Source organism: Micromonospora sp. CNZ303 (assembly GCF_004345505.1).
Genome location: NZ_SLVT01000016.1, coordinates 1 through 56261, shown reverse-complemented (window position 1 = coordinate 56261; position 56261 = coordinate 1). Strand labels below are relative to the sequence as shown.

Below are 56261 nucleotides of genomic sequence, written 5' to 3'. Positions count from 1 at the left end.
CGGCGCCCTCCACCGACAGCTCCGTAAAGCGCTGGTGGATCTCCTCCGTCGCCCGCAGCTCGGTCAGCTGGGCGTCGACGATCAGCGCGTGCACGGCCTCGGTGATCCGGACGAACGGGGTGGCCCGCCGCAGCTCGACCAGGGGCAGCCCGCGCCGCTCGGCGGCGGCGGCCATCACCCGGGGCACCCCGCTGACGTACCGGCGGCCGAGCTCGACGACCAGGCCGGAGACGCCCACGTCGGCCAGGTCGCCGATGAAGGCGCGCAGCCCGGCGTCGTCGGCGGGTAGCCCGATCCCGGTGGTGAGCACCAGCTCGCCGCCGCCGAGCAGCGGGGCGATGTCGGGCACCTCGGTCACGTGCACCCAGCGCACCGGGCGGTCGAGACCGGCGTCCCCGGCGACCAGGCGCGGAGCGCCGTGGCGGACCGGGTCCAGCGCGAGGACCTCACGGACGGTAGGGAACACGGGCGACACGCTACCGTCCGTGACGTCGATTCCGCACGGGCAGCCACCCCGTCCCGGGTTCGTGCCGCCGAGTGCGTACAGCCGGTGCGACATCCGCTGCCGAGACCGGCCGGAAGATGGGCGTTGTCGCGGGAGCCGAACAGCCCCCTGGGCCCTGCGGGGGTCAGTCGGTCGGCCGTCAGCTACGGGTCACGGTGCCGGGTGCTCGACCTGTGCGCGCACCTGCGTAAACATCTTGCTCGGATTGTCGGCCGGCTTGAAGCCTCCGAAGTGAATCACGCCAATGACGTACGGGGAGGCCCACGCGCAGACTTCGACGCGGATGCCGGCGTTCTTGCTGGTGCCGCAGCGTGCTGTGCCGCCCAGCGGTCCCGGCGCGACCGGCTTCACGTCGACGACCGCCGTCAGCGCGCCGAATACGGCGTCGAGCGTCGTTTCCGGTGCGACAACAGTGCCGGAGACCCCGCTGACAAGCACGAACCGGCTGTCGTCGGGTCGATGAACCCCGAGCTCCGCTGAATGCTTCTCCTTCCCCGCTGCGTAGGCGGTACCCACCGCGCTGGTCGGCTCACCCTGGAGAAGTCTTTTGAAGCCGCCGATGTTCTGCTTGGTCATGTCGTGCAGTCGTCGGTCGATCGATTCGTTCCAGCCGTCGAGCAGCGTCTCGGGCGCGTCGAGTCGTATCGAAACGGTATTGGGGCTGCTGCTGGGCGAGTGGCCGGCGGCAGGCCGTGACTCAGCGGTGTCCGTCGGCCGCGTGCATCCAGCCGCAAGCAGGACCGCCAGGACCAGTGCGTTGGCCTTCGCGGCGCGAGGGGCGCCACCCGTAGGCGTTGTCGTCATGCTCCACGCTTCCTCTCAAGGCCGACGGCGCACGATATCGCGACGGGCCTGCGTCGCAGCAGGCTGGCCACCGCTGCGATGCCGCCCGAGTGTGTCGGGTAAGCGAATGCCTACTTCAGCCAGGTCTTGGTCCAGTGGGGTGATCGCTACAGCATCCAGTCCGATCCTTACCAGATCCTTGTGATGTCACGTAAGTCCCGGGCCCGCGCCCAGTCGAGGAAGCGTTCCCTCAGGTCGAGAGGATGCTCGGGGTTGAGCTGGGTGAGCTGGGCGTGGGCCTCGGCCATCAGCCCGCCAAGGTGGAACAGCAGGCCGGTGCGGTCGCCCCGGTACTCCGTCAGCAGTCCGAGCCGACCTGGCGGACAGGGCCACTCCGCGCCGCAGTTGCGGCACCGCCAGAGCGGGCGCATCGGCAGGTGCGGAATTCTCCGGTACGCCATCAGCGCATCCGCAGGGCGATGGCGCGGGCCTCGTCGTTGCTCAACGGCAGCCACCACAGGAACCGGCGTACCACGTCGATCGGGTCGGGGCCGCCCGGGCGGCCGCGGAGATCGCGGATAGCGGTGGTGAGCAGGGCCGAGATCACCGGCAGCAGGTCCCGCGACGCGGGATCCGGCATCGCCCGCAGCTCGGGGCAGGGCCAGGGCTCCGTGCACCCCCGGCACCGCCAGTCAGGCGAACCGACCACGTGCGCCGCCACGAGAGGCGTTCGCCGTCGGTCCCTGGAAACACACACATCGACCTCCGTCGGCAGGGACGGGCCGCCCGGAAGCGGACGGCCGGGCGGACCCGCCCGAGCCCTCCGGGCGCCGAGCGGGTCCGCCTGCGTGACAGTCTGGTGAGCGCGCGACTACCGTCGGAAGGCATTCCGCCCGGTCGTGGCCGCGCTTCGACAGCGGTACGCCGGGCCGGAATCCCGAGTGGAACTCAGGCGACCTGTGTGGAGGAACTGTGGAGGAGCCGACCGCCGACCTTATTCGCACCCAGCTGCGGCGGATGCGGATGAGCGCCAACCTCAGCCAGGAGGAGTTCGGCCGGATGGTGCACTATTCGGCGTCGATGGTGTCCGCCGTGGAGACGGGCACCCGCCCGCTCGACCGGGCGTTCCTGGCCCGCGCGGACGAGGTGCTCCGCTCCGGTGACCTGCTCGTGGCGCTGCTGCGGATCGCCGAGCGGGACCGGGAGCCGTCGTGGTTCCGGCCGTGGCTGGAGGCCGAACGCGCCGCCAGGCAGCTCCGATACTTCAATCCAGCTCTGGTCCCCGGCCTGTTCCAGACGGAGAACTACGCCCGCGCCGTGCTGCGCTTCAACGACACCTTCTCCGAGGCCGAGGTCGAGCGGAAGCTGGCCGCCCGGCTGGCCCGGCAGGAGATCCTTACCAGGGAGGACCCGCCGCAGATCGTGGTGGTCGTGGACGAGTCGGTGCTGAGCCGGACGGCCGAGGGACTGAGCGGGATCATGGTGGACCAGGTCGGCCGGCTGATCGAGGTGGCCGACCTGCCGCACGTCCACATCCACCTCGTTCCGAGGAGCACCGGGCTGCACATCGGGTCGTCGGGCCCGTTCGCCTTGGCCCGCTCCGTCGACGGCGGCTGGGTCGGGCACCTGGAACATCAGCTCGGCGGGGCCGTGGTCGACGACGAGGACGGGGTGGCTGCCCTGCTGGCCCGGTGGGAGAATGTCCGCACCGAGGCCCTGCCCCGCCGGCAGTCCATCGACCTGATGAAGGAAGTGCAGGCGCACCATGAACCTCAGTGACGCCGTGTGGCGCAGGTCCACCCGCAGCGGGTCGAGTGGCGGCGAATGCGTCGAGGTCGCCGACAACCTGCCCGGCGTCGTCGCCGTCCGCGACAGCAAGGACCCGGCGGGGGCGACACTCACCTTCACTCCGGCCGCCTGGACGGCGTTCCTCTGCCTCGCCAAGCGCGCCTGACCGACACGGCCCGAGGGTGCCTCCCACCGAGCGTTCCTCGATGCAGCAGACCCTGGATCTTGGAGCACACCCTGTCGTGGGTCACCACTGATGGCGCACTGTTCGCGGCTACGAGCGCCATCCCGAACGCACGCCGCGATGCCGCAGTGGGCCAGGTCGTCGTCCTGACCCGACGGTTGGTCCGCTTCCCACCGCACCGGCCGCCTCCGAACCGTTGCCAGCCCCGCCTGACTCGAACGACGACCCGCTCCGCGTCCTGAGGCAGATCAGTGACGAGATACGGTCGGGATCATGACCCTCATCTTCCCCGACCTCGGCCTGCACCTGGGCGTCCTGGACGCCCTGCTGGACGACGCGATCGCTGCCGACGACCTCAAGGCGCTCATCGAGTCGACCGGCCCCGACGGCCCGGAGGACGGCTACCCAGGTCCGGGCCCGCGCCTACAGGCGTCACTGAAGCTGTTACATGCCGTCACGGTGCCGCCGGCCGAGGCCGCAGCGATCACTGAGTTGCAGTTCGACGGCGGCAGCGACATCTACATGCTGATCGAGCAGACCCTGGACATCGACACCGGCGGCGAGTCCGACGACTACAACGTGACGTCGCTGGAGGGCATTCACGCACTGTCCAGCCTGCGGTCCCTGGACCTGGACGGCCACGGCTACCGTCCAGGGCCGTTGGACCTGACCCCGCTGACCGGCCACCCGGCCCTGTCGGAACTGGTACTCACCGGGAAATGCACAGGAGCGGCAGCGCTGGAGTCGCTGCCTGCGCTACGCACCCTGGACGTCTCGCTGGCGCACCTCGACGACCCCGATGTCCTGACCCGCCTGGAGGCCCGCGGAACGACGATCAACCGTTGACCGCGCCACAGTAGAGGCCGTTGCCCCACAGAGGCCGGGAGTCCTGGGCTTGATCTGGCCCGCCCGCGTGAAGCCGTTGAGTCCAGTTCGATCGGGTCAGGGCGCAGGCACGGGTCAGCCCAGTGCCTTGCGCAGCAGCGCCGTCAACTGGTCCTGCTCGTCGGGCGAGAGTCGTCCGACCGCCGTACGGGCGAAGGTGAAGGCCGTCGCGAACCGGTGGTTGATCTCGTCTCCATGGGGGGTTCTCGCGACGAGTCGTGCGCGGCGGTCCCGGGGGTTCGGTTCGCGGGTCACGAGGCCGAGCGCTTCGAGACGCACGACGATCTGGGTGATGTTGGAGGCATCGCAGCCGAGTTCCTCGGCCAGGGCGCCCATGCCCCGTCGCTCATCGAGTCGCCCGAGCACACATGCCTGCGCCGGGCTGAGCGACAGCTCGGCTGCCGCCGCCTCGTAGGCGCGGTCGTACACGTCGACCAGGTCGAACAGGGCTGCCTCGGCCTCTGACGAGGGAGTCACGGGTCCGTTCGGCAGCGCCATGTCCCCCAGCCTAGATGAGTTAGTTGATTCGCTCAAATAGCTGTGCTCCAATGATCCTTGATGCACTCAAGCAAACGAGGGGGGACGATGGGGAGCAGAGTCGAGCGCACAACGGGCGACGCGATCGCGGCGCCGCAGATGACCGCGGTCGTCCTTGACCGGTTCGGCGGAGTCGACGAACTCTCGTCGCGCCGGATACCGCTCCCGCAGGTTGGCGACGACGACGTCCTCATCCGGGTGGAGTACGCAGGCGTCGGATCCTGGGACGCGGGCGAGCGGGAGGGGGAATACGACGGCGTCTTCGGCGTCGCCTCGACCTTCCCCTACGTCCTCGGCTGGGACGCGGCCGGCACGGTGGCCGCGGTCGGGCGCAACGTCACCCGGTTCGACGTGGGCGAGCGGGTCTACGCCGCGACGATGCCGGTGCCGCGTGGCGGCTCCTACGCCGAGTACGCCGTCGTCGAGGCGGAGTTCGTGGCTCGCGTGCCCGACCGGCTGCCGACCGGACAGGCCGGCGCGATGGCGTGGGACGCCCTGACCGCACTGAGCGGTCTCGACCTGCTCGGGCTGCGGCCGGACGAGACGCTCATGGTCTTCGGGGCCAGCGGGGGTATCGGCCACATGGCCGTGCAGCTGGCGCGGCACAGCGGCATCCGGGTGTTGGCCGTGGCCTCTGGTGACGACGGTGTCGCCCTGGCCCGGCGGCTGGGCGCCGACGACGCCGTCGACGGTCGTCGAGACGACGTGTTGGCTGCGGCGTTCGAGTTCGCACCGGGCGGGCTCGATGCGGCTCTGGTCACCGTGGGAGGCGAGATCGCCGAACGATCTCTGCGCGCGATCAGGAAGTCGGGACGGATCGCCTGGCCGAACGGTGTCCTGCCCGCGCCGGTGACGTCGCCGGGTGCGACGGTGTCCCACTACGACGGGGATCGAAGCCGCACCGCCACCGATCGGCTGAACGCGATCATCGAGGCGAGTTCCTTCGAGGTCCACGTCGCCCGGACCTTCCCGTTGGCCCGAGCCGGGGATGCGCACCGCGCCCTGAATGATCACTATGTCGGGAAGCTGGCCCTCAACGTCGGATAGGACGCGACAGGCGGCCCGAAGCTCCCTGAGCGACGTGGCCCGGAAGCCCTCGACGTGAGGGACTTCCGGGCCACGTGACGATCATGTCCAGAGGCGTCGCTCAGTCGACGCCGAACTCCATCGCGGCGCGGTCGAGGGCCTCGTCGGCGGCGGAGGGGACGCCCCGGGAGGCGATGGCCTCCGCGCCGCCCTGCGGCATCGCGCCGATGAGCCCGGTCGAGGCCGCCTGCGCGGCACCGACCATCCGCTGCGGGGCCGCGCCGCCGACCATGCCGAGGGTCGCGTACTGCTCCAGCTTCGCCCGCGAGTCGGCGATGTCCAGGTTGCGCATGGTGAGCTGGCCGATCCGGTCCGACGGGCCGAACGCCGAGTCCTCCGTACGCTCCATGGACAGCTTGTCGGGGTGGTAGCTGAACGCGGGGCCGGTGGTGTCGAGGATCGAGTAGTCCTCGCCCCGGCGCAGCCGCAGCGTCACCTCGCCGGTGACCGCCGTGCCGACCCAGCGCTGCAACGACTCGCGCAGCATCAGCGCCTGCGGGTCCAGCCAGCGGCCCTCGTACATCAGCCGGCCGAGGCGGCGGCCCTCGTTGTGGTAGTTCGCCAGGGTGTCCTCGTTGTGGATGGCGTTGACCAGCCGCTCGTACGCGGCGTGCAGCAGCGCCATGCCGGGCGCCTCGTAGATGCCCCGGCTCTTGGCCTCGATGATCCGGTTCTCGATCTGGTCCGACATGCCCATGCCGTGCCGGCCGCCGATGGCGTTGGCCTCCAGCACCAGGTCGACGGGGCTGCCGAACTCCTTGCCGTTGATCGTCACCGGGCGGCCCTGGTCGAAGCCGATCGTGACGTCCTCGGTCGGGATCTCCACCGACGGGTCCCAGAACCGGACTCCCATGATCGGGTTGACCGTCTCGATGCCGGTGTCGAGGTGCTCGAGGGTCTTGGCCTCGTGCGTGGCGCCCCAGATGTTGGCGTCGGTGGAGTACGCCTTCTCGGTGCTGTCCCGGTACGGCAGGCCGCGCTCCAGCAGCCACTCCGACATCTCCTTGCGCCCACCGAGTTCGGTGACGAAGTCGGTGTCGAGCCACGGCTTGTAGATGCGCAGCTGCGGGTTGGCCAGCAGGCCGTAGCGGTAGAACCGCTCGATGTCGTTGCCCTTGAAGGTCGAGCCGTCGCCCCAGATCTGGACGTCGTCGGAGATCATCGCCCGGACCAGCAGGGTCCCGGTGACGGCCCGGCCCAGCGGGGTGGTGTTGAAGTACGCCCGCCCGCCCGAACGGATGTGGAAGGCCCCGCAGGTCAACGCCGCCAGGCCCTCCTCGACCAGGGCGGCGCGGCAGTCGACCAGCCGGGCGACCTCGGCGCCGTAGCTGAGTGCGCGACCGGGCACCGAGGCGATGTCCGGCTCGTCGTACTGGCCGATGTCGGCGGTGTAGGCGCAGGGAACGGCGCCCTTGTCGCGCATCCACGCGACCGCGACCGAGGTGTCGAGGCCGCCGGAGAAGGCGATGCCGACACGTTCGCCGATGGGCAGGGAGGTGAGAACCTTGGACACGGGAAGATTATGCACCAGCCCGCATGGCCATGCAAGCGCAAAGGAAGGGACATGACCAGCAACACCGGGACCCACCGGACGCCCGCACCGCCGCGATGGCCCGCTCTAGTAATAGTTGTCGATCGGCTGGCGCGCCTCGTCGAACAGCGCCGGCCCCTCGTACCGCACCGGGGGCAGCGGCGAGGTGACCGGCTTGACCTCCTCGAACTGTTCGGCGGACAGGGCGTACACCACCCGGCCGAGGCCGGACCGGTCGATCGCGGTCGCGCACATCGGGCAGGGCTGGCAACTGGTGAACATGGTGGTGCCGGCGGCCACGTCGGGAGCGAGTTCCCGAGCGGCCCAGCGGGCCAGCTTCAGTTCGGGGTGGGCGGTGATGTCCGAGTCGGAGACCACGGTGTTGTGGTCCTCGATCAGGACGGTGCCGTCCGCACCAACCAGTAACGAGCCGAACGGCCGTTCGCCGGACGCCCCGGCCTCGCTGGCGAGTACCACCGCACGGCGGAGAAATCTCTCGTCGTCAGGGGTCATCGGTCCTCCTGGGATCTGTGGTACGCGGCCACGGCCGCAAGGGTCTGCCAGGCGCGTTCGGGCTGGCGGATCTCGGTCAGGTCTCCGTTGAACGGGTCGAGCACCACCGTTTCCGCCCCGAGCAGACGGATCTGGTCGATGTCGGCGATGATCTGCTCGATGGTGCCGACACCGGCGAGCCGGTCCGGGGCGGTGACCACTTCTCGGGTCTCCCGGAGTCCGATGCGCGGCATCAACGCGGGCACCGGCCGGCCCAGTTCGTCGGCGGTAGCCTTCAGCCGCCCGGCTGCAGCCGCCAGCCATCCGGGCGTGACCCGCAGCGGATGCCAGGCGTCACCGAGCAGTACCGCGCGACGTATGCCGGCGTCGCTGTTGCCGCCGACCCAGATCGGGATCGGGGTCGTATCGTAGTCGTCGGTGTTCCGCCAGGCGTCGCGCATGACGTGCAGGTACTCATCGGTCAGCGCGCCGCGCCGCCGGAACGGCACGCCGAGCGCCTCGAACTCCTGCCGGGCCCAGCCGACGCCGACGCCGAGGACGAGCCGGCCGCCGCTGAGCCGGTTGAGGTTCGCCGCCATCCGGGCGGTGAGCAGCGGGTGCCGGTACGGGACGATGAGCACCGTGGTGCCCAGCCGGACCCGGCGGGTCACCCCGGCCAGCCAGGACAGCGTGGTGAACGGCTCGTAGAACGGCGCCGGATACTGCTCGGCCACGTCCGGGGTCACCGCGATGTGATCAGAGACCATCAGCAGGTCGAAGCCGAGGCCCTCGACCGTCTGCGCCCACCGTCGCAGCATCTCGGGGTCGGTACCCGGGGCAAAGTTCGGTACGTTGACGCCAATTTGCACGGGTTCCACGCTAGCCGGGGTGGGTTGCGTGTGTGAACATCGCGTTCCCTGCCTTTGCTGGCTTTCGCCGTGGATCCACCGGCAAGATAGCCCGATGGCCGAGAATCTTGACGCTGTCGATTGGTCCATACTGATCGAGTTGCAGGGCGACGGCCGGCTGACGATCACCGAGCTCAGCCGCCGGGTCAAGCTGAGCGCGTCGGCCACCAGCGAACGGGTGAGGCGACTCGAGGCGACCGGTGTGATCAGCGGCTACCGCGCCGAGGTCGACCTACCCAAGGCGGGCTTCGCCGTGCTCGCGGTGGTCCGGCTCAAGTACCCCGGCAGCCGGCACGAACCGCTGCACCGGCTGCTGGAACGACGGTCGGAGATTCTGGAGTGCCTGCGCACCACGGGAGACGACTGTTACGTGCTGAAGGTGGCCGCGATGTCAATGGCGCACCTCGAACAGGTCGTCAACGATCTCGCCGGGTTCGGCAGCACCACCACCAACGTGGTCTACAGCGCCACCCTGCCCTATCGCGGCCCACGCCTGACGCCACCCCGCTCGTGACCGCCCCCCGCGGCTGAAGCGGGACACTAGGCCGGGTCGTCGCGGCCCAGTTCCCAGCAGGCCACGGCGGTGGCGGCGGCGACGTTGAGCGAGTCGACGCCGCGGCGCATCGGGATCACCACCCGGACGTCGCTGCCGTCCATCGCCGCCCGGGTCAGGCCGGCGCCCTCGGCCCCCATGAGCAGCGCCGCGCGGGCCCGCTGCGCCGCGTCGAGCCGCTGGATCGGCACCGCGTCCGGCGCCGGGGTCATCGCCAGCACCGTGAAGCCGGCCGCGCGGACGTCGCCGAGCGCGTCCGGCCAGGGCTCCAGCTTCGCGTACGGGATCGCGAAGACCTCGCCCATGCTGACCCGGACGCTGCGCCGGTAGAGCGGGTCGGCGCAGGTCGGCGAGAGCAGCACGGCGTCCACGCCGAGCGCGGCCACCGCCCGGAAGATGGCCCCCAGGTTCGTGTGGTTGTTCACGTCCTCGAGGATCACCACCCGCCGCGCGGCGGCCAGCACCTCGGCGGCGGGCGGCAGCGGCTTGCGCCGGAACGACGCCAGCACGCCCCGGTGCACGTGGAACCCCGTGGCCCGTTGCAGCACGTCCTGCGTGGCGGCATAGACGGGGGCGTCGCCGGTGTCCAGGTCGGCGAGCTGGTCGACCCGCTTGGCATCCACCAGGTACGACCGGGCCGGATAGCCGGCGCGCAGCGCCCGGCGCAGCACCAGCTCGCCCTCGGCGATGAACAGGCCGTGCGGCGGCTCCCAGCGGGTACGCAGCTCGACGTCGGTGAGCGCGCGGTAGTCGGCGATCCGGTCGTCGTCGGGGTCGGTGATCGGGTGGATGGGCACCCGCCGATTCTGCCGGACGCACCGCAGCCGCCCCGGGCCACCCGACGCCGGGGCACCCCGTGGCGTTTTGTCCCGGGAAAGACGGGAATGGCGGGCCGGAGCGGCGGAGCGACGGAAGGACAGTCAGGTGAACGCACGTCCCATGGGCACGCCGGGACCGGCCCGCATCGACCAGCCGGACGGGTGGCGCGTCGACCTGGGTCCGCTGCCCCGCGACGCCACCGTCGCGGACCACATCGTGCACCGGTTGGCCGGCTGGGGCGTCCGCCGCTACTTCGGCTATCCCGGCGACGGCATCAACGGCCTGACCTCGGCGCTGCAACGCACCCGGGACCGGGCGCAGTTCGTCCAGGTCCGCCACGAGGAGACCGCCGGGTTCGCGGCGTCGGCGCACGTCAAGTACGGCGGTGGGCCACTCGGCTGCGCGCTGGTGACCAGCGGCCCCGGCGCGATCCACCTGCTCAACGGCCTGTACGACGCCAAGCTGGACCACCAGCCGGTGGTCGCCCTGGTCGGCCACACCGCGCTCACCGCCGAGGGCGGCGGCTACTACCAGGAGGTGGACCTGCTCGCCCTCTACAAGGACGTCGCCGCCGCCTTCCTGGCCCAGCTCGACCACCCCAGCCAGGTCCGCCACCTGGTCGACCGGGCCTGCCGCACGGCGCTGGCCCGGCGTACCGTCACCGCGCTGGTGCTGCCGTCCGACATCCAGGACGCGCCGGCCGTGCCGGAGCCACCGCACGCGCACGGCTACTACCGCACCAGCGACGTGCCCAGCAGCGGCCCGACGGTGCCGCCGGAGGCGGAGCTGCGCCGGGCCGCCGAGGTGCTGGGCGGCGGCGAGCGGGTCGCCATGCTGGTGGGGCAGGGCGCGCTCGGCGCGGTGGACGAGGTCCGCGCGGTCGCCGACCGGCTCGGCGCGGGGGTGGCGGCGGCGCTGCTCGGGTTCGCCGCGGTCGACCACCGGGAGCCGTGGGTGACCGGCGCGATCGGCCTGCTCGGCACCCGGCCCAGTTGGCAGCTGATGAACGAGTGCGACCGGCTGCTGATCGTGGGCAGCAACATGCCGTACTCGGAGTTCTACCCGCCGCAGGGGCAGGCCCGGGCGGTGCAGATCGACCGGGACGGCACCCAGCTGGGGCTGCGGTACCCGACCGAGGTCAACCTGACCGGGGACGCCGCCCCCACCCTGCGGGCCCTGCTGCGCGAGCTCGGCCCCGGCCCGGGGCCGACCCGCTGGCGGGCGACGATCGGCAAGGCCACCACCGCCTGGCGCCGTACGCAGCGGGAACTGGCCGGGCAGGCCGCCGACCCGGTCAACCCGCAGCTGCTTTTCGCCACCCTCAGCGACCGGCTCCCCGACGACGTGATGATCTCGGTCGACTGCGGCACCACGACCGCCTGGTACGCCCGGCACCTCCAGGTCCGCCCCGGCATGCTGGCCAGCCTCTCCGGCACCCTGCTCTCGATGGGCGGCGCGATGCCGTACGCGCTGGCCGCCAAGTTCGCCCACCCGGACCGCCCGCTGGTGGCCCTGATCGGCGACGGCGCGATGCAGATGAACGGGGTCAACGAGCTGATCACGGTGGCCAAGTACTGGCGGAGCTGGTCGGACCCCCGCTTCGTGGTGCTCGTGCTCAACAACCGGGACCTGGCCTTCGTCAGCTGGGAGCAGCGCTCCAGCGAGGGCACGCCGATGTTCCCGGACAGCCAGCAACTGCCCGACATCGGCTACCACCGGTGGGCGGAGGTACTGGGTCTGCACGGCGAACTGGTCGACGCGCCGGAGCAGGTGCCGGGCGTCTGGGAGCGGGCGCTGGGCGCGGACCGGCCCGTGGTCGTCAACGCGCTGGTCGACCCGGCCGAGCTGATGCTGCCGCCGCACTTCACCGCCGAGCAGGCCCGCAACACCGCCGCGGCCGTGCTGCGCGGCGACACCGACTGGGCGGGCATCATCCGGCGGGGCCTGCCCACGGCGGTCGCCACCCTCCGCCCGGGACGCGGCCGGGGCTGACCGGCCGGCCCGGACGACCCGGCCCGGCCCGGCCCGGTCGGCGCGGCGCGGCACGGCCAGGCGCGGCCCAGCGCGCGGCACGACCCAGCGCGGTCGCCGCGACCCAGCGCGGTCGCCGCAGCCCTCAGCCGAGGCCCGGGCAGTCCGGCGTCAGCCGGCCCGGTGGTACCGCAGCAGCACGGACCTGCCGTCGAAGGTCCGCGACTCCGCCAGGCGGAGCTTCATCCGCTCGGTGGCGGCGAAGACCGGCTTACCGCCACCCAGCACCACCGGGTGTACGAAGATCTGGTACTCGTCGATCAGGCCGAGGTCGGTCAGCGCGGCGGCGGCCTCGGCGCCACCGTTGAGCAGCAGGTCACCGCCCGGCTGCTCCTTGAGCGCGGTCACCTCCCTGGTGAGGTCCCCGCCGCCGACCACCTGGGCGCCGTGATCGGCCTCGGTGAGCGTGCGCGAGAGCACCACCTTCGGCGTCCGCCGCCAGATCGGCACGAACGCCAGGTCGTGCGGGTGGTCGGAGATCGACTCCGCCTGCGGCCAGTAGGCGGCCATGAACTCCCAGACCCGGCGGCCGTAGACGAGCGCGCCGGCCCGGCCGCACTGCTCCAGCGAGAACGCGGACAGCTCCGGGCCCATCTCCGGCCAGTCGAACTCGCCGTTCGGCCCCTCGATGAACCCGTCGAGCGACTGGTGCACCCCGTAGACGATCTTCCGCATGGCGCTGCTCCTCCTGGCCCCCTGACGCCCCCTCGTGGGCGCGTTCGCCAGGTGGTCGGAACGGCCTCGACGGATCCGACAGCCCGGCACCACTTTCTCAAGATTTTTCCTGGGGCTTGTCCGGGGCGGCTACCGTGCCGCTCATGCGCCGTCCGATGATCATTGCGCTGATCGGCGTCGACGGGGCCGGAAAGACCACCCAGGCAAAGGCGCTGGCCACCCGGCTCAGGGCGGCCGGGGTGCCGGCCAGCTACTTCGAGAACGCTGGCGGTCGGCCCCTCTGGAACCGGCTCGCGCAGGCGCTGGGCCGCCGCGACGGGCCGCACCTGTTCGGCCGCACCGGTTACGTGACCATCGAGGCGACCGTACGCTGGCTCGCCATCGCCCGGGCGGTGCTGGCCGCCCGGCTGACCGGCAGGACGGCGGTCATGGACCGCTGGTCCTGGTGCCAGTACGTGGTGATGCGGGCCCGCGGCGACCGGGGCGGGCGGTTGGTCCGGCTGGCGTACGCGATCTTCCCGCGACCGAATCTGGTCTGCTTCCTGATGGTCTCGCCCGAACGGGCGCAACAACGGGTGCTGGCCCGGGGCATCGACACCGAGGAGCTGACCCACCTGCGGTCCCTGGACACCAGCTACCGGGGGCTGCCGGAGTTCGGCTCGTTCACCGTCATCGACGCGGACGGCGACCCGGTCGACGTCGGCGCCGCCCTCGACCAGGTGGTCCGGGCCGCTCTCGCCCGTTCCCGCTGATCTCCGGTCCCGGCGGCCGGCCGACATCGGGACCGGGACCGGGACCGATGCCGGCGTCCCTGCTGGTGCAGTAGGGCGGCGGCGGGCAAGCCCGGGGGCGGTTATCCCCGGTCGTGCCCGCGGTCAGCCGCGGCGCTCCAGCCAGCGGCGCAGGTCGGACAGGCGCTGATCGTCCGGGGCCGACGGCCGCCGCTCCTCGGACGGGCGGCGCTGTTCGACCGGCGGGCGCTCCACCGGGCGGCGCGGGTCGCCGACCAGCTCGCGGCTGGGGGCGGCGAACTTCTTCTCCGGCTCGCCCGCGACGGCGGTGCCGATGACCCGGGCGACCGCGTCGATCACCCGCGCCTGCACGGCCGCGCCCACCGAGTCGGTCGGGTCGTCCGGGTTGGCGGCGATGCCCGCGACCGCCACCTGCGGGGTGAAGCCGACGAAGGTCTCGGTGGCGTTCTTCTCCGAGCTGCCGGTCTTGCCGGCCACCGGCCGGCCGTCGAGGATCCGGTTCACCGAGGTGGCCGTGCCCCCGTTGCACTGCGCGAGCGTGGACTGCTGGCCGACCGGGCAGCGGGCGGCGTCGGTGGCGGCCCGGGCCACGTCGGCGTCGAGCACCCGGCGGCAGGACGGGTCGCCGACCGGCACCTTCTCGCCGTCGGCGGCGGTCACCGAGACCACCGGCAGCGGCGCGCAGTACGTGCCCTCGGCGGCCACCGTGGCGTACGCGTTCGCCAGGTCGAGCGGGGTGGTGGCGGTGACGCCCAGGGTGAACGAGCCCCAGTCGGCGGCGTCGTTCTCGGCGAGGGTGGCGTCGGCGTCGGCCCGGAAGGTGATGCCGAGGCGCTTCGCCATCTCGACCACCTTCTCCTGCCCGACCTGCTCGGCCAGCCACACGAAGTACGTGTTCACCGAGCGGCCGAAGCCGTCCCACATCATCCGGTAGCCGTCCATCCACTCCGGATTGGCGTTGGCCGGGCACCACCGGCCGTCGCAGCTGCCCTCGCCCTCGGCGTCGTACCGGGTGGGCAGCCGGCTGGGCGCGTCGAAGCCGGTGGACAGCGGCTTGCCGGCCTCCAGCGCGGCGAGCATGGTGAAGAGCTTGAACGTCGAGCCGGCCTGGTAGCCGGCCACGCTGTCGCCGCCGGAGATCAGCGGGTTGACGGTGTTGGGGCGGTTGGCCTGCCCGTCCGGGTTCGCGTCGAGGCTGTAGTGCCGGTTGACCGCCATCGCCAGCACCCGGCCGGTGCCCGGTTCGACGGCGGCGATCGGCAGCGCGCGCTTGTTGTCGTAGGAGTAGACGCTGGTGGCCTGCTTCTGCGCGGTGGCCTGGATCTTCGGGTCCAGCGAGGTCACCACGGTGTAGCCGCCGCGGCGCAGGGCCTGCTCGCGCTCCTCGACGGTCGCGCCGAACTCCGGCTGCGCGAGCCACCACTGCCGCAGGTAGTCGCAGAAGAAGCCCCAGTCGTCGTGGCCCTCGGCCACGGCGGTGCAGCCGTTGGGCTGGGCCGTGGGGCGCAGCGTCAGCTTCTCGGTCCTGACCCGCGCGGCCTCCTCGGCGCTGATCGCGCCGGTGGCGACCATCGAGTCCAGTACGTAGCCGCGCCGCTCCAGCGCGGCGTCCGCGTCGCCGTCGATCGGGCTGTACGCCTCCGGCGACTGCACCAGCCCGGCGAGCAGGGCCGCCTCGCCGAGGGTCAGCTCCGCCGGGGACTTGGCGAAGTAGCGCTGGCTGGCCGCCGCGATGCCGTACGCCCCGGAGCCGAAGTACGCGATGTTCAGGTAGCCGTTGAGGATCTCGTCCTTGCTCAGGCGCTGCTCCAGCGCCGAGGCGTACCGGATCTCCTGGATCTTGCGCCCGACGGTCTGCTCGGTGGCCGCGGCGCGCTCCTCGGCGGTGCGCCCGGGGTCGGTCTTGAGCACGTTGCGGACGTACTGCATGGTCAGCGTGGAGCCGCCCTGCTGGCCGCCGCCGGAGACGTTCGACACCACGGCCCGCAGCAGCCCGCGCAGGTCGGCGCCGCCGTGATCGTAGAAACGCCGGTCCTCGGCCGCCACGATCGCCTGCCGCATCACCGGCGCGATCTCGTCGAGCGGCACGTCGGTGCGGTTGACGTCGTAGAACGTGGTGATCAGCGTCCTGCCGTCGTTGGCGTAGAGGTAGGACCGTTGCGGCGTGGCCGGGGTGCGTAGGGCCTCGGGAAGCCCCGCGTACGACCCGACCGCGGCCTTGGCGGCGAACCCGAGCAGCAGGTTTCCCGGCAGCGCGGCGACCGCCAGGACGAGGCCGGCGAGCACGCCGGCGAGCAGCACGGTGAACAGCCGCGACAGCGGCGGGCGGGGTGGGGCCATGGTCCCCAGGATTGCCACGTAACGGGCCGACCGACCACCCCCGCGGCCCGGTTGTCAGCAATTTCACCGCCCGTGACCAGCGATTTCCCATCCCACCGCCCCCTCGGCCACCGCGAACCCCGTGGCCACCACCCGCCCCGGCGATGACCGCCCGGTCCGGCCATGACGGTCCGGCCGCGCCCGCACGGCTCCCCGTGGCCGCCGGGGCCGGTGCGACGGGTCAGGTGGGCAGGGGGCCGTTCGGGCCGGGGGTGGCCGGGGCGGCGGCGGTGGCGAGGCTCGCGCTGGCGGCGTCGCGGGCGATGTCCCGGGGCACCAGGCGGCCGGAGCGGTAGCCGACGCCGATGCCGGCGATCAGCACGAAGATCGCGCCGAAGGTCTGCAACGAGCCGATCAGCGCGCCGCCGACGCCCAGCAGCGGTGCGGCGATCATCAGCATCACGCCGTCACCGATGCTGAACGTGCCGGACCGGGCCACCGACCAGCCGGTCAGCAGCCAGCCCAGGCTGTAGCAGGTGGCGCCGACGAGCACGAGCATCCGCGCGGTGGTGCCGAAGACGGGGGTCTGCTCCGCGAGCCCCGCGAAGGGGAGCATGAGCACCGTGCCGGCGATGGAGACGAGCAGGCCGGCGACGGCCGCCCGGCGGCTGCGGGTCGCCGCCAGCATCCCGGTCAGCGCCAGCAGGGCGAGCAGCCCGAGCCACACCGCCGCCACCCAGCCCACCAGGTAGAGCGGCCGACCGTCGGCCGGGTACGGGTCGTTGCCCACCCCGCCGTCGCTGCCCATCGCCACGACGGCATAGAGGATGGCGTACGCGGGGAGCAGCCACACCGCGCCCCGGGCGAGCCGGCGCAGCGACCAGGCCCAGGTGGCGTTCGTGGCCGGCCCGACCGGTGTCGGCTCGACGAAGGGCAGCACCCCGAACCCCCCGCCGGTACGCCGGCTGCCGAGCGGCCCGGTGGGATCGTGCGCACCGGGCACCGGGGCCGAGGAGCGTACCCGCTTCGCCGGATCCTTCATGCGTCACCTCGCTCGTCCGACGAGCGGTGCGGGACGCGCCGGGGCGCCCCGATGCCTGCTCACCGCCCGTCCTAGGACCGATGGTGGCAGGCGACGGAGCGCCCCATGAGTGGTTCTCGCATTTCCGGGCGATCGCGCCCGGCCCCGGTCAGGCCCGCTCGCGCTGGTCGGCCGGGTCGTTGAGCAGGCTCGCCGGGGAGACCGGCTCCGGTGCCGGCAGCCCCTGCGGCTTGCCGCCGGAGGCCTGCGCCTCGGCGACGCGTACCTCGTCGTGGATCTGCTGGGCGGCGGCGGCCGCGGCCTGCGCGGCCTCGGCCGCCTCGCGCTCCACCTCGCCCGCGCTGCCGGCCGCCTCCGGCGCCGGCTCGTCGCCGACCATCCGGCTCAGCCCGCCGAGCGCGCCGCCCATGCCCTCCAGCGCCTTGGTCAGCTCGGCCGGCACGATCCAGACCTTGTTCGCGGTGCCGTTGGCGATCTGCGGCAGGGCCTGGAGGTACTGGTAGGCGAGCACCTTCTGGCTCGGGTTCGCCTGGTGGATCGCGTCGAACACCGTCTTAATCGCCTTCGCCTGACCCTCGGCCTGGAGGATCCGGGCCTGCCGGTCACCGTCGGCGCGCAGCACCGCGGACTGCTTCTCACCCTCGGCCGTGAGGATCTGCGACTGCTTGTGCCCCTCGGCGTTCAGGATCGCCGCCCGGCGGTCCCGCTCGGCGCGCATCTGCTTCTCCATCGAGTCGCGGATGCTCGCCGGCGGCTCGATCGCCTTGAGCTCCACCCGGGTGACCTTGATGCCCCACCGCCCGGTGGTCTCGTCCAGCACGCCGGACAGGTGCCGGTTGATCTGGTCGCGGCTGGTCAGTGCCCGCTCCAGATCGAGCGAGCCGATCACGTTGCGCAGCGTGGTGACGGTGAGCTGTTCGATGGCCTGGAGGAAGTTCGAGATCTCGTACGTGGCGCGGACCGAGTCGACGACCTTGAAGTAGAGCACCGTGTCGATCGAGACGACCAGGTTGTCGGAGGTGATCACCGGCTGGGGCGGGAAACTCACCACCTGCTCCCGCAGGTCGACCTTGGTACGCACCGCGTCGACGAACGGAACCAGGATGTTCAGCCCCGGGTTGAGGGTGCGCTTGTACTTGCCGAGCCGCTCCACCACGTCCTGGCGCTGCTGCGGCACGATCCGTACCGCCTTGGCCAGGGTGATCACCCCGATCAGGGCGATGGCCATCAGTAGGACCGGGATCACAAGTTCCATGTACTCACCTTTTCGCTTCGGGTAGCTCCCCGGAAGGAGAAACGTCGTCCCGCCACACCAGGGCGGTCGCACCCCGCACCTGGATCACCTGCACCCGGTCCCCCGGGGCGAAGTGCTGGCTCGCGTCGTAGGAGCGGGCCTGCCACAGCTCGCCGTCGATCTTCACCATGCCCTGCCCGGCGTCGACCTGCTCCAGCACGAGCGCCGTGCTGCCCTCGATCGCCTCCACGCCGAACGGCTGCTCGCCGCTCTCCAGCGCCGAGCGGCGGTGCCTGCGCAGCGTCGGCCGCACACCCAGCACCGTCAGCGCCGACACGGCGGCGAAGACGATCGCCTGCACCTCGACCGGGGCGCCGAGCGCCGCCGCTCCCGCGGCGGCCAGGGCCCCGACCGCGAACATGATCAGAAACAGTGTCGTCGTGAAGATCTCAGCGACCGCCAGAACGACACCCAGCACGATCCAGAACACGGCGTCCACCCCCCGATCGTGACACGTCCAAGCACGTGGAGCCCACCCGCGAAGATCAGTAAGCTCGGCGGCACGCCGGCGGCCCACCCCGACGGCACCGGAATCCCCCGAGGAGAGCCCTTGTCCCTGCTGCCCGAGACCACCCGCCAGGTCGATGCCCTCGTCGCCGGGGCACAGTCCGCCGGCCGTACGCCGTCGCTGCTGATCGGCGTGGTGCGGGACGGCGCGCTGACCCACCTCGCCACCGCCGGCGAGCACCCGCGCCCCGCCGCCGACCTCCAGTACCGCCTCGGGTCGATCAGCAAGACCATGACCGCCACCCTGGTCATGCAGGAGCGCGACGCCGGCCGGCTGGCCCTGGACGACCCGCTGGAGAAGCACCTGCCCGGCACCGGCGTGGGCACGCTCACCCTGCGGCAGCTGCTCGGCCACGCCAGCGGCCTGCGCCGCGAGCCGGACGGGCAGTGGTGGGAGCGCGCCGAGGTCGGGGACCTGTCGACCCTGCTGGCCGGGGTGAGCGCCGAGAAGATCGCCTATCCCCCGCACCGGGCCTACCACTACTCCAACCTGGCGTACGGGCTGCTCGGCGGCGTGCTGGAGCGGATCACCGGCACCGGCTGGGCCGACCTGCTGCGCCAGCGCGTGCTGGAGCCGCTCGGCATGCGCCGCACCACGTACGCGGCCACCGAACCGTTCGCCCGCGGCTACGTGGTGCACCCCTGGCACGACACGTTGCGGGAGGAGCCGCGTACCGACACCGGGGCGATGGCCCCGGCCGGGCAGCTCTGGTCCACGGCCGAGGACCTGGCCCGGTGGGCGGCCTTCCTGGCCACCCCCGCGCCGCAGGTGCTGGCGGCGGAGACGCTGACCGAGATGTGCGTCCCCGTGTCGATCAGCGACATCGACTCGTGGACCGGCGGGCACGGCCTCGGGCTGGAGCTCTACCGGCAGGGCGAGCGGGTGTACGTCGGGCACGGCGGCTCGATGCCCGGCTACGTGGCCGCCCTGGCGGTGCACCGCCCGTCGCGCACCGGTGTGGTCGGCTTCGCCAACTCGTACGGCTTCCGCACCGGCGGGATCGGCGGGCTCGCGCTGCGGATCCTCACCACCGTCCTGGACGCCGAGCCGGCGTTCCCGCAGCCCTGGCGGCCCGCCGCCGCTCCCCCGCCCGCCGAGGTCGACGAGGTGACCGGTCGTTGGTGGTGGATGGGGGCGTCGCTCGACGTGACCTGGGACGCGAACGCGGGTGAGCTGGTCGTCTACGTGCGCGGCGAGCGGGTCAGCGTGTTCGTCCCGGAGGGGCCGGACCGCTGGCGGGGTCGCTCCGGCCCGGAGAACGGCGAGATCCTGTCGGTGCTGCGTGACGGGTCGGGGCGGGCGGTGGCGCTCGACATCGCCACCTTCGTCTTCACCCGCACCCCCGACCAGGAGCCCTGACCGCCCACGTTCCGCTCCGCGGCAGGCGACGACCCTGACGCGGGGCGGGCCGGGCTCCGGCTCTCGGCGCTCCGGCTGCGGCTGCGGCTGCGGCTGCGGCTGCGGCTGGGGGAACGGCGCTCAGGCCGGTTCGGTGACGAAGTCGATCAGGCGTTCCATCGCGTTGATCAGCGGGGTCTCCACGTCGGCGAAGCTGTCGACCCGGGACAGGATGTGCCGCCACATGTCCGCCGGCTCGGCCACCCCGAGCGCGGCGCAGACGCCCTCCTTCCACGGGCGTCCCGGCGGCACCACCGGCCACGCCCGGATGCCCAGCGCCGCCGGCTTGACCGCCTGCCACACGTCGACGTACGGGTGCCCGGTGACCAGCACGTGCGGGGAGGTCACCTTCGCGACGATCCGGCTCTCCTTGGAGCCGGCGACCAGGTGGTCGACGAGCACGCCGAGGCGCCGGCCGGGGCCCGGGGCGAAGTCGCGCACCTCGGCGTCGAGCGCGTCGATGCCGTCCAGCGGCTCCACCACCACGCCCTCGATGCGCAGGTCGTCGCCCCAGATCCGCTCGACCAGGGCGGCGTCGTGGATGCCCTCCACCCAGATCCGGCTGGCCCTGGCGACCTGGGCGCGTACGCCGTCGACGGCGATCGAGCCGGAGGCGGTGCGGCGACGGGCGGCCGGCACCGGGGCGCGGGTCGGCCGGCGCAGCGTCACCGGGCGCCCGTCGAGCAGGAACGCCGCCGGCAGCAGCGGAAAGTTGCGCCGCCGGCCGTGCCGGTCCTCCAGCACCACCGCGCCGGCCTCGAAGCCGACCACCGCCCCGCAGAAGCCGGAGTCGGCGTCCTCGACCACGAGGTCCGGTTCGGCGTCCACCTCGGGCGTGACCTTCCGCCGCCGCCAGTCCCCCGCCAGCACATCGTCCGCGTACCGCCCCATGCCGATCAAGCTAACCCCCCACCCCGACCCCCGCACCCGACACGCCGCGCCCCCACCCCGCCCCCGCCCTCGCTGCGGCGATCATGCAGTTGTGGTGCCCCGCGAAAGGGGCAGAGGTCGACGATCCGCCCACCACAACTCCATGATCGACGGGGTGGGGGGACGCATGATCAGCGGGGGTGGGGACAGTCGGAGCGGCAGTCGAGACAGGGGCGGCGGTGACCACGTACCCTTTCGGCATGTCCACCCCCGCAGCGGGCGCGGCCACTCTCACACCGCGCCGGTCCAGCCGGTTCGTGGCCTGGGTGCGCGCGTGGCGCGCCGGGCTGGTGCCCTTCGACGAGGTCGCCGACGCCATCGCCGGCGACGAGGAGCACCTGGTCGCCGACGCGCCCGGCACCTGGACCGACGTTCCCCTGCCCCAGGCGCTACCCACCCTCGCGAAGCTCTCGCCCGACGAGATCCGGCTCGTGCTGCCCGCGCCCGGCGACCCGCGCGGGCTGCCCGGGCCGGGCGACTTCGCCGGCGCGGCGCTGGTCGCCGGCGAGGCGGTCGTCGCCGGGGGCCTCGGGCTCATCCCGCACGTGCGCACGCACACGTCCGGCTCCGGCGACACCTTCGAGACGGTCCTCTGGCGGGTCTACCCGCTGCCGGCCGACGCCCCGGCCGCCTCCCTCGCGTTGCCCGGCGCGGCCGAGGCCGAGGCGGAGCTGGCGGTGGCCCTGGCCGACACGACCGCCGCACTGACCCGGCTGGACGTCGCGCAGTGGCGACCCGAGCTGGCCGGGGCGCTGGAGGCGCTGCGCCGGCCGGACGGCGCCACCGACCTGCCGCCCGGATTCGACCCGCGGGCCCGGCGGCTCTTCGCCCGGGCCGCCGTGCTCGACCGGGTGCTCGCGCTGGCCGGGCACGCGGCGCCGGGCGGCGCGATCAACAACTACGAGGCCCAGCAGCGCGACGCCGCGCTGCGCCCGCTGACCACCGCCTGCCGGCAGGCGCTGGTGGCCGCCTGCAACGCCCCGCTGCGCCCCTGATCGCGAGCGCGGTCACACCGCCCCCAGGTCGCAGCGGTCCCGGCCCGGCCGACGCGCGCCGGGACCGGTCAGGCGAGCAGCGGCCACGCCCCCGCGCCGACGGCCACGCCGAGGGCCACCCCGACGACCACCTGCGGCAGGGTGTGCGCACGCAACTCCAGCCGGGACCAGCCGAGCGCGGCCACCACGGCGAGGCCGACCGCCGCCCACGGCCCCCACAGTGCGATCAGGAACAGCGCGGTCGCCGCGGCGACCGCGGAGTGGATGGACACCTGCCACCACACGGTCAGCACCATCGCGGGCACCAGGGTGGCCGCGGTCAGCAGGAACAATGCGGCGACGGGCCGGGCGCCCATCGCCGCCAGGAGAGCGGCGCCGGCGACGACGCACGCGAGGGACACGGCGAGGGGCAGGTGACGCTGCCGCCGGACCTGGGTGATGTGGTGGTCGGTGAGGCCGCCGCGGCGTACGGCCGTGAGGATCCACACCATCGGCAGTACGCCGCCGAACAGCAGGGCCGTGGCGCCGGCCAGCAGTCCGCGCGGCGGGGTCGTCGCGGTCTCCACGGCGACCACGACGCCGGTGACGGCCAGCAGGAGGGGCGGCGAGAGCACCTCGGACAGTGCCCGGGCGACGAGGCGGGACCTCGTGGGACGAGGCCCGGCGGTCCGGGGTGCGGTGGGCGTCGCGGTCACCGCACGGCCAGAGTCTCCGCGCTGCGGGCCCGCGGGGACGCCGGGGTGTGGCTGGCGGTACGCCGTGGCGGCGACGCGGGTCCGTCGGTCATGGGGATCAGGGCGTCGGGCGCCCGGAGGCCGGGGCGGCGGCGGTGGGGCGGCGCGCCGGGACGCAGCAGACCGTGGGGCAGGTGTCCCACATGGGCAGCTCGCCGAGTCGGCGACGCAGGCCGGTCCCGTCCGGGTCGGTACGCTCGCGGACCAGCTCGCGGACCATCGCCACGAACCGGGGGTCGGTGCCGGGGGTGGCGGCCCGGACGAAGTCCAGCCCGAGCTGCCTGGCCGTCTCCCGCGCCTCGGTGTCCAGGTCCCACACCACCTCCAGGTGGTCGGAGACGAACCCGATCGGGCTGACCACCACGCCGGTGGTGCCGGCGTCGGCCAGCGTACGCAGGTGGTCGTTGACGTCCGGCTCCAGCCACGGCACCTGCGGCGGGCCGGAGCGGCTCTGCCAGACCAGGTCCCAGGGCAGGTCCGGGGCGGCCGCGGCGTGGACCAGCCGGGCGACCTCGGCGAGCTGCGCCTCGTACCGGCCGCCGTGCGGGCCGGCGTTCGCGGCCATCGAGTTCGGGACCGAGTGCGCGGTGAACACCAGCCGGGTGCCGTCCCGCTTCGCCGGGTCGAGGCGGCGGAGCGCCGCCCGCACCGCGTCGGCGTGCGGCTCGACGAAGCCGGGATGGTCCCAGAACTGGCGGAGCTTGTCGATCAGCGGGGCATCGGGGCCGACCGCCGCGCGGGCGGCGGCGATGTCCTCCTGGTACTGCCGGCAGGAGGAGTAGCCGCCGAAGGCGCTGGTCACGAACGCCAGGGCGTGGGTGACGCCGTCGTCGCGCATCTGCGCCACGGTGTCGGCGAGCATCGGATCCCAGTTCCGGTTGCCCCAGTAGACCGGCAGGTCGACGCCGTTGGCGGCGAAGTCCTCCCGGATTGCCGCGAGCAGCTCCCGGCACTGCTCGTTGATCGGCGAGACGCCACCGAAGTGCTGGTAGTGCTCGGCGACCTCCGCCAGCCGCTCCGGCGGCACGCCCCGCCCCCGGGTCACGTTCTGCAGGAACGGCATCACGTCCTCGGGCCGTTCCGGTCCGCCGAAGGACACCAGGACCACCGCGTCGTACGCCATGGCTCCCATTCTTCCCGGTGCCCGTCCCCGCCGGGCGCGCCCCCTTGCCCGGGGTGTGAGGAAGGGCCCTCTGCTATGCAGAATGCGATTGCAGGGGCCCTTCCTTACACGTCAGGCGCCGATGGCGTGGTAGCCGCCGTCGACGTGCACGATCTCGCCGGTGGTGGCCGGGAACCAGTCGGACAGCAGCGCCAGGCAGGCCCGCGCCGCCGGCTCCTGGTCGGTGAGGCTCCAACCCAGCGGCGCGCGCTCGGCCCACGCCTCCTCGAACTGCTCGAAGCCGGGGATCGACTTGGCGGCGATGGTGCGCAGTGGTCCGGCGGCGACCAGGTTGCTGCGGATGCCCTGCTTGCCCAGGTGCAGCGCCAGGTAGCGGGAGGCGGACTCCAGCCCGGCCTTGGCCACGCCCATCCAGTCGTAGACGGGCCACGCCTTCGTGGCGTCGAAGGTCAGGCCGACGACCGCGCCGCCGGCGGACATCAGCGGCAGCGCCGCCATGGCCAGCGACTTGTAGGAGTACGTGGAGACGTGCAGTGCGGTCGCCACGTCCTCCCAGGGGGCGTCGAGGAAGCCGCCGCCGAGGCAGCTCTGCGGGGCGAAGCCGATCGAGTGCACCACCCCGTCCAGGCCGTCGACGTGCTCGCGCACGCGGTCGCCGAGCCCGGCGAGGTGGTCGGCGTCGGTCACGTCCAGCTCGATCACCGGGGCGGGCTCGGGCAGCCGCCTGGCGATCCGCTCCACCAGGGAGAGCCGGCCGTAGCCGGTGAGCACGACCTGCGCCCCGTTCTCCTGGGCGAGCTTCGCCACCGAGAAGGCGATCGAGGCGTCGGTGATGACGCCGGTGACCAGCAGCCGCTTACCGGCGAGCAGTCCGGACATGCAGGGATTCCTCCGTAGTTCTCAGTGACCGCTTGTCAGTGGCCCATGCCGAGGCCGCCGTCGACCGGGATGACGGCGCCGGAGACGTAGCCGGCGGCGTCGCCGGCCAGCCAGGTGACCACGCCCGCGATCTCGTCCGGTTGGGCGAACCGGTTGGCGGGGATGGCCTTGCGGTACTCGGTCCTGCGGTCCTCGGGCAGGCCGGCGGTCATGTCGGTCTCCACGTAGCCGGGCGCGACCACGTTGGCCGTGATGTTGCGGCTGCCCAGCTCGCGGGTGATCGAGCGGGCCACGCCCACCAGGCCGGCCTTGCTCGCCGCGTAGTTGACCTGACCGGGGCCGCCGTAGAGGCCGACCACCGAGGAGATGAAGATCATCCGGCCCCACTTCGCGCGCAGCATCTTGCCCGAGGCGCGCTTGGCGCACCGGAACGCGCCCGTCAGGTTGGTGTCCAGCACGCGGGTGAACTGCTCCTCCGACATCCGCAGCAGCAGCGTGTCGTCGGTGATCCCGGCGTTGGCGACGAGCACCTCCACCGGTCCCAGCTCGGCCTCGATCGCGGCGAACGCCGCGTCGACCGACGCGGAGTCGGTCACGTCGCAGCGGACCCCGAACAGCCCCTCGGGTGGCTCGCCGCTGCGGTGGGTCACCGCCACCCGGTCGCCCTGCTTCGCGAAGGCCTGCGCGATGGCCAGGCCGATCCCCCGGTTGCCGCCGGTCACCAGGACGGTACGGGCCACGGTTCCCCCTGTAGTTCAGTGATCTCCCGGTCGGTCGGAGCCTAGGCGTTACCGGCAGGTAAGCGCTAACGCCGTGCACGTCCGGACCGGCGCGGCGTCGCCCGGAGTCGGCCCCTGCCCCGCCCCCGCCGGCGACGCGCGGGCCCCTCGGCCGAGGTCCGTCCGGCCGCTCGGCCGAGTGCGGCGACGGCGACCGGCGGGTGTACGATGATCCGCGTTTGCGGGCCGCGCGGTCCGCTTCCAGGCCCCGCCGACCGCAGGAGGTGATCGCTGTGCGAGATAGCGATCCTCCCAGTCGTGGCCGGGCCGAACGTCAGCCCTGCTGAGCCACGACTCAGCAGGTGAGCTGACCCAGCTCCCGCTCCCCGCCCCGCCCGGTCACCGGCCCCGCGCCGGTCGGCCGCGCCGCGCCGGGAGCCGCCCGGTCACGACTTCGTGTGCGCGTCCCGACCCACCCCTCTGCGGTCCGCCCCCGCACGCGCGGACCGTCCAGTCGCCGCCCGGAGCCGTCCATGAGCCGCTACGTCGCCCCGCTGGGCTTCACCCTCGCCGCCGTCTGGGTGGCCGTCGTCTTCGTCCTCGCCGGCGGCGCCGCACACTGACCACCGGCGGCGCCGCGCACCGACCGCCGGGGCGCGCACCCGGCCGCCGGCCACCCCGCACCCGCGCGTCAGAGCATCCGCGAGGACCACAGCAGGTTGAGGGCCCCCGCGCAGAGTGCCAGCAGCAGGGCCACCCCCGCGTACCACTGGGTGACCTCGCGGGGTTCCGTGCGGAACCCGATCGAGCTGCCCATGTCCTGGTAGACCTGCTTCAGCTCGCTCACCGACGCCGCCTCGTAGAAGTAGCCCTCGGTGGCCTCGGCCAGGTCGGCCAGGGCCAGCCGGTCCACCGGCACCCGTTGCAGCTGGCCGCCGATGTCCACCTGCCCGGAGTCGGTGCCGAAGGCGATGGTGGAGACCGGCACGTTCGCCGCCTGCGCGGCGGCGGCCGCCTCCTCCACCGACCGGCCCGAGGTGCGGTAGCCGTCGGAGAGCAGCACGATGCGGGCCGGCGGGATCCCCGCCGCGCCGTCGGCCGGCACCGACCGGATCGCCTCCAGGCAGGTGAAGACCGCCTCGCCCGTCGCCGTCGCCTCGGCCAGCACCAGCCCGTCGATCGCGCTGGTCACCGCGTCCCGGTCCTTGCCCGGTGGCACCAGCACGTTCGCCGACTTGGCGAACGAGACCAGCCCCAGGTTGTAGCTCTCCGGCAACTCGCCGACGAACTGCTTGGCCGCCTCCTGCGCCGCCTCCAGCCGGTTCGGCGCCACGTCGTCGGCCTGCATGGACAGCGACACGTCGATGGCGAGCATCACGGTGGCCCGCTCCAGCGGCTCCCGGGTGTCGACCGACGGCCGGGCCAGCGCGGTCGCCAGCACCAGCAGGCAGAGCAGGAACGCCGTCGCCGGCACGTGCCGCCGCCAGCCCAGCCCCTTCGGCGCCAGGGTGCGCAGCAGGTCCACGTTGGTGAACCGCATCGCGTACGCCCGGCGGTGCAGCTGCCGCCAGACGTAGAGCGCGGCGAGGGCGAGCACCGGCAGCACGGCCAGCAGCCACCACGGTTGCAGAAAGCGGATCATCGTGTCGTCCCCCTGGTGCGCGCGTGCCGCTGCGCGGCGACGAAACGCACCATGTCGAGCAGCCAGTCTCGGTCCGTACGCAGTCGCAGGTGGGCCGCGCCGGCGCCGCGCAGCGCCGCGGAGATCTCCGCCCGCTGGGCGGCCGCCGCCTCGGCGTAGCGGTGGCGCAGCCGCGGGTCGGCGGTCTGCACCTCGTGCAGCTCGCCGGTCTCCGGGTCGACCACCGGCAGCACCCCGACGTCGGGCAGCTCCAGCTCCCGGGGATCGACCACCTCGATCGCCACCACGTCGTGCCGGACGCGCAGCTTACGCAGCGGCCGGGACCACCGCTGCGGCGGGGCGAGGAAGTCGGAGATGACCACCGCCACGCCCCGCCGCCGGGGCGGCCGGTTGAGCATGTCGACGAGCGTGCCCAGGTCGCTGCGCCCGGGGCGGATCTCGGTGCCGGCGATCGCCCGCAGCAGCGCGTGGGCCTCCTTGCGGCCGGAGCGCGCGGGCAGCCGGGTGTAGACGTCCGGGCCGGCGACCGGCGGCGCGGCGCGCCACCGGCGGGCCGGCGCACTCGTCCCGCCGCCGCTGCCGATCACCGCGCCGATCCGGTTGCCGCCCCGGACGGTCAGGTGGGCCAGCGCCGCCGCGGCGGCCACCACGACGTCGCGCTTGAGCCACCGGCCGGTGCCGAAGTCCAGGCTCGCCGAGAGGTCCACCGCCAGCCACGTCTCCAGCTCCCGGTCGGCCACCGTACGCCGGACGTGCGGCATCGTCGTGCGGGCGGTGACCGGCCAGTCCATCCGGCGTACGTCGTCGCCGGGGCGGTACTCCCGGGACTCCCCCGCCTCGCTGCCCGGCCCGGGCAGCAGGCCGGCGTAGTCGCCCTGGAGCAGGCCGTCGAGCTTGCGGGTGACCATCAGTTGCAGCCGCGACAGGACGGCCTCGGTGCGGTCGGAGGGGACGTCGGCAGGCCGACGGGCGGGTGAGGTCACGGACGCTGCCCGGGCCACCCGGCGCCGGGCGGCGCGGAGGTCGGCATGGGGGCGGGGGTGGCCTGCTGCCGGGGCGCGACCGAGGGCAGCGGGATGGTGGACATCACCCGGTGCACCACGTGGTCGGCGGGCACGTCGTCGGCGAGCGCGTCGTAGCTGAGCACGAGCCGGTGGCGCAGGATGTCCGGCGCGATGTCCTGCACGTCCTGCGGCAGGGCGTAGTCCCGGCCGCGCAGCAGCGCCAGCGCGCGGGTGGCCCGGACCAGGCCGAGCGAGGCGCGCGGGCTGGCGCCGTACTGGATGAGCTGGGCGACGTCCGGCATCCCGTGCTCCGCCGGGGCGCGGGTGGCCAGCACCAGCCGGACCGCGTAGTCGACCAGGGCGTTGTGCACGAAGACCTGGTCCGCCTTGCGTTGCAGGGCGATCAGGTCGGGGGTGGTGAAGACCGGCGCCGGCTGCGGCGGGGCGACCCCCATCCGGTAGACGATCTCCCGCTCCTCGGCGTCGGTCGGGTAGCCGACGACGATCTTCATGAGGAAGCGGTCCCGCTGGGCCTCGGGCAGCGGGTAGACCCCCTCCTGCTCGATCGGGTTCTGCGTCGCCATCACCAGGAACGGGTCGGGCACCCGGTGGCTCTCGCCGCCGATGGAGACCTGCCGCTCGCTCATCACCTCCAGCAAGGCCGACTGGACCTTGGCCGGCGCCCGGTTGATCTCGTCGGCGAGCAGGAAGTTGACGAACACCGGACCCAGCTCGACGTCGAACTTCTCGCTCGACTGCCGGTAGATGCGGGTGCCCATGATGTCGGCGGGCACCAGGTCGGGGGTGAACTGCACCCTCGCGAAGGAGCCGCCGACCACCCTCGCGAGGGTCTCGACCGCGAGGGTCTTCGCCACCCCCGGCACGCCCTCCAGCAGGCAGTGGCCCCGCGCGAGCAGCGCGACGAACATCCGCTCCACCATCCGGTCCTGCCCGACGATCACCCGTTTGATCTCGAACAGCGCCCGCTCGAGCAGGGTCGCGTCCTCGGCCGGCGTGGTCACCGGCTCGGGTGTCTCCGGGCCCGTCCCGTTCGGCGTCGGGGCGTCGGGCGTGGTCGGCTGGGCCACCGGTCCTCCACAGCATGATCGGTTGTCGCGCGGCGTGGTGCGTATCAAGACTCGCATGCCCGGCTGAGTGCCGAGGTGGGGAGAAGCCGATTCTCGCCGTCCCGTCCCCGATGCCGGGTCTCGGGCCCGCCACGCCGTCGCACGGTACGGAATCGCCGCTCACGGGTGGACAGGGACGGGCCCGGCGCGTGTACCATTCACCCGTCGCCGGGCGGCTCCCCCCGTGGCCGCCCGGCGCTCAAACTTCCGATGCCGCCACCGGCCCTAGACTGGCCGGGATGAGCAGCCCCCTTCCCGCCGACGAGCCGCTGGTCTGCTCGTCCCGCGGCTGTCGTGCCCCCGCCCACTGGGCGCTGAGGTGGAACAACCCCCGGCTGCACGACACCGACCGGCGCAAGACCTGGCTCGCGTGCACCGAGCACCGCGCCACCCTCGGCGACTTCCTCGACGCCCGCGGCTTCCTCCGGGAGGTCGTACCGGCGCCCGGATCGCCTACGCTCGAAGGGTGAGCGCGCACAACGGATGTCCCCGGTGAACAGTGACGGGTCCGCCGGCCCGCCGCCGGCGCCACCCCTTCCGCCGGCGGGCCCCCTGGAGCCGTGGCCGGACACCGTCCGCTGGCAGCCGATCTCGTCCGACCTGATCTGGGTGGAGCTGATCCGCCTGGCGCTGGTGCTGGTCGTCCTCGCCCTCGGGCTGGGCGTCGGCTGGGCGTTCAGCGGCAGCGGCTTCCTCGGCGCGGCACTCGGCGTGGTGCTGTTGTTCGGCGTCCTGCGGGGCGTGACGATCGTCCGCGCCGTACGGGCCTGGGGCTACGCGGAGCGGGAGGACGACCTGCTGGTCCGGCACGGGCTGCTGGTGCGGCGGCTCTCCATCGTGCCGTACTCGCGGATGCAGTTCGTCGACGTCAGTGCGGGGCCCCTGGAGCGCGCGTTCGAGCTCGCCACCGTGCAGTTGCACACGGCCGCCGCGGCGAGCGACGCCCGGGTGCCCGGGCTGCGCCCGGCGGAGGCGTCCCGGCTGCGCGACCGGCTCACCGCGCTGGGCGAGGACCGGGCGGAGGGCCTGTGAGCGACCCGGCCGCCCGGGGCACGGACCACGCCGGACCGTCCCCGGCGGAGCCGGGCATCCCGCCGGGGCCGGTCTGGCCCGCCGGGGCGCCCGAGGGCGGCGAGCCGCGGCAGCGGCTGCACCCGCTCAGTCCCGCCCTGCACGGCGCCAAGTCCCTGGTCGTGGTGATCGCCGGCCTGTCGTGGTCGACGCTGTCGCGGGTCGGCTTCGGCTGGTTCGCGCTGATGGCGGTGGTGCTGGCCCTGGGCGCCACCGTGCTGGCCGTGGTGAGCTGGTACCACACCGGCTACCACGTGGTGGGCCGCGAGCTACGGGTGCACGAGGGCCTCCTCTGGCGGCGCACCCGGGCGATCCCGCTGGAGCGGCTCCAGGCCGTCGAGGTGGTCCGCCCGCTGCTCGCCCAGCTCACCGGCCTGGCCGAGCTGCGGCTGGAGGTGGTGGGCGGGGGCAAGACGGAGGCGCCGCTGGCCTACCTCAGCGTCGCCGAGGCGACCGCGCTGCGCCAGCGGCTGCTCGCCCTCGCCGGACGGATCACGGCCGAGCCGGGCGCACCGCCGGCGGAAGTGGCCGCAGGAACTGCGAGGGCCCCGGCACCGCCGCCCGGCCGGCCCCTGCACGCGGTGGCCAACAACGACCTGCTGGTCAGCCAGCTGCTGACCCCGCAGGCGTTCATGATCCCGTTCGGCGTCGCGTTCGTGGTGGCGCAGTTCCTCTCCGAGGACTCCTGGTCGTTCGTCGCGGTGGCGAGCACCCTCACCGCCATGGCCGGCGTGCTGCTGCAACCGGTGCGGCGGGTGCTCGACGACTGGAACTTCCGGCTCGCCCGGGACGGGGGCACGCTGCGGATCCGCAACGGCCTGCTGGAGACCCGCGCGCAGACCGTGCCGCTGGACCGGGTGCAGGCCGTCGGGGTGACCTGGCCGCTGCTGTGGCGGGTCAAGGGCTGGCTGCGGCTGCGCCTGGAGGTGGCCGGCTACTCCGCCGGCGAGGCCGACGAGCGCAACCGGCCGGACCGGCTGCTCCCCGTCGGTGACCTGGCGACCGGCGAGGCGATCGTGACCGAGGTGCTGCCCGGGGTGCGGCTGGCCGCGCTGCCGCTGAGTCCGCCGCCGACGCGGGCCCGCTGGCTCAACCCGCTGAGCCGGGGCGTGCTCGGCGCCGGGCTCGACGACCGGGTCTTCGCCGTCCGCTCCGGCCTGCTCACCCGGCAGTTGGCGCTCGTGCCGTACGCCCGGATCCAGAGCGTGCGGGTCGTGCAGGGGCCGGCGCAGCGGCGGCTGCGGCTGGCGACGGTGCACGCCGACACCGCCGGCGGCGCCGGCGCGGCCGCCCGGGACCGGGACCTGGCCGAGGCGTGGGCGCTGGCGGCGGAGCTGACGGCCCGCTCGCGCGCGGCCCGCCGGGCGGGCTGACCACGCCCGTCCGCACGCGGGTGGTTCAGCGCGTGGCCGTGACCGGCGGCGGCTCGGCGGCGGCCGGCGGGTCGGTCGGCTCGGCCTCAGCAGCGTCGGGGTCGGGGTCCGCCGGGGACCGCCGGGCCTTGCGGGCCGCCCACCACCGCTCCGCCAGGCCGACCACCAGGAAGGCCATCCCGACGTACGCCCAGCCGACGAGCACGTCGATGACGTAGTGCTCGCCGCTGTAGACGAGGGTGAACGTCATCGCCAGCGGGTACGCCAGCAGCAGCGGCCACCAGCGTCGGCGGGTCTGCCGCAGGAAGAACAGCACCACGAAGAGCGCGAACGCGGTGTGCAGCGACGGCATCGCGGCCACCGGGTTGGAGGCGATCTGCCCGGCGTTGAGCAGGTTGCCGGCGCCGTGCATGCCGAACGCCTTCCAGCCGCGCGTGGAGATCCGGGCGACCTCCTCCAGCAGCCCGTTCTGCGCCGCCCACCAGGGCGGGGCGGCCGGGTAGAGGAAGTAGGTCACCAGGCCGGTGGCGCAGAGGAAGCCCCAGCGGCGCATGAAGGCCGCCCACCGCCCCCGGTCCCGCAGCCAGAGCACCGCCGCGGCGGCCAGCGCCACCACGAAGTGGGAGAAGTAGACCCAGCTGACGGCGACGTCCCACCAGTGCACCTCGGGCCGGTAGAGGTGCTCCTGGAGCCAGGTCGTCGGCACCTGCCCGCCCGTCGCCCAGCCGAACATCACCCGGTCGGCGACGATCAGCTCGTACGCGTGCGGGGTGGCGCCGTTGTCGGCGAAGCCCCGGGACAGGTTGTAGACGGCGAGCAGCAGCACCACCGGCACCCAGTCCCGCGCGAAGCGCAGGTGGCTGCGCCACGGCCGGCTGCTGTTCCAGGCGATCGTCCCCGCCCAGATCCACAGGAACGCGTACGCCGGGTCGGTCGGCAGGCCGATGCCGAGCCAGCCGGCGACGAAGGCGAGCCCCCAGAGTGTCATCGCGACCACGCGACGACGCCCGCCGTCGGGTGCGGCGGGTGGCTCGGTCCGGGCAGGGGGCTGGGAGTCGGTCGCGACAGACATCGCGGTCAAGGTTAGCGGCGCGGGCGGCATCGACCCACGCCGACCACCCGGCCGCGCCGTCCTTCCGGGCGCGGGCGGGACCGGCAGGCGCGGCAGACCGGTACGGCGGGCGCGGCGGGACCGGCAGGCGCAGCGGGACCGGCGGCCCGGTGCACCGGTGCCCGCGCCGCCCACGGGGGTGTGCGCCGGTGGCGGCGACCGACGCGCACGTGCCGCCGCCCGCCGCCGCCTCGTCTAGGCTTTGGCCATGCAGGAGCAGCCGGAGCCCGCGCTGGCCCCGGGCCTCACCGCCCGGGTGGAGTTGACCGTCGCCGACACCGACACCGCCCAGGCGGTCGGCTCCGGAGACGTGCCCGTCCTGGGCACGCCCCGGGTGCTCGCCCTCGCCGAGGCCGCCACGGTGGCGGCCACCGCCGCCCGGATGCCCGGCGGGTCGACCACCGTCGGCACCCGGGTCGAGCTCGACCACCGGGCGGCCACCCCCGTGGGGCGCACGGTGGTGGCGCAGGCCCGGCTGACCGCGGTCGAGGGGCGGCGGCTGTACTTCGAGGTCAGCGTCAGCGACGGCGACGAGACGGTCGCCGAGGGCCGGGTGGAGCGGGTGCTGGTCGACCGGCAGCGCTTCGTGGAACGCGCCGCGCGGTCGTCGTGACCGCCCGCTTCGCGCGGGTCGCCGACGGGGTGCACGTGCTGCGCGAGCCGCTGCTGCACGTCAACGTCACGCTCGTCGTCGGCGACGGGGCCGCGCTGCTGGTCGACACGCTCTCCACCGCCGGGCAGGCCGCCGAGCTGGCCGCCGCCGCCCGGGCGGTCACCCCCCATCCGTGGACGCTGGTGAACACCCACCACCACTTCGACCACTGCTTCGGCAACGCGACCCTCGCCGCCGACCCGCCCTGCCCGGTGTACGCCCACGAGCTGGCCGCCGAGGCGATGCGCGTGCCGGACCGGCTGCGTCGGGAGGCGTACGTGGAACTGCGCGACGCGCACCCCGCGCTGGCCGCCGAGGTGGCCGGGACGGAGCTGCTGGCGCCGACGCACACCGTGCACGGCGAGACCGTGCTCGACGTGGGCGGCCGGCGGGTGGTGCTGCGCCACCCCGGTCGCGGGCACACCGCCGGTGACCTGGTGGTGCACGTGCCCGACGTCGACGTGCTGGTCGCCGGGGACCTGGTGGAGCAGAGCGGCCCGCCGGCCTTCGAGGAGTCGTACCCGTTGCAGTGGCCCGACACGGTGGCCGAGCTGCTGCGGACGACCACCCCGGCCACCGTGGTCGTGCCGGGGCACGGCGAGCCGGTCGACGCCGCGTTCGTACGCGCGCAGCACGCCCAGCTCGTCGAGCTGGCCTGGCTCATCCGCGCCGGGCACACCGGCGGCGCCCCGCCGGAGCGCGTCGCCGCCGAGGCGCCCTTCGGCGCCCGTGCCGCCCTGCATGCCGCCCGCCGCGGCTACGCCGAGCTCGACGGCACCGCCTGACGGCGACCGTCTTGCGTCACCTGCGGCTGCTCTCCGTGGTCAACGGCTGGCCGGCGGCCGAGAGCCTGGCGCCGGCCCTCGACTGGTCCGTCCGGGCCCTGCGGGCCCGGACGCCGGCCTAGCGGGTGAAGCGGGCGTGGACCTGCGCGCGGGTGGGCATGGCGGTCGCGCCGCCGGGTGACTCGCAGACCAGGCCGGCGACCCGCAGCGCGAACGCCACCCGCTCGTGCCAGCCCGCCGGATCGGTGGGCTCGCCGCCGACCAGCAACTCCGCGACGAGGGCGCCCATCACCGAGTCGCCCGCGCCGGTGGCGTCCACCGCGGCGACCTTCGGCGCGGGTACGCGCACCGGATCGGCGCCGGCGGCGGCGACCACCGCGCCGGCGGCGCCGAGGGTGACCACCACGGTGCCCGCGCCGAGTTCCCGCAGGTACGCCGCCACGCCCTCCTCGGGTTCGCCCGGGTAGAGCAGCTTCGCGTCGGCGGCGCTCAGCTTGACCAGGTGGGCGCCGGCGGCGAACTCGGCCACCACCTCGCGCAGCCCGGCCAGCGCGGTCGGCCCGTCGAGCAGCCGGGGACGGACGTTGGGGTCGAAGACCCGCAGCCCGGACGCCAGCGCCCAGGCCCGGCGCGCGGCGGCCAGCGCCGGCGGCTGGAGCAGCACGATCGACCCGCAGTAGAGGACGTCGGCGCCCGCCACCAGGTCGGCGTCGAGGTCTTCGGGGCCGAGCAGGCCGTAGGAGGGCGGCTCGCCGTAGAACCGGAAGTCGGGCTCCGGGCCGGCGAAGGTGGCCACCGCCAGCGCGGTCGGGGCGGCGACGGTGACCGCCCCGGCCAGGCCGACGCCCGCGCCCGTCAGGAAGTCACGGATCCGCCCGGCCAGGACGTCGTCGCCGAGCGACCCGACGAACTGCACCGCGCCGCCGAGCCGGGCGACGGCGACCGCCACGTTCAGCGGCCCACCGCCGACGGCCTGCCGGTAGACCGGCTCGCCGTCGCGCTCGGTGTCGAGCAGGTCGACCAGTGCCTCGCCGAGCACCACCGCGTAACCCATTGGTGTCCTCCGTCCACGCCGCGCGCCGACCGATCTTGTCGCACCAGGCTGGCACAGTACGCGCCATGACGAGCGCCGAAGCCACCGTATCGGCCTACTGGACGGCCCTGGAGGCGCGGGACTGGGACGCCGTCGCCGCGCTGCTCGCCGACGACGTGGTCTACCACCTGCCGCAGACCCGCGAGCGGATCGTCGGCCGGGAGTCGTTCCTGCGCTTCAACCAGGAGTACCCCGACGGCTGGCACCTCACGGTGATCCGGACGGTCGCCTCGGGTCGGCGCGCCGCCACCTGGATCAGCTGCGCCCACCGGGGCGAGGAGCTTGCCGCCACGAGCTTCTTCGACCTCGACGACGCCGGCCTCGTCCGCGAGGTCACCGAGTTCTGGCCGGCGGCCTACGAGCCGCCACCCGGCCGCGAGCACCTCGCCGAGCGCTACTGACACATCGAGCAACGGCTATTGCGCCTCGTCACCGTCCCGTGGTGGGATGGCGCTTGCCGGGCGGTGCGGGGGCTGCCGCGCCGCCGGCGCCGGGTTCACATCCACGCGAGGGCACCGGCCCGCGAGTCGGGCCGCCGACGGCGCACGTACGCCGGCCATCCGCGCCGGGGCACGTCCGCCGCGACCGTCTTGCCCGCGTCGCAGCGGGGCGGGCCGTGCTGCCACCCCGCGCGTTGCCCGTGGGACTCCCCCGTCCCACGAGTGAGGAGAACCCCCGTGTCCCACCGATCGCGTATGGCCGCGTTGCTCACCGCGGCCGCGACCCTTCTCGCGGGCGCCGTCGTCCTGACGGCGGTGCCCGAACCCGCCGCCGCGCACGGCACCCCGATGGCCCCCGGCAGCCGCACCTTCCTCTGCTGGAAGGACGGCCTCTCGTCGACCGGCGAGATCAAGCCGAACAACCCGGCGTGCTCCGCCGCCGTGGCGCAGAGCGGGGCCAACTCGCTCTACAACTGGTTCAGCGTGCTGCGCTCCGACGCCGCCGGCCGGACAGTCGGCTTCATCCCGGACGGCAAGCTGTGCAGCGGCGGCAACCCGGGCTTCGGCGGCTACGACCTGGCCCGCACCGACTGGCCGCTGACCCACCTGACGGCCGGAGCCCGGATGGAGTTCCGCTACAGCAACTGGGCCCACCACCCGGGCACGTTCTACTTCTACGTCACGAAGGACAGCTGGAGCCCGAACCGGCCGCTGGCGTGGAGCGACCTGGAGGAGCCGTTCCTGACGGTGACCAACCCGCCGCAGCGCGGATCGAGCGGCACCAACGACGGGCACTACTACTTCAGCGGCAACCTGCCCACCAACAAGAGCGGCCGGCACCTCATCTACTCGCGCTGGGTGCGCTCCGACAGCCAGGAGAACTTCTTCGGCTGCTCGGACGTCACCTTCGACGGCGGCAACGGCGAGGTCACCGGCGTCGGCCCGGGCGGCACGCCGCCGCCCAACCCGACCACTCCCCCGCCCAACCCGACGACCCCGCCGCCGAACCCGACCACGCCCCCGCCGAACCCGACCACGCCCCCGCCGCACGGCGGGGACTGCATGCCGATCTTCAAGGTGGTCGGCACCTGGAACGGCGGCTTCCAGGGTGAGGTCACGATCATGAACCACAGCTCGTCGACCTGGTCGGGCTGGACGGCCAACTGGACGTGGCCCAGCGGACAGACCATCAACAGCCTCTGGAGCGGCACGCTGAGCGGATCCGGTTCCTCGGTCACCGTGACCAACGCGCCCTACAACGGCACGATAGCCCCGGAGGGCACCACGACCTTCGGCTTCGTCGCCACCACCAACGGCACCAACACCCTGCCCACGGTCACCTGCTCCGGCCGCTGAAACCCCGGCCCGACACCGGGCCCCTGAAGTGATCAAGAGGTTTGCGTCCCCGGGAACGAGTCCGGGGACGCAAACCTCTTGATCGACGGCGTGGCCGCCGGCCAGGCGCGGGGCCCGGGTTGCCGTGGCCGGGTCAGCGGACCATGGAGCCGACCACGGGCTTGGTGAGCAGGGCGGACTGGTTGCGCTGGATGCCCGGGTCGAGGGTCTTGGCGACGAAGATGGCGTGCCAGATGCAGAAGATGAGCACCGTCCACACCTTGCGGGAGTGGTCGGCCTCCTCCCGCTTGTGCTCCTCCAACAGCCGCATCGCGTACGACAGGTCGAGCAGGTCGCCGGCGCCGGAGGTGGACAGCACGTGCCGGGCCCACTCGTACATCTCGCCACGCAGCCAGACCCGGGTGGGGGTCGGGAAGCCGAGCTTCTTGCGGTTGACGATGGCCGGCGGCACCACGCCCTGCAACGCCTGACGCATCGCGTACTTGGTGGCGTCGGAGCGGGGCGGGAGCTTGAGGTCCACCGGGATCCTGGACGCCACGTCGAAGACCGCCCGGTCCAGGAACGGCACCCGCACCTCCAGCGAGTGCGCCATCGAGATCCGGTCGGCCTTGACCAGGATGTCGCCGCGCAGCCAGGTGTAGAGGTCGACGTACTGCATCTTGGTGACGTCGTCGAGCTCGGTGCACTCGGCGTAGATGGGCGCGGTGACGTCGGTGTAGCGCACCGAGGGGTCGTAGCGGCGCAGCAGGTGCTGCTTCTCCTCCTCGGTGAACATCCGGGCGTTGCCGTAGTAGCGCTGCTCGATCGGGGTGGTGCCGCGCTCCAGGAAACTCTTGCCCTTCACGCCCTGCGGGATGGCCTTGGAGACCGCCCGCAGCCCCTTCTGCACCCCGTCGGGCAGCCCGTTGACCGAGCTCAACGACAGCGGCTCGCGGTAGATGGTGTAGCCGCCGAAGAACTCGTCGGCGCCCTCACCGGAGAGCACCACGGTGACGTGCTCGGCGGCCTTCTTCGCCACGAAGTAGAGGGGCACCAGGGCCGGGTCGGCCACCGGGTCGTCCAGGTGCCAGACGATCTTCGGCAGCGCCTCGATCATGTCGTACGGCCCGATCTTGGTCGGGATGGTCGTCACGTCGAGGTGGCGGGCCGAGTCCTGGGCGACGTCGATCTCCGAGTAGCCCGGGACGTCGTAGCCGACGGTGAAGGTCAGGATGTTCGGGTTGAACTCCCGGGCCAGGGCGACCACCGCGGTCGAGTCGATGCCGCTGGAGAGGAACGAGCCGACCGGCACGTCGGAGCGCATGTGCATCCGGACGCTCTCCCGCAGCGTCTCCCGGATCTCGTGGTAGAGCCGCTGCTCGTCGTCGACCGGGGTGGGCCGGAACACCGGCCGGTACCACCGGCGCACGTCGATCCGCCCGCCCGGGGTCCAGGTCAGGTACTCACCCGAGCCGATCCGGCTGATGCCCTTGTGCAGGGTGCCGGGCTCGGGGACGTACTGCAGGGTCAGGTAGTGGCTCAGGTTGGCCGTGTCGATGCCGGCGTCGCCCTGGTAGTTGGAGTGCGCGAAGGGCAGCAGCGCCTTCTTCTCCGAGGCCAGGTAGAGGCCGTCGGCGGTCTCCAGGTAGTGCAGCGGCTTGATCCCGAAGTAGTCCCGGCCGCCGAACGCGCGACGCTCCTGCCGGTCCCAGATGACGAAGGCGAACATGCCGCGCAGGCGGGTGAGCACCTGCTCGCCCCAGTAGTGGTAGCCGGCGACGATCACCTCTCCGTCACCGGCGGTGGCGAACTGCGCGCCGAAGCTCCGGATCAGCTCCTCGCGTAGCTCGATGTAGTTGTAGATCTCGCCGTTGAAGGTGAGCAGGTAGCGCCCGTTCGCGTAGGACAGGGGCTCTTGGCTGGAGGCCACGTCGATGATCGCCAACCGCTTGTGCGCGAACACGCCGTCCGCGTACCGGCCGGAGGCGTCGCCGACCACCTCGACACCGGTCTCGTCCGGTCCGCGGTGGTGCAGGCATTCCAACGCCCCGGCGATGTTGTCGCGGTGGGCGGCGGCGTCGCCGCGCGCGCTGAAGAAGGCCAGGAGTCCGCACATGGTCGCCATCTTTCCACGCGGCCCGAGCGGGCGTCGCGGCACCGCTGGGCTCCACGCCCCGAGGCTGCCCGGCCCACGCGTTCCGGGTCGCCAGGAGCCGGATCGCGCATGCGGGACGCTGTCGAGCTGATGCCGTGAACGATTCGGGCAACCGCCCGATGTCGCGAACGACTCAGCTCGACAGCGCCGTGCGACGTACTCGCCCACCACCCGCGACCGGACAACAGCGCCGCGCGGTACGGTCTGACCTGCAAGAATGCGGAAGGAGCGGAGCATGACCGAGGGACGTACCGACAGCAGCCCGGCGGACGGCACCGGGTCGCACGACCCGGACTTCCCCGAGGCGTTCCTGGCGTTCATGCGGCAGGGCTGGCGGGACACCACCCTGCCGGTCGGCCCGCGGCCCGAGGTGCCCCACCACGCCAGGCGCCGGGCCGCGCTCTCGGCGGCCTTCCCGGGCGAGACCCTGGTGATCCCCACCGGCGGCGAGAAGGTACGTGCCAACGACACCGACCATCCCTTCCGGCCGGGCAGCGACTTCGCCTACCTCACCGGCGACCACGACCCGGACGGGGTGCTCGTGCTGCGGCCGAACGGGTCGGGCCACGACGCCACCCTCTACATGCGGCCCCGGTCGTCGCGGCTGACCGACGAGTTCTTCCGCAGCCGGCACGGCGAGCTGTGGGTGGGCCGGCGGCACACCCTGGCCGAGAAGTCGGCCGAGCTGGGCCTGCCCACGGCGGACCTGACCGAGCTGGACGCGACGCTGGCCGACCTGGCGCCGGGGCGTACCCGGGTGCTGCGCGGCTTCGACGCACGGGTGGACACGGCCGTGCGCCCGTACGACGGCCACCGCGCCGAGGGCCAGCCGGCCCGCGACCGGGAGCTGGCGATCGCCATCTCGGAGCTGAAGCTGGTCAAGGACGAGTGGGAGATCGCCCAGCTCCAGGACGCGGTCGACGCCACCGTCCGGGGATTCGAGGACGTGGCCCGGGCGCTGCCGGCGGACCGGGGCGTGTCGGAGCGACTGCTGGAGGGGATCTTCGCCCTGCGCGCCCGGCACGACGGCAACGACGTCGGCTACGGCTCGATCGTCGGCGCGGGCGAGCACGCCACGATCCTGCACTGGGTGCACAACCACGGCGCCACCCGGCCGGGCGAGCTGCTGCTGATGGACATGGGCGTGGAGAACCGCAACCTCTACACCGCCGACGTCACGCGGGTGCTGCCGGTCGACGGCCGGTTCAGCCCGCTCCAGCGCCAGGTCTACGACGCCGTGCACGCCGCGCAGCAGGCCGGCATCGACGCCATCCGCCCCGGCGTCGCGTTCCGGGAGGTCCACCTGGCGTCGATGCGGGTGCTCGCCCAGGCGCTGTCCGACCTGGGCCTGCTGCCGGTGGGCGTCGACGAGGCCATGGACGGGCGGTCGACGGTCTACCGGCGCTGGACGTTGCACGGCACCAGCCACATGCTCGGCATCGACGTGCACGACTGCGCGAACGCCCGCAAGGAGAAGTACCGGGACGGCACGCTGGGCGAGGGCTACGTGCTCACCGTCGAGCCCGGGCTCTACTTCCAGCCGGAGGACGAGCTGGTTCCCGAGGAGCTGCGCGGGATCGGCATCCGGATCGAGGACGACATCCTGGTCACCGCGACCGGCGCGGTGAACCTCTCCGCCGGGCTGCCGCGCGCCGCCGACGAGGTGGAGACCTGGCTGGCCGAGCAGCGCGAGGCGGGGCCGCGCCTGCCGGACTGATCCCAGGGGTACGACCACGACGGGCCCCGCCGCCGGTCGCGACGTCCTTACGTGGACGCGCCGGTGGCGGGGCCCGTCGACGTTCACGCCGCTCACCCGCTTCCTGCCCGGACCCGGCGGGTTGCCGCAGAGTGCCCTGAGTGAGGGGAATGCGGGGTTTTTTCGGGTTAACGCCTCTCGCGAGGATCCTTCTCATACGGTGGATATCAGAGGCTACAAGCCGATTTGTAGCTGGTCGCGCCGCTTCGGGTGGTGCGACCCCGTCTGGCAGCAGGAAAGGGCGGAAGGCTCTGATGTCCAACGAAGCAACGACTCCCGACGGTGACGCTCCCACGAGCGCACCGACCCGAGGGCGGCGCAAACTCTGGGTGGCTGCGGGCATCGCCGGACTGACCGGCGCGGTCGGCCTGGCGGCGCTGGGCGGCCTGGCCGCCCGCGACGACAAGCCCGGCGGCGCGGACCGGTTGTCGGACGCGCAGTCGTCGACCTTGAAGCAGAACGTCAGCGACGCCGGCACTGCCGACCCGGGCTCCGACGAGAAGGACGGCAAGGAGAGCGGTCAGGACGCCCGCGACGGCCAGGAGGACTGGCAGGGCAAGGACCGTAAGGACTGGCAGGGCGAGGACGGCCGGGACGGCAAGAAGGACCGCGAGGACCGTGACGGCCGTGACGGCAAGAAGGACCGTGACGCCAAGGACGTGCCGTGTGACTCCGACGTACTGGTCGAGGCGGTGAACAGGGCCAACGAGGACAACGGCGGCACGTTCAAGCTCGCCAAGGACTGCACCTACAAGTTCACCGAGGAGACCGGGAACAACGCCTTCCCCGTCATCGACCAGCGGATCACGATCCTCGGCAACAACTCCACCCTCTTCCACGACGGCACCGCACTGTTCCGCTTCTTCGAAGTCGCCTCCGGCGGCGACCTGACACTCAAGGACCTCACCCTCAAGGGCGGCCAGATAACCTCGCCGCCGCCACCGCCAAGCACCGCCAACGGCGGCGCCCTGCTCGTCCAGGAAGGCGGCGAGGCCACCCTCAAGCACACCAAGCTCATCGACAACCGCGCCACCGGCGTCGGCACCCAGGGCAACGGCGGCGCCATCGCCAACTTCGGCACCGTCGAGATCGACAAGAGCCTCCTCGCCAACAACCACGCCCGCGGCGTCGGCAACGGCGGCAACGGCGGCGCCATCTACAACGAAGGCGCACTGACCGTCCACGACACCCGCATCGACAACAACACCGCCACCGGCAACAGCGCCGTCAGCGGCAACGGCGGCGGCATCGCCAACGAGGACGACGGCACCGCCACCATCGCCTACAGCCAGATCACCAACAACAAGGCCAGCAACGACGGCGGCGGCATCCACAGCGAGGACGACGCCCGACTCACCGTCACCCGCACCAAGATCGCCCACAACACCGCGTGCGACGACGGCGGCGGCATCCACAACGACGGCGACTCCACCATGCTGCTCGAATACGTCATCGTCACCGGAAACAAGGCCACCGACGACGGCGGCGGCGTCTTCCACGACAGCGACAACATCGCCACCATCCGGCACACCGTCTTCACCGACAACACCGCCGGCGACAACGGCGGCGGCCTCTACAACGGCGAAACCCTCAACCTGCACGACAGCGAGTTCAAGGACAACCACGCCGAACAGGGCGGCGCCATCTACAACGACAACAACGCCACCCTCACCATCCGCAACAGCAAGATCGTCGGCAACTTCGCCGCCGAAACCGCCGGCGCGGGCGGCATCTTCAACGCCAACAACGCCACCGTCACCCTCGACAACAAGACCATCATCAAGAAGAACGAACCCCGCAACTGCACCAACGTCACCGGCTGCGCCAACTGAGCCGCCACATAACGAAGGGATCCCTTCCCCCGCCCCGGGGGAAGGGATCCCTTCCATGCGGGCGCCGGGACAGGACGGTCCCGCCTGGCGGTGCAGGCGCCAGCGCGTTGGGGGTTACGGACCGGTGCGCCCACTCGTGGCGCAGTCCGCCCCGTTTCGGCACTACTGCGCGGCCCCACTCCCGGCCGTCCGAAGCGTCCCGTGCCGACCCGCTTTACCCCTAACGTGGGTTCCTTTCGGATATAGCCGTGAAGAGAAAAAGATTCTCATACGGTGGTCCTCAGTTGCTACAACCGATTTGTAGCCAGGGCAGCCCGCGGTGGCGGAGCGGCCCTGTCTGGTACGAGGAGAGAGCAGAGAGCTCCGATGTCCAACTACCTTCGCAACAACGCCGAGAACACCGCGCCGAAGAGCCGGCGCAAGCTGTGGCTCGCCACCGGCGTCGCTGGGCTGACCGGCGTGGTCAGCCTCGCCGGCGTCGGGGCCGCGAGCAGCGCGGGCGCCGTCGGGGTCGACCGTCTCGCAGACCTGAAGTGGTCCACGGCCGAGCAGGTCACCAAGGACGACGCCGCCGGTCGCGACGACCGTGCGGGCGAGACCGGCAAGGACCGGGAGGGGCAGGACGCCCGCGGCCAGCACGACTGGCAGGACAAGGACTGGCAGGGCAAGGACCGTAAGGACTGGCAGGGCGAGGACGGCCGGGACGGCAAGAAGGACCGCGAGGACCGTGACGGCCGTGACGGCAAGAAGGACCGTGACGCCAAGGACGTGCCGTGTGACTCCGACGTACTGGTCGAGGCGGTGAACAGGGCCAACGAGGACAACGGCGGCACGTTCAAGCTCGCCAAGGACTGCACCTACAAGTTCACCGAGGAGACCGGGAACAACGCCTTCCCCGTCATCGACCAGCGGATCACGATCCTCGGCAACAACTCCACCCTCTTCCACGACGGCACCGCACTGTTCCGCTTCTTCGAAGTCGCCTCCGGCGGCGACCTGACACTCAAGGACCTCACCCTCAAGGGCGGCCAGATAACCTCGCCGCCGCCACCGCCAAGCACCGCCAACGGCGGCGCCCTGCTCGTCCAGGAAGGCGGCGAGGCCACCCTCAAGCACACCAAGCTCATCGACAACCGCGCCACCGGCGTCGGCACCCAGGGCAACGGCGGCGCCATCGCCAACTTCGGCACCGTCGAGATCGACAAGAGCCTCCTCGCCAACAACCACGCCCGCGGCGTCGGCAACGGCGGCAACGGCGGCGCCATCTACAACGAAGGCGCACTGACCGTCCACGACACCCGCATCGACAACAACACCGCCACCGGCAACAGCGCCGTCAGCGGCAACGGCGGCGGCATCGCCAACGAGGACGACGGCACCGCCACCATCGCCTACAGCCAGATCACCAACAACAAGGCCAGCAACGACGGCGGCGGCATCCACAGCGAGGACGACGCCCGACTCACCGTCACCCGCACCAAGATCGCCCACAACACCGCGTGCGACGACGGCGGCGGCATCCACAACGACGGCGACTCCACCATGCTGCTCGAATACGTCATCGTCACCGGAAACAAGGCCACCGACGACGGCGGCGGCGTCTTCCACGACAGCGACAACATCGCCACCATCCGGCACACCGTCTTCACCGACAACACCGCCGGCGACAACGGCGGCGGCCTCTACAACGGCGAAACCCTCAACCTGCACGACAGCGAGTTCAAGGACAACCACGCCGAACAGGGCGGCGCCATCTACAACGACAACAACGCCACCCTCACCATCCGCAACAGCAAGATCGTCGGCAACTTCGCCGCCGAAACCGCCGGCGCGGGCGGCATCTTCAACGCCAACAACGCCACCGTCACCCTCGACAACAAGACCATCATCAAGAAGAACGAACCCCGCAACTGCACCAACGTCACCGGCTGCGCCAACTGACGACAGTCACGCGGTATCAGCTGGAACGGCATCGGCTGACGCAGAAAACGATCCGGCCCCCTTCCGCGACGCGGAAGGGGGCCGGACCACGTCGCGGGCTACCGCTGCACGAAGACCGCCACGCTGCGGGCCGGCACGGTGAACGTGCCGCTGGCCCGGTCGAACGAGGCCGTCCGCAGCGACTCGTCCGCCGAGCCCCGCAGGACCGGGTGCAGCGCCACGTCCGCCCCGCGCAGCCCGGTCACCCGCTGCCGCGCCGTCTCCGGCGTGGCGTTGAAGACCACCGTCACCGACTTCCAGCGCCCGTCGAGGCCCCGGCCGTCGAGCGTCATCGTGAGCACGCCGGGGGTCTCCCCCGCGCCGGAGAGCGGGAAGGCGACCCGCTTCTGCACCTGCTCCGCCGTGGTCAGCCCGAAGACCGGCGAGGAGGCCCGGATCCTCAGCAGCTCGGCGTAGCGGGCGTCGGCCAGGTCGATCGCCGCGCAGTCCGGCACCAGCGCCGGGTCGGCCAGCAGCGGCTTGGCGTACGGCCACTTGTCCCGGTTGTCCTGCTCGGGCGGCAGGCCGGCGCCGAACCCGTTGCCCTGGGCGCAGTCCCAGCGGATCTGGTTGAACCAGTCCCCCGAGTTGTACGAGTTGCGGTCCAGCGACTTCGAGCGCAGCCGCTCGGTGCCCGTGGTGACGAACCCGGGCCCCTGGCCCATCACCACCGTGCCCAGCGCCAGCACCTGCATCCGGGCCCGGTCCGCCGCCGAGGTCTCCCGCGGCAGCTTGTACGCCAGCGCGTCGTACAGGATCTCGTTGTCGTGCGCGTCGACGTAGGTGACCGCCTCCCCCGGCGCGGCGGTGTAGCCGGCGGGCGAGCCGTTGTAGTCGACCTGCGCGCCGGTCACCTGCCGGCCCGACGAGTCGGTGAAGCGGTAGCCGCGCAGGTTGCCGGTGAGCCCCACCTTGATCAGGTCGTGCTGGCGCAGCAGCCGGGCCCGCTGCTCGGCCGTGGACCCGTTGACGTCGTCGCCGTTGGGGTCGGTGAACAGGCCGGAGGCGAAGCCCTGCACCCGCGGGTTGGCGTCGAACGGCCCGCCGCCGCGTACGGCGTCGCGCAGCCGGTCGTTGAACGTGCCGATTCCGGTGCCGGCCATGTTGGCCTGGGTGGCCTGCGTGAACCGGGCGTCGTCGGCGACCTCGCCGAAGTTCCAGCCCTCGCCGTAGAGCAGGATCTTCTTCCCGTCCACGCCGTCGCGGCCGACGGTCAGCTCGTCGAGCGCCTTGCGCACGGCCAGGATGTTCGCCTTCGGGTGGTGGCCCATCAGGTCGAACCGGAAGCCGTCCACCTTGTACGCCCGGGCCCAGGTGACCAGCGAGTCCACCACCAGCTTGCCCATCATGGCGTGCTCGGGGGCGGTGTTGGCGCAGCAGGTCGAGTTGGCGACCGCGCCGTCGTCCAGCAACCGGTGGTAGTAGCCGGGCACGATCTGGTCGAGCACCGACTTCGGGTCGGCGCCCGCCGCCGAGGTGTGGTTGTAGACGACGTCCATCACCACGCGCAGCCCGGCGCCGTTGACGCCGGCCACCATCCGCCGGAACTCGGTGGTGCGCTTCGCCCCGGCCGGGTCGACGGCGTAGCCGCCCTCCGGCACGGTGTAGTGCAGCGGGTCGTACCCCCAGTTGTAGCCGTCGGTGTCCGCCACCGCCGCGACGCACTTCTGCTGCTGCTCGGAGTCCGGCGGCAGCGCGGCCAGGTCGCAGGCCGGCTGCCGCTGGTCGGCGCGGCGCTCGGGGATCGTGGCGAAGTCGAACGCGGGCAGCAGGTGCAGGTGGGTCACCCCGGCGTCGCCGAGCGCCTTCAGATGCCGCATGCCGGCGGTGCCCGGGTCGGTGAAGGCGAGGTACGTGCCCCGCCGCTCGGCCGGCACAGTGCCGTCGGCGATGGAGAAGTCCCGCACCGACAGCTCGGAGATCTGCACCTTCGTCGACGGCACCGCCGCCGGCTTGCGCAGCGACGCCCACCCGGCCGGCGCGAGCGCCGGGTCGGCGAGGTCCACGAGCTGGCTGTGCGTGGAGTCCGGCGCCAGCGCCAGCGAGTACGGGTCGGTCACGGCGGCGTCGACCACCTTCTGCGTCGCCGGCTGCCACGCCTGGACCTGGTACCGGTAGTACCGGCCGGTCCAGTCGCGGGCGCCACGCACGGACCAGACGCCGGTGCGGTCGTCGCGGCGCATCGCGACGGTCCGCGGCGTCGCGGTCGGCGAGTCGAAGAGCTGGAGCGAGACCGTGCGGGCGGTGGGCGCCCAGACGGCCAGCGTCGGCACCCCGCCGGCGAACGTCGGCCCGAGCCGCGCGTCGGTGGCCCGGGCGTAGACGTCGTCGAGCACGCCGGGGATCTGCACGCCGGTCGCGGCGAGCAGGGCGCCCGCCGCGTCCCGCTCGGTCACCAGGAGCTGCCCGCGCAGGGCCGCCGGCACCTTCGCCAGGTCCCGCCGGTCGAGCGTGAAGGCACCGTGCGCCCACAGGTGCGGGAAGTCCGCGCGCTGGGCCTCGGTGAGCCCGTTACGCTGGGCGGTCAACGGCAGCGTGGTGTACGTCCCGACCAGCTCGCCGTCGGCGACGGTGACCCCGCCGGCCGGGGCGGCGACCAGCGCGTACGTCCTGCCGTCGGTGGGTCCGGCCTGCCAGGCGACGGTCGAGCGGTCGATCCAGTGCGCCTTCTGCTTCGTGATGTCGACGTCCGGGCCGGCGGCGGACGCGGTGGACGGCAGCAGGCGGCCGGGCGTGCCGGCGAGCAGCCACACCTCGCGTCCGGCGTCGGCGAAGTCGAGCCGCTGGTCGGTCGGCAGGTCCTTCTCGTCGCCGCGGTGGATGATGTAGCTCAGCCCGGTCGCCCCGGCGGCCAGCGGCACCCGGAAGACCGCGCCGAAGGCGTCGATCCGGGCCGGGGCGAGCGGCGTGGCCCAGTCCGTGGGGGTGGCGGCGCCGTCCCACAGGTGCAGGCCCCAGCCGTCGTAGTTGCCGTCGGCGCGGCGGTAGTGGATCAGGGCGGTGCCGTCCTCGACCGGCGGGTCGGGTTCGCCGGTGGCGGCCTGCCGGCTCGGGTAGGTCGCCGGGTCGCCCTGCTTGACCCAGACCTCGCCGGTCTCCGTCACGTCGATCGTCCGATCCTGTTCCACGTCCTTCTTCCCGGACTTGTCGACCACGACGAAGCCGACCGACTTCGCGCCCGGCTTGAGCTTCACCCAGGCGAACCGGCCGTACGAGTCCTCGCCGGCGAACGGCTGCCCCTTGGGCCACTCGGTCGCGTACGCGGGGTCGATGTCGCCCCAGGCGTACAGGCCCCAGTCGTCGTAGCCGCCGGCGGGGCGCTGGTAGTGCACCACGGCCCAGTCGCGGGAGGCGGACTGCGCCGGGGTGCCCACGGTCGCGGTGGACCGGGCGGTCGCGGTGCGGCCCTTCCCGTCGCGGCCGACGGCCTTGTACTCGATCTTCGTACCGCCGGCCAGCCCGGTCAGGTCGTGGTGCACGGTGTACGGGGCCGTCTCGGCGCTGCCGAGCAGCGTCCACCTGCCGCCGGCGACCCGGGCGGCGACGGTGACGGTGGCCAGCGGGTCGCCGGTGACCTGCGCGGTGACGGCGGCCTTCGTGGCGACGGGCGCGCCGGGCGCCGGGGCGGTGATCGTGATCTTCGGCGCGGCGTCGGGCGACGCGATCGGCGTGCCGGCGCGGTGCACCACGGCCGACAGCGGCGGCACGGTGAGCGTGAGCCTGCCGTCCGCGCCGACGACCGGGGCGGTCGACGCGCCGTACACGCCGGTGAAGGTGGCGCCGGCCGACCAGGTGTCCACGGTGACAGTCTGCGCGGTCGCGGCGTTGTTCACCGCGACGACGTACTCGGTGCGCTGCTTCGGGTCGATCCGGGAGAACGCGAAGACGCCGGGGCCGTCGGCGGCGTACCGCCCGACCTGCACGCCGTCGCGCAGCGCCGGGTGCGCCTGGCGCAACGCGCCCAGCTCCGCGATGGCCCGGTAGAGCGGGTGGGCGCGGTCGAACTGGTCGCTGGCGTGGGTGCGGTCGGTGCCGATCAGGTCGTCGTCGAGGTAGTCGGGGGTCTTCGAGGCGAACATGTCCTGCCGGGCGTCCTTGTCGCCGCCCGGCCCCGTGAAGCCCTGCTCGTCGCCGGAGTAGACGACCGGCTGGCCACGGGTGAGGAACATCAGCTCGTGGGCGAGCCGGTCGCGGCGCAGGTGGGTGGCCGGGTCGGTGCCGCCGCCGGCGATGAACGAGCCGATCCGGCCCATGTCGTGGTTGCCGAGGAAGGTGGTCAGCCGACGCGCGTCGGTGTCCCGGGCGCGGTAGAGGTCGTCGCGGGCGTACACGTCGGCGAGCGCCTTCGCGGAGCCGTCGCCGGCGGTGTAGCCGCGCGCCGCCTCCTGGAAGGCGAAGTCGAGGGTGGCCGGCAGGCCGCCGCGCCGCACGTACGTCGAGGTGATCTCCGGGTCGGCGCTGTAGACCTCGCCGAACATGAAGAAGTCCTTCTTGCCGGCGCGCGCGGCGGCGCGCTCGACGCCCTGGCTGAACTGCGGCCAGAAGTCGAGGTTGGCGTGCTTCACCGTGTCCAGCCGGAAGCCGTCGACGCCGGTGGACGCCACCCAGTCGGAGTAGACCTTGGTCAGGCCGCGCACCACCTCGGGGCGCTCGGTCCACAGGTCGTCGAGGCCGAAGAAGTCGCCGTACTCGCTGTTCTCCCCGGCGAAGGTGGAGTCGCCCCGGTTGTGGTACATCGTCGGGTCGTTCAGCCACGCCGGGACCTTGACCTTCGCGTCGGCCGGGGTCTCGAACGTCGGGGTGTACGGGAACGAGGTGCTGTCCACCTTCGGGAAGCCCCGGCTGCCGTCGGCGTAGTTGCGGTCCTCGAAGGGGCGCCCCTGCGCGTCGGTGTACGGCGACGTCGCCTTGTCCACGTAGATGTACTTGTCCTCGGCGTACCTGATGACGTCGGCGGTGTGGTTGACGATGACGTCGAGGTAGACCTTGATCCCCCGCCGGTGGGCGAGCGACACCAGCCGCTTCAGGTCCTCGTTGGTGCCGAAGTGCGGGTCGACCTGGGTGAAGTCGGTGATCCAGTAGCCGTGGTAGCCGGCGGAGGCGTCGGCCCCGGTGCCCTGCACCGGGCGGTTCTTGAAGACGGGCGCGAGCCAGATGGCCGTGGTGCCGAGCCCCTCGATGTAGTCGAGCCGGTCCATGACGCCCTTGAGGTCGCCGCCGTGGTAGAAGCCCTTGTCCTTCGGGTCGAGGCCGGTGGAGAGGCGGCCCCCGGTGAGGCCACCGGCGTCGTTGCGCCGGTCGCCGTTGGCGAACCGGTCCGGCAGGACGAAGTAGAACTGCTCTGCGCGGGCCTGGCCGCTCCCGGCGGCGAGCAGCGCCTCCGCCGAGGGTTCGGTGCGCCACTGCGCGGCGCCGGTGGTGACCAGCGGGCCGGTGTCGTCGGGGGCGTCGGAACCCAGCTGGCGCACGGCCAGCGGGGTGCCGACGAGGGCGAGGGTGAGCAGGGAGACGAGGGCGAGCAGGGCCTTGCGCGGTATCGGCGGGGGTGTCATCGACGCCTTCCTCTGGTCGCTGGCTGGCCCGCACGCTAGCTCTTGCCGAAACGTTCTGCAATACCTTGCAAACAAAGTCGTAACACGACAGCCCGCTTGCAAGGGCGGCTCTCCGCGGCGACCCCGTGCCCGGGCTCAGTCGTCGGCGAGGACGGCGTACAGGTCCGAGTCGCGCCAGCCGTCGCGGATGAGGGCGGTGCCACGCATCCGGCCCTCGTACCGCATGCCGATCCTGCGCAGCACCGCCGCCGAGGCGAGGTTGCGCGGGTCGCACGTGGCGAAGATGCGATGGCGCCCGTGCCGGTCGAAGCCCAGTCGCAACAGTTCCCGCGCCGCGGCCGTGGCGATGCCCTGTCCCCACCGCCGAGGATGGACCGCGTACGCGATCTCGCCGGTGCTCGGGCCGTGCAGCTTCAGCTCGGCGCTGCCCACGACCTCGCCGTCGACGAGTACCCCGAACACCAGCCGGTCCGGGGGTGCCGCCACGGCGGCCCGCACGTACGCCTGCGTCTGCGCGTAGGTGTTGGGCCCCCACGCCTGGTAGCGGCACGACTCGGGCAAACGCGCCCAGTCGTGCACGGCATCGGTGTCGGCCAGCGTGAGCGGGCGGAGGGTGAGCGCCATGGCGGCTCCCTGGGTGGTCGACGCCGTCGCGTCGATCAGAGGCGGCAGGAGACGCCGTCGACCGTGCAGCTCGTCGGGCGGCTCTGCGTGCCCTGGACGTAGAAGCGCAGCGTGACCGACGCGCCCCCGGGCAGGTCGCCGCCGCTGCGGTAGGTGAAGCCGTCGTCGATCCGCTGCGCCGTCCCCTGTGGCGCGCCCTCGATCCACGCGCTGCCCAGCCGCGCTCCCGGGAAGGTCAGCCGCGTGGTCCACCCCCGGCCGGCCGACGAGGTGTTGCCGACCAGCACCTCCCCGACGAACCCGTCCGCGTACGACTCGACCACCCGGTACCGGCCCGTCAGCGGGGACCCCGACGGCGGTGGCGGCGCGATCAGCGCCGTCTCCTCGCTCCCGGTGGGGGTCGGCGACGGCGGGGCGCTGCTGCGGGCGGGCGTGGACCGTGTCGGGGTGGGCCGGGTGGTGGAGCGGCCGGACTGCGTGGCCGTCGCCCGCGGCGAGCGCGTGACCGTCGGGCTGGCCGCCGACGGCTCCGGGTCGGCCAGGCCGACGGTCGGCAGCGGCGGGGCGGGCTGTGCGTCGAACGCGGGACCGCGCCCCCGGTAGGCGCCGAGCGCGATGGCCAGCAGGACCACCATCACCGCGACGCCGACGGACACCACGATCCACGGCGAGGACGCGATGGCGGTCGTGCCGTAGGACTTGCTCGATGTTCGGCGCGTGCCGGACATGCCTCTCCTCCCGCGGTCCTCCGGGGCAGCGTAGCGGTCCGTGGCGACATGGTGCGACCGTGCGCGCGCGGCGCGTACGGAACCGCGTGGGCGGGGTCGCCGCCGTCGGAGGGTGCCGCGCGTCCGGCCGTCGCTCAGGCGGTCCGCAGCACCGTGCAGATGAGCGGGCCGTCGTCGGTGGAACGCAGCAGGTAGCGGTAGCGCTCGCCGGGGACCGCCCGGCCCTGGCTGTCCAGGAACTCCCACTCCACGGCGACCATGGTCAGCAGCGCCGACACCGCAAGCACGTCCTCGATGGTCGCGTGCGCCGCGACCAGCTCGCGCTCCTGGTAGTCGGGGGCCGCGCCCACGAAGGACAGTGCCACCGCCGCCGGCGAGGTGAACGAGAAGCTGTACGTGTCGGCCACCACCATCCCGGGCAGGGCGTAACAGCCGGCGATGGCGGGCACGTCGCCGGTGGTCAGCGCCACGCCGTACCGGTCGAAGAAGTCGGTCAGCGTGTCCAGATCGGTGGGGGCTCTCACGGGGACAGCAATTGCCGGCCGGCCGGCGGGCCAAACCTCAGCGCGGCGGGATGCGCACCTCGATCTCCGCCCCGAGCCGGGCGCCGCCGGCGAGTCCGAGGTCGTCGCCGCTCCAGAACCGGCCCGGGTCGTACCAGTTGGGACGCCGCCCGGCGGGCAGCAGTCCCATCGCCTCGTAGGTCACCGCGACCACCTCCGCGCAGTAGGCCGTCTCCAGTGCACGGTCGCGCACGGCGATCCCGGCGCGGTCGGACGCGGTCCCCCCGGTCCGGTCGGGCGCCGGCGCGGCCTCGCGGTCTCCCGCCCGGCCCGGCAGCGCCGGCAGCCGCACCGCCGGGACCCGGCCCCGCAGCCAGCGCCAGGCGAGCTGGGCGGTCGACGGGAACGGGGTGCCGTCCAGGCGCGCGACGGTACGCAGCACCGCCTTCTCCATCTCCGCGTCGGCCGGCGGGTCGAGCTGGCGCAGCCAGGCCCGCTGGCCGTACCGGTTGGCCCAGACGCAGACCGCGTCGCGCAGGTCGTGCAGCTGCACGCCGCGCTGGTGGGTGCCCGTCCACATGTCGGGCAGCGATTTGCCCAGCTCGGCGTGCCACATCAGGGGCGGCATGTCGTCCAGCACGACCGCCATGCCGACGTGGTTGACCGGGCTGTTGGTGGTCAGCTGGATGGCCCGGTCCGGCACGCTGCGCCCCCGGAACACCCACACGTCGCCGGTACGGGTCAGGTCCACGGCCTCGTCCAGGCTGATGCTCATGGGGGTCTACCCTAGGCCGATGCGGCAACGGATGCGGTGGTGGAAGGTCCTCGGGCTGGCCGGCCTGGCCGGCGTCGCGGCGTCGGGCGTGGTCATCGCCCGGGCGGAACGGCGGCGCCGGGCGTACACCCCGGAGGAGATCCGGGCCCGGCTGCGCGACCGGCACGCGGAGGCGACGGCCCCCGCCGACGACGCGCGCTGAGCCTCCGGCGTCAGTCCACCTCGTGGTGGTTGCGGTCCCAGCGCCCGCCGACCGGCGGGGTGTCGAGCCGCACCGCCCCGACGGCGTTGCCGGCGAGGTCGTTGTCCTCGATCCGGCAGGACACGCAGCTGCCGGCCGGGGTGATCCAGAGCCCGTAGCTCTGGGTCTGCTCGTCGCGGTGGTCCCAGATCCGGTTGCCGCGCACCGTGGCGGAGTCGAACGGCGCGTTGACGGTGATGCCGGCCCGGATCGGCGGGGCCGCCGGCAGTTCGTACGCCGCCCCGGGCGGGGGCGTGTCCTCGTTCCAGCCGGTGGGGGAATCCGCCCGTACCTCGGCGAGGGTGAGGTCGGTGTCGGTGTTGGACACCACCACCGCCATGCGTGACCCGACCCGCACCACCTTGCCCCGGTGCCCGTCGTGCGGCCAGTGCGCCGCCAGGTCGGTGACGGAGCGGTGGTGGTAGCGCACCGACTCGCCCGCGCCGGTGGCGGCCGGGGCGCACCGACGGCCGTTGTTGCGGATCCGGTTGTTCACCACGACGGCGTCGGTCATCGGCCGGTCGATCCGGATCGCGTCCAGTCCGTTGTCCGAGAAGTCGTTGCCGTCGACGACCACGCCCGCCGCCGCGCCCCGGTAGCCGTGCCCCAGGTCGTGCTCGTGGTAGCCGTACTCGCCGTTGGCGCTGATCCGGTTCCCGCGCACAATGTACGGGCCGGGTGTGTTGCCCATGCTGATTCCGTCGCGGACGTTGCGGTCGACGACGCAGTCGCTGATGATGCCGCCCCGGCCGGACACGCCGGCCGTGCCGTTGCCGGAGACGTCGAAGCCCGCCTCCAGGTTGCCGGTCAGCGTGCAGGCGGAGACGATCAGGCCGTCGGCGCCCCAGTCGGAGATGCCGAAGCGGTTCGCCTGGCTGTGGCAGCCGATGATGCGGTAGCCGCGCGGCGGCGTCCAGTAGTCCTTCTGAAGTTCGAGGAAGATGCCGTTGGTGCCGTTGCCGACGGCGGTGCAGTTGGCGATCGTGAGGCGCTCCACGTCGCCCCAGCCGCCGATGCCGACGCCGATGCCCGCGCCGCCCATCTCCTCGCCGTTGTCCAGCCGGCCGCAACCGACCACGACCACTCCGTCGATCAGGCTGTCCTGGAGGAAGTCGCAGCCGAGTCCCGTGGCACCGGTGTGGTGGATGTAGAGGTTGCGGAAGACGCCGCGCACCACGTACTGGAGGCCGAGCCCCTTGGCGAGGTAGCTGTACCCGACCATCGCCACGCCCGAGCCGTCGATCTCGAAGTCCGCGAAGGTGCAGTCGGCGATGTGCCGGTCGCGGCTCGCGCCGTGCTGCACGGTGGTCCAGAAGGCCAACGGCGTGGGGTCCGCCCGGTTGCCCTCGTTGCTGAGCAGGAACCGCGTCGCCCCCGGGCCCGCGCCGATCAGCGACACCCCGCTGCGCCAGACCGTCCCGGCGTCCCGGATCGAGTAGATCCCCGGCGGACAGTGGATGACCCGGGCCCGCCCGTCGGCGGCGTAACCCTCGCCGAGCCGGTCGACCAGCGCCGACAGCGCCGGCTGGTCGTTCGTCACGCCGTCGCCGCGCAGCCCGAACTCCCGCGCGTCGCACCACAGCGGCGCGCCGGCGACGGGGGTGAGCCGCTTCGCGGCGGTGGACAGGCCCTGGTGCGGCATCCGACCCCTCCTCTGCGGCGTCCGGTCGTTCGCCCGCGAGCGGCGCATTCCCGCCGCACCCGCCCGGAAACGCGCTACCGGGCCGGGTCCGGCGGTTCCGCCGACGCGGTAGCCGCCGGGCCGGGCTCCGCGCCGCTACCCGGCGTCGCGCGGGTGCCGGGCGCCGCGCGGGTGCCGGGCGCCGCGCCGGTGCCGGCCGTCGCGAGGCTCGGCACCGCGGCGGTGCCGGGCGCCGCGCTAGTGCGGCGCAGCGCCTCCGCCAGCGCCTCGGCGGTACGGCCCACGAGCGCGCTCCCGTCGTCGAGCAGCAGCAGGGGCCGCTGGATCAGCTCGGGGGCGGCCACCATCGCCTCGATCCAGCGCGGCTCGGCCGCCTCGTCCCTGGGCCAGTCGGCCATGCCGAGCGCCACCGCGGTAGGCTCCTGGGTGCGGCAGACGTCCCAGGGGCGCGCGTCGAGCCGGCGCAGCACCTCGGTCAGCTCCGCCGCGCTCGGCGGCCGGTCCAGGTACGGGCGCAGCGCGTAGCCGACCCCGGCCTCGTCGAGTGCGGTACGGGCGGCGGCGCATTTCGAGCACGACGGGTTGTTCCAGATCTCCATGCCCGTCATCGTCGCAAGCGTCCCGCCGACGTCGCATACGAGCCCGCCCCGCTCCCACGCGCGTCCCCGCGACCCGCTGCTCACGCGCTCAGCGACGCGATCAGGGACAAACATCGCCCCGAACCGGATATCGCCCCGAACCGAACGCCATCCCGGGGTGCCCTGCGCCTCGTCAACCGGAACTCTCGCCCACAAGCGCGAGCTGATCACCGGGTCACCGGGTCACCGGGTCACCGGTGGAGATCTTGGTAGAAGACGGCCCCTGGAGGGGCGGATTCTTGCCAAGATCTCCGGTAGGCGCCCGGCGGGCGGACGCGAGAAGTAGGCACCGACGGGGTGTGGCCCGCCGTGCCTGGCGCAGGGATCACGCCTGACCGCCCGGAGCCGGGCACGGTGGGCCACACCCCCACCACGACGCACCGCGACGCCCGTAACCACCCGAGGCCCCAACCACCCCAAGCCGCTGTCCGGTTGATGGGGGTTTGGGGTGGCCCCGGTCACGCGCCCAGTGGGCATGGGTCGGGGGCGCGGGTCGTTGTAACCACCGTGAGCGCGTAACCCCGGGCGAGCGCGTAACCCCGGGCGAGCGCGTAACCCCGGGCGAGCGCGTAACCCCGAGCCCTGGACCCGGAACCCTCCGGGATGGCCGGGGCGCCGGTCGGAATGCCGGCCGGGCCCGCGTCGTTACATCCCCCCGGACGCGCCCCACCCTCTCGTCGAGGGCGTACCTGGTTCGACCTTTCCTCAGCCCGTGACGCCACCCTCCCCCCG

52 protein-coding genes (1 of these 52 running past the window's edge) are annotated in these 56261 nt (G+C 73.0%); 20 read left to right on the top strand and 32 right to left on the bottom strand.

Going from position 1 to position 56261, the window contains the following annotated elements:
* The 4 genes from EV374_RS23255 to EV374_RS23240 all read right to left on the bottom strand — a co-directional run.
* Nucleotides 1-466: the start of a PucR family transcriptional regulator gene (locus tag EV374_RS23255; RefSeq protein WP_486485908.1), read on the bottom strand. 1460 nt of this gene lie to the left of the window's left edge; the window shows 466 of its 1926 coding nt (coding positions 1-466); the start codon lies at nucleotides 464-466; its stop codon lies beyond the left edge, outside the window.
* Nucleotides 467-655: 189 nt separating this feature from the next.
* Complete coding sequence (locus EV374_RS23250; protein WP_132238784.1) at nucleotides 656-1309, bottom strand: hypothetical protein; 654 nt, start codon at nucleotides 1307-1309, stop codon at nucleotides 656-658.
* Nucleotides 1310-1476: 167 nt separating this feature from the next.
* Entirely contained in the window at nucleotides 1477-1749 is a 273-nt protein-coding gene (locus tag EV374_RS23245; protein WP_132238782.1) for a flavin reductase, read from the bottom strand.
* Nucleotides 1749-1928: a hypothetical protein gene (locus EV374_RS23240; protein WP_132238780.1), complete on the bottom strand. Its 180-nt coding sequence runs from the start codon at nucleotides 1926-1928 to the stop codon at nucleotides 1749-1751. Before EV374_RS23240 ends, EV374_RS23245 begins: the two co-directional genes overlap by 1 nt.
* A 332-nt stretch (nucleotides 1929-2260) precedes the next feature.
* Here EV374_RS23240 and EV374_RS23235 point away from each other — a divergent pair, with 332 nt between their 5' ends.
* From EV374_RS23235 to EV374_RS23225, 3 genes are all read left to right on the top strand, one after another.
* The gene (locus tag EV374_RS23235; protein WP_486485907.1) at nucleotides 2261-3067 is read left to right on the top strand and encodes a helix-turn-helix domain-containing protein; all 807 of its coding nucleotides are present in this window, start codon (nucleotides 2261-2263) and stop codon (nucleotides 3065-3067) included.
* Entirely contained in the window at nucleotides 3054-3242 is a 189-nt protein-coding gene (locus tag EV374_RS23230; RefSeq protein WP_132238778.1) for a DUF397 domain-containing protein, read from the top strand. Before EV374_RS23235 ends, EV374_RS23230 begins: the two co-directional genes overlap by 14 nt.
* 291 nt (nucleotides 3243-3533) lie before the next feature.
* Nucleotides 3534-4106, top strand: coding sequence for a DUF6892 domain-containing protein (locus EV374_RS23225; protein ID WP_132238776.1), 573 nt, complete (start codon nucleotides 3534-3536; stop codon nucleotides 4104-4106).
* Nucleotides 4107-4220: 114 nt separating this feature from the next.
* Here EV374_RS23225 and EV374_RS23220 read toward each other — a convergent pair whose 3' ends face one another.
* A complete protein-coding gene (locus EV374_RS23220; RefSeq protein ID WP_132238774.1) occupies nucleotides 4221-4643 on the bottom strand; it encodes a MarR family transcriptional regulator in 423 nt (140 codons plus the stop codon).
* 87 nt (nucleotides 4644-4730) lie between these two features.
* On the opposite strand from EV374_RS23220, the gene EV374_RS23215 reads away from it, so the two are divergent.
* Nucleotides 4731-5729: an NADP-dependent oxidoreductase gene (locus tag EV374_RS23215; protein WP_132238772.1), complete on the top strand. Its 999-nt coding sequence runs from the start codon at nucleotides 4731-4733 to the stop codon at nucleotides 5727-5729.
* 100 nt (nucleotides 5730-5829) lie between these two features.
* Here EV374_RS23215 and argG read toward each other — a convergent pair whose 3' ends face one another.
* From argG to EV374_RS23200, 3 genes are all read right to left on the bottom strand, one after another.
* Nucleotides 5830-7281, bottom strand: coding sequence for an argininosuccinate synthase (argG, locus tag EV374_RS23210; RefSeq protein ID WP_132238770.1), 1452 nt, complete (start codon nucleotides 7279-7281; stop codon nucleotides 5830-5832).
* Nucleotides 7282-7386: 105 nt separating this feature from the next.
* Entirely contained in the window at nucleotides 7387-7812 is a 426-nt protein-coding gene (locus EV374_RS23205) for a nucleoside deaminase (protein ID WP_132238768.1), read from the bottom strand.
* Nucleotides 7809-8609: an LLM class flavin-dependent oxidoreductase gene (locus EV374_RS23200; RefSeq protein WP_207914477.1), complete on the bottom strand. Its 801-nt coding sequence runs from the start codon at nucleotides 8607-8609 to the stop codon at nucleotides 7809-7811. The genes EV374_RS23205 and EV374_RS23200 overlap by 4 nt, the downstream gene beginning before the upstream one ends.
* 145 nt (nucleotides 8610-8754) lie before the next feature.
* Between EV374_RS23200 and EV374_RS23195 the strand changes: the two genes are divergently transcribed.
* Nucleotides 8755-9213: an Lrp/AsnC family transcriptional regulator gene (locus EV374_RS23195; protein ID WP_132238764.1), complete on the top strand. Its 459-nt coding sequence runs from the start codon at nucleotides 8755-8757 to the stop codon at nucleotides 9211-9213.
* Between the two features lie 26 nt (nucleotides 9214-9239).
* Here the strand turns inward: EV374_RS23195 and EV374_RS23190 are convergent, their stop codons facing one another.
* Nucleotides 9240-10076, bottom strand: coding sequence for a TrmH family RNA methyltransferase (locus EV374_RS23190; protein ID WP_132238762.1), 837 nt, complete (start codon nucleotides 10074-10076; stop codon nucleotides 9240-9242).
* A gap of 115 nt (nucleotides 10077-10191) precedes the next feature.
* Here EV374_RS23190 and EV374_RS23185 point away from each other — a divergent pair, with 115 nt between their 5' ends.
* Nucleotides 10192-12063 carry a thiamine pyrophosphate-requiring protein gene (locus EV374_RS23185; protein WP_132238944.1) on the top strand — a complete coding sequence of 624 codons (1872 nt, stop codon included), beginning with the start codon at nucleotides 10192-10194 and terminating at the stop codon, nucleotides 12061-12063.
* A gap of 150 nt (nucleotides 12064-12213) precedes the next feature.
* On the opposite strand, the gene EV374_RS23180 is transcribed toward EV374_RS23185, so the two are convergent.
* Nucleotides 12214-12777, bottom strand: coding sequence for a dihydrofolate reductase family protein (locus tag EV374_RS23180; RefSeq protein ID WP_132238760.1), 564 nt, complete (start codon nucleotides 12775-12777; stop codon nucleotides 12214-12216).
* 143 nt (nucleotides 12778-12920) lie between these two features.
* On the opposite strand from EV374_RS23180, the gene EV374_RS23175 reads away from it, so the two are divergent.
* Nucleotides 12921-13529 (top strand): nucleoside/nucleotide kinase family protein, encoded by a 609-nt coding sequence (locus EV374_RS23175; RefSeq protein WP_132238758.1) that lies wholly within the window; start codon nucleotides 12921-12923, stop codon nucleotides 13527-13529.
* Nucleotides 13530-13652: 123 nt separating this feature from the next.
* Here EV374_RS23175 and EV374_RS23170 read toward each other — a convergent pair whose 3' ends face one another.
* The 4 genes from EV374_RS23170 to EV374_RS23155 all read right to left on the bottom strand — a co-directional run bounded on the left by EV374_RS23170 (nucleotide 13653) and on the right by EV374_RS23155 (nucleotide 18623).
* Complete coding sequence (locus tag EV374_RS23170) at nucleotides 13653-15869, bottom strand: transglycosylase domain-containing protein (RefSeq protein WP_132238756.1); 2217 nt, start codon at nucleotides 15867-15869, stop codon at nucleotides 13653-13655.
* A 220-nt stretch (nucleotides 15870-16089) separates the two neighbouring features.
* The gene (locus EV374_RS23165) at nucleotides 16090-16890 is read right to left on the bottom strand and encodes a hypothetical protein (RefSeq protein ID WP_132238754.1); all 801 of its coding nucleotides are present in this window, start codon (nucleotides 16888-16890) and stop codon (nucleotides 16090-16092) included.
* Nucleotides 16891-17038: 148 nt separating this feature from the next.
* A complete protein-coding gene (locus EV374_RS23160; RefSeq protein ID WP_132238752.1) occupies nucleotides 17039-18145 on the bottom strand; it encodes an SPFH domain-containing protein in 1107 nt (368 codons plus the stop codon).
* A 4-nt stretch (nucleotides 18146-18149) separates the two neighbouring features.
* On the bottom strand, nucleotides 18150-18623 hold the full coding sequence (locus tag EV374_RS23155; protein ID WP_132238750.1) for an NfeD family protein: 474 nt from the start codon (nucleotides 18621-18623) through the stop codon (nucleotides 18150-18152).
* A gap of 111 nt (nucleotides 18624-18734) precedes the next feature.
* On the opposite strand from EV374_RS23155, the gene EV374_RS23150 reads away from it, so the two are divergent.
* Nucleotides 18735-20051 carry a serine hydrolase domain-containing protein gene (locus EV374_RS23150; RefSeq protein ID WP_132238748.1) on the top strand — a complete coding sequence of 439 codons (1317 nt, stop codon included), beginning with the start codon at nucleotides 18735-18737 and terminating at the stop codon, nucleotides 20049-20051.
* A gap of 120 nt (nucleotides 20052-20171) precedes the next feature.
* Here EV374_RS23150 and EV374_RS23145 read toward each other — a convergent pair whose 3' ends face one another.
* Nucleotides 20172-20981, bottom strand: a complete 810-nt coding sequence (locus EV374_RS23145; protein ID WP_132238746.1) for a DUF3097 domain-containing protein — start codon at nucleotides 20979-20981, stop codon at nucleotides 20172-20174.
* Nucleotides 20982-21220: 239 nt separating this feature from the next.
* Between EV374_RS23145 and EV374_RS23140 the strand changes: the two genes are divergently transcribed.
* Nucleotides 21221-22015, top strand: coding sequence for a hypothetical protein (locus tag EV374_RS23140; RefSeq protein ID WP_132238744.1), 795 nt, complete (start codon nucleotides 21221-21223; stop codon nucleotides 22013-22015).
* 68 nt (nucleotides 22016-22083) lie between these two features.
* On the opposite strand, the gene EV374_RS23135 is transcribed toward EV374_RS23140, so the two are convergent.
* The 7 genes from EV374_RS23135 to EV374_RS23105 form a co-directional block, all read right to left on the bottom strand.
* Nucleotides 22084-22629, bottom strand: a complete 546-nt coding sequence (locus tag EV374_RS23135; RefSeq protein WP_486485906.1) for a hypothetical protein — start codon at nucleotides 22627-22629, stop codon at nucleotides 22084-22086.
* A 178-nt stretch (nucleotides 22630-22807) separates the two neighbouring features.
* On the bottom strand, nucleotides 22808-23872 hold the full coding sequence (locus tag EV374_RS23130) for a ferrochelatase (protein ID WP_132238742.1): 1065 nt from the start codon (nucleotides 23870-23872) through the stop codon (nucleotides 22808-22810).
* A gap of 111 nt (nucleotides 23873-23983) precedes the next feature.
* The gene (gene fabI, locus EV374_RS23125) at nucleotides 23984-24751 is read right to left on the bottom strand and encodes an enoyl-ACP reductase FabI (RefSeq protein ID WP_132238740.1); all 768 of its coding nucleotides are present in this window, start codon (nucleotides 24749-24751) and stop codon (nucleotides 23984-23986) included.
* A gap of 35 nt (nucleotides 24752-24786) precedes the next feature.
* A complete protein-coding gene (fabG, locus tag EV374_RS23120; RefSeq protein WP_132238738.1) occupies nucleotides 24787-25491 on the bottom strand; it encodes a 3-oxoacyl-ACP reductase FabG in 705 nt (234 codons plus the stop codon).
* A gap of 670 nt (nucleotides 25492-26161) precedes the next feature.
* The gene (locus tag EV374_RS23115) at nucleotides 26162-27112 is read right to left on the bottom strand and encodes a VWA domain-containing protein (protein ID WP_132238736.1); all 951 of its coding nucleotides are present in this window, start codon (nucleotides 27110-27112) and stop codon (nucleotides 26162-26164) included.
* Entirely contained in the window at nucleotides 27109-28113 is a 1005-nt protein-coding gene (locus EV374_RS23110; protein WP_132238734.1) for a DUF58 domain-containing protein, read from the bottom strand. Before EV374_RS23110 ends, EV374_RS23115 begins: the two co-directional genes overlap by 4 nt.
* Nucleotides 28092-29204 (bottom strand): AAA family ATPase, encoded by a 1113-nt coding sequence (locus EV374_RS23105; protein ID WP_132238733.1) that lies wholly within the window; start codon nucleotides 29202-29204, stop codon nucleotides 28092-28094. Before EV374_RS23105 ends, EV374_RS23110 begins: the two co-directional genes overlap by 22 nt.
* Before the next feature lie 278 nt (nucleotides 29205-29482).
* Here EV374_RS23105 and EV374_RS23100 point away from each other — a divergent pair, with 278 nt between their 5' ends.
* The 3 genes from EV374_RS23100 to EV374_RS23090 are packed head-to-tail and all read left to right on the top strand — an operon-like array spanning nucleotide 29483 to nucleotide 31687.
* Nucleotides 29483-29713, top strand: coding sequence for a hypothetical protein (locus tag EV374_RS23100; RefSeq protein ID WP_132238731.1), 231 nt, complete (start codon nucleotides 29483-29485; stop codon nucleotides 29711-29713).
* Between the two features lie 22 nt (nucleotides 29714-29735).
* On the top strand, nucleotides 29736-30275 hold the full coding sequence (locus EV374_RS23095; protein ID WP_486485905.1) for a PH domain-containing protein: 540 nt from the start codon (nucleotides 29736-29738) through the stop codon (nucleotides 30273-30275).
* Nucleotides 30276-30331: 56 nt separating this feature from the next.
* Nucleotides 30332-31687 carry a PH domain-containing protein gene (locus EV374_RS23090; protein WP_486485924.1) on the top strand — a complete coding sequence of 452 codons (1356 nt, stop codon included), beginning with the start codon at nucleotides 30332-30334 and terminating at the stop codon, nucleotides 31685-31687.
* A 25-nt stretch (nucleotides 31688-31712) separates the two neighbouring features.
* Here EV374_RS23090 and EV374_RS23085 read toward each other — a convergent pair whose 3' ends face one another.
* The gene (locus EV374_RS23085) at nucleotides 31713-32759 is read right to left on the bottom strand and encodes a phosphatase PAP2 family protein (RefSeq protein WP_132238725.1); all 1047 of its coding nucleotides are present in this window, start codon (nucleotides 32757-32759) and stop codon (nucleotides 31713-31715) included.
* Nucleotides 32760-33006: 247 nt separating this feature from the next.
* Here EV374_RS23085 and EV374_RS23080 point away from each other — a divergent pair, with 247 nt between their 5' ends.
* Both EV374_RS23080 and EV374_RS23075 read left to right on the top strand, forming a co-directional pair.
* Nucleotides 33007-33411, top strand: coding sequence for a thioesterase, FlK family (locus EV374_RS23080; protein ID WP_132238723.1), 405 nt, complete (start codon nucleotides 33007-33009; stop codon nucleotides 33409-33411).
* A complete protein-coding gene (locus tag EV374_RS23075; protein ID WP_132238721.1) occupies nucleotides 33408-34235 on the top strand; it encodes an MBL fold metallo-hydrolase in 828 nt (275 codons plus the stop codon). The genes EV374_RS23080 and EV374_RS23075 overlap by 4 nt, the downstream gene beginning before the upstream one ends.
* Nucleotides 34236-34353: 118 nt before the next feature.
* Here the strand turns inward: EV374_RS23075 and EV374_RS23065 are convergent, their stop codons facing one another.
* Nucleotides 34354-35289, bottom strand: a complete 936-nt coding sequence (locus tag EV374_RS23065; RefSeq protein WP_132238719.1) for a PfkB family carbohydrate kinase — start codon at nucleotides 35287-35289, stop codon at nucleotides 34354-34356.
* A gap of 65 nt (nucleotides 35290-35354) precedes the next feature.
* Between EV374_RS23065 and EV374_RS23060 the strand changes: the two genes are divergently transcribed.
* Together EV374_RS23060 and EV374_RS23055 are read left to right on the top strand one after the other, a co-directional pair.
* Nucleotides 35355-35729, top strand: coding sequence for a nuclear transport factor 2 family protein (locus tag EV374_RS23060; protein WP_132238717.1), 375 nt, complete (start codon nucleotides 35355-35357; stop codon nucleotides 35727-35729).
* A gap of 276 nt (nucleotides 35730-36005) precedes the next feature.
* Nucleotides 36006-37124 carry a lytic polysaccharide monooxygenase gene (locus EV374_RS23055; protein ID WP_207914476.1) on the top strand — a complete coding sequence of 373 codons (1119 nt, stop codon included), beginning with the start codon at nucleotides 36006-36008 and terminating at the stop codon, nucleotides 37122-37124.
* A 133-nt stretch (nucleotides 37125-37257) separates the two neighbouring features.
* Here the strand turns inward: EV374_RS23055 and asnB are convergent, their stop codons facing one another.
* Nucleotides 37258-39219, bottom strand: a complete 1962-nt coding sequence (gene asnB, locus EV374_RS23050) for an asparagine synthase (glutamine-hydrolyzing) (protein WP_132238715.1) — start codon at nucleotides 39217-39219, stop codon at nucleotides 37258-37260.
* Nucleotides 39220-39493: 274 nt separating this feature from the next.
* Between asnB and EV374_RS23045 the strand changes: the two genes are divergently transcribed.
* The 3 genes from EV374_RS23045 (at nucleotide 39494) to EV374_RS23035 (ending at nucleotide 44787) form a co-directional block, all read left to right on the top strand.
* Nucleotides 39494-40975 (top strand): aminopeptidase P family protein, encoded by a 1482-nt coding sequence (locus EV374_RS23045; RefSeq protein WP_132238713.1) that lies wholly within the window; start codon nucleotides 39494-39496, stop codon nucleotides 40973-40975.
* Between the two features lie 293 nt (nucleotides 40976-41268).
* Nucleotides 41269-42846, top strand: a complete 1578-nt coding sequence (locus tag EV374_RS23040; RefSeq protein WP_486485904.1) for a right-handed parallel beta-helix repeat-containing protein — start codon at nucleotides 41269-41271, stop codon at nucleotides 42844-42846.
* A 366-nt stretch (nucleotides 42847-43212) separates the two neighbouring features.
* Nucleotides 43213-44787, top strand: coding sequence for a right-handed parallel beta-helix repeat-containing protein (locus tag EV374_RS23035; RefSeq protein ID WP_486485903.1), 1575 nt, complete (start codon nucleotides 43213-43215; stop codon nucleotides 44785-44787).
* A gap of 98 nt (nucleotides 44788-44885) precedes the next feature.
* Here the strand turns inward: EV374_RS23035 and pulA are convergent, their stop codons facing one another.
* The 5 genes from pulA to EV374_RS23010 form a co-directional block, all read right to left on the bottom strand.
* Complete coding sequence (gene pulA, locus EV374_RS23030; protein WP_132238707.1) at nucleotides 44886-50378, bottom strand: pullulanase-type alpha-1,6-glucosidase; 5493 nt, start codon at nucleotides 50376-50378, stop codon at nucleotides 44886-44888.
* Nucleotides 50379-50513: 135 nt separating this feature from the next.
* Nucleotides 50514-51002, bottom strand: coding sequence for a GNAT family N-acetyltransferase (locus EV374_RS23025; protein ID WP_132238705.1), 489 nt, complete (start codon nucleotides 51000-51002; stop codon nucleotides 50514-50516).
* A gap of 35 nt (nucleotides 51003-51037) precedes the next feature.
* Nucleotides 51038-51730: a cellulose binding domain-containing protein gene (locus tag EV374_RS23020; protein WP_132238703.1), complete on the bottom strand. Its 693-nt coding sequence runs from the start codon at nucleotides 51728-51730 to the stop codon at nucleotides 51038-51040.
* A gap of 134 nt (nucleotides 51731-51864) precedes the next feature.
* Nucleotides 51865-52254: a hypothetical protein gene (locus tag EV374_RS23015; RefSeq protein WP_132238701.1), complete on the bottom strand. Its 390-nt coding sequence runs from the start codon at nucleotides 52252-52254 to the stop codon at nucleotides 51865-51867.
* A gap of 37 nt (nucleotides 52255-52291) precedes the next feature.
* Nucleotides 52292-53008: a C40 family peptidase gene (locus EV374_RS23010; protein ID WP_132238699.1), complete on the bottom strand. Its 717-nt coding sequence runs from the start codon at nucleotides 53006-53008 to the stop codon at nucleotides 52292-52294.
* A gap of 19 nt (nucleotides 53009-53027) precedes the next feature.
* Between EV374_RS23010 and EV374_RS23005 the strand changes: the two genes are divergently transcribed.
* Nucleotides 53028-53210 (top strand): hypothetical protein, encoded by a 183-nt coding sequence (locus EV374_RS23005; protein WP_091630004.1) that lies wholly within the window; start codon nucleotides 53028-53030, stop codon nucleotides 53208-53210.
* A 10-nt stretch (nucleotides 53211-53220) separates the two neighbouring features.
* On the opposite strand, the gene EV374_RS23000 is transcribed toward EV374_RS23005, so the two are convergent.
* Complete coding sequence (locus tag EV374_RS23000) at nucleotides 53221-54891, bottom strand: right-handed parallel beta-helix repeat-containing protein (RefSeq protein WP_132238697.1); 1671 nt, start codon at nucleotides 54889-54891, stop codon at nucleotides 53221-53223.
* Between the two features lie 74 nt (nucleotides 54892-54965).
* Nucleotides 54966-55499, bottom strand: coding sequence for an arsenate reductase family protein (locus tag EV374_RS22995; RefSeq protein WP_486485902.1), 534 nt, complete (start codon nucleotides 55497-55499; stop codon nucleotides 54966-54968).
* Nucleotides 55500-56261 lie beyond the last annotated feature (762 nt).

Excerpts from the sequence above, each read along its gene's own strand:
- EV374_RS23250 (WP_132238784.1), bottom strand. The coding sequence starts at position 1,309 with ATGACGACAACGCCTACGGGTGGCGCCCCTCGCGCCGCGAAGGCCAAC.
- EV374_RS23245 (WP_132238782.1), bottom strand. The coding sequence starts at position 1,749 with ATGGCGTACCGGAGAATTCCGCACCTGCCGATGCGCCCGCTCTGGCGG.
- EV374_RS23240 (WP_132238780.1), bottom strand. The coding sequence starts at position 1,928 with ATGCCGGATCCCGCGTCGCGGGACCTGCTGCCGGTGATCTCGGCCCTG.
- EV374_RS23230 (WP_132238778.1), top strand. The coding sequence starts at position 3,054 with ATGAACCTCAGTGACGCCGTGTGGCGCAGGTCCACCCGCAGCGGGTCG.
- EV374_RS23225 (WP_132238776.1), top strand. The coding sequence starts at position 3,534 with ATGACCCTCATCTTCCCCGACCTCGGCCTGCACCTGGGCGTCCTGGAC.
- EV374_RS23220 (WP_132238774.1), bottom strand. The coding sequence starts at position 4,643 with ATGGCGCTGCCGAACGGACCCGTGACTCCCTCGTCAGAGGCCGAGGCA.
- EV374_RS23215 (WP_132238772.1), top strand. The coding sequence starts at position 4,731 with ATGGGGAGCAGAGTCGAGCGCACAACGGGCGACGCGATCGCGGCGCCG.
- EV374_RS23205 (WP_132238768.1), bottom strand. The coding sequence starts at position 7,812 with ATGACCCCTGACGACGAGAGATTTCTCCGCCGTGCGGTGGTACTCGCC.
- EV374_RS23200 (WP_207914477.1), bottom strand. The coding sequence starts at position 8,609 with ATGCTGCGACGGTGGGCGCAGACGGTCGAGGGCCTCGGCTTCGACCTG.
- EV374_RS23195 (WP_132238764.1), top strand. The coding sequence starts at position 8,755 with ATGGCCGAGAATCTTGACGCTGTCGATTGGTCCATACTGATCGAGTTG.
- EV374_RS23185 (WP_132238944.1), top strand. The coding sequence starts at position 10,192 with ATGGGCACGCCGGGACCGGCCCGCATCGACCAGCCGGACGGGTGGCGC.
- EV374_RS23180 (WP_132238760.1), bottom strand. The coding sequence starts at position 12,777 with ATGCGGAAGATCGTCTACGGGGTGCACCAGTCGCTCGACGGGTTCATC.
- EV374_RS23175 (WP_132238758.1), top strand. The coding sequence starts at position 12,921 with ATGCGCCGTCCGATGATCATTGCGCTGATCGGCGTCGACGGGGCCGGA.
- EV374_RS23170 (WP_132238756.1), bottom strand. The coding sequence starts at position 15,869 with ATGGCCCCACCCCGCCCGCCGCTGTCGCGGCTGTTCACCGTGCTGCTC.
- EV374_RS23165 (WP_132238754.1), bottom strand. The coding sequence starts at position 16,890 with ATGAAGGATCCGGCGAAGCGGGTACGCTCCTCGGCCCCGGTGCCCGGT.
- EV374_RS23160 (WP_132238752.1), bottom strand. The coding sequence starts at position 18,145 with ATGGAACTTGTGATCCCGGTCCTACTGATGGCCATCGCCCTGATCGGG.
- EV374_RS23145 (WP_132238746.1), bottom strand. The coding sequence starts at position 20,981 with ATGGGGCGGTACGCGGACGATGTGCTGGCGGGGGACTGGCGGCGGCGG.
- EV374_RS23140 (WP_132238744.1), top strand. The coding sequence starts at position 21,221 with ATGTCCACCCCCGCAGCGGGCGCGGCCACTCTCACACCGCGCCGGTCC.
- EV374_RS23130 (WP_132238742.1), bottom strand. The coding sequence starts at position 23,872 with ATGGCGTACGACGCGGTGGTCCTGGTGTCCTTCGGCGGACCGGAACGG.
- fabI (WP_132238740.1), bottom strand. The coding sequence starts at position 24,751 with ATGTCCGGACTGCTCGCCGGTAAGCGGCTGCTGGTCACCGGCGTCATC.
- EV374_RS23115 (WP_132238736.1), bottom strand. The coding sequence starts at position 27,112 with ATGATCCGCTTTCTGCAACCGTGGTGGCTGCTGGCCGTGCTGCCGGTG.
- EV374_RS23100 (WP_132238731.1), top strand. The coding sequence starts at position 29,483 with ATGAGCAGCCCCCTTCCCGCCGACGAGCCGCTGGTCTGCTCGTCCCGC.
- EV374_RS23085 (WP_132238725.1), bottom strand. The coding sequence starts at position 32,759 with ATGTCTGTCGCGACCGACTCCCAGCCCCCTGCCCGGACCGAGCCACCC.
- EV374_RS23080 (WP_132238723.1), top strand. The coding sequence starts at position 33,007 with ATGCAGGAGCAGCCGGAGCCCGCGCTGGCCCCGGGCCTCACCGCCCGG.
- EV374_RS23065 (WP_132238719.1), bottom strand. The coding sequence starts at position 35,289 with ATGGGTTACGCGGTGGTGCTCGGCGAGGCACTGGTCGACCTGCTCGAC.
- EV374_RS23060 (WP_132238717.1), top strand. The coding sequence starts at position 35,355 with ATGACGAGCGCCGAAGCCACCGTATCGGCCTACTGGACGGCCCTGGAG.
- asnB (WP_132238715.1), bottom strand. The coding sequence starts at position 39,219 with ATGTGCGGACTCCTGGCCTTCTTCAGCGCGCGCGGCGACGCCGCCGCC.
- EV374_RS23045 (WP_132238713.1), top strand. The coding sequence starts at position 39,494 with ATGACCGAGGGACGTACCGACAGCAGCCCGGCGGACGGCACCGGGTCG.
- EV374_RS23040 (WP_486485904.1), top strand. The coding sequence starts at position 41,269 with ATGTCCAACGAAGCAACGACTCCCGACGGTGACGCTCCCACGAGCGCA.
- EV374_RS23035 (WP_486485903.1), top strand. The coding sequence starts at position 43,213 with ATGTCCAACTACCTTCGCAACAACGCCGAGAACACCGCGCCGAAGAGC.
- pulA (WP_132238707.1), bottom strand. The coding sequence starts at position 50,378 with ATGACACCCCCGCCGATACCGCGCAAGGCCCTGCTCGCCCTCGTCTCC.
- EV374_RS23025 (WP_132238705.1), bottom strand. The coding sequence starts at position 51,002 with ATGGCGCTCACCCTCCGCCCGCTCACGCTGGCCGACACCGATGCCGTG.
- EV374_RS23020 (WP_132238703.1), bottom strand. The coding sequence starts at position 51,730 with ATGTCCGGCACGCGCCGAACATCGAGCAAGTCCTACGGCACGACCGCC.
- EV374_RS23010 (WP_132238699.1), bottom strand. The coding sequence starts at position 53,008 with ATGAGCATCAGCCTGGACGAGGCCGTGGACCTGACCCGTACCGGCGAC.
- EV374_RS23005 (WP_091630004.1), top strand. The coding sequence starts at position 53,028 with ATGCGGCAACGGATGCGGTGGTGGAAGGTCCTCGGGCTGGCCGGCCTG.
- EV374_RS23000 (WP_132238697.1), bottom strand. The coding sequence starts at position 54,891 with ATGCCGCACCAGGGCCTGTCCACCGCCGCGAAGCGGCTCACCCCCGTC.
- EV374_RS22995 (WP_486485902.1), bottom strand. The coding sequence starts at position 55,499 with ATGACGGGCATGGAGATCTGGAACAACCCGTCGTGCTCGAAATGCGCC.